Below are 57,671 nucleotides of genomic sequence, written 5' to 3' on the forward strand. Positions count from 1 at the left end.
CCTTCAAGCCCTCCGCACGCACCCTCATGGACTACGCACTGCCTGTCAGCTATGCACTTCCGCCACCTCGCGGTATGCTGGAGACTTTCACTCCTTAGTCGATGCGCTGCCAAGCGCACAAAAAGCCAACCCGCTTTCGCTGGTTGGCCTTATCCGGTATTCCCTTAAGTATTCGCCGAACCCGACAAAGCGGCTTGCAAGCTTTGTTGCAGAACAAGGATGGCTTCTTTCGCCTGAATGATCTGCTCCTTCAATGAAATAATCTGCTCCAGGTTCGCGACGCCGGCAGCCGTATTCCCTTCTTTTCTCGCTACCTTAACTAAGGCCCAATGCGCTTGTTTCTGAGCGCGGATCGAATTGATCGACGAATGCTGGGATTTGATTTGACCTGCCAAGTCGCTAAGCGTTTCTTTCAGCGCAGCTTTCTGTTCCTGCGTTAACGCCTTGTGCGCGACCTTGTTGGAGATGCGCAACGCTTTGATCTGCGCGGTTAGAGCCTGCTGCTCCGCCCTTAAGACCACCAATTGGATCTTCAAGGCTTGCGTCGCTTCTTTCCACTCCGTCTTCTGAGCCTGCTTAGTGGAATCCACGCTGCTCGTCCCCGCTTCGTTCGCGGCAAACGCCGACTGTGCCGTTCCTACCGATAGTGCCAATCCAAGCATCGCTACAATTAGCTTCTTCTTCATCATTTCATTTTCCCTCCAGCGATCGAATGTTTGTTACATCCTTAACTTTAAAGGGAAAATGTATCAAAAGTTTGTCATCTCCGGACAAGAGGAAGCTCTACGTGAATTTGCGTTCCTTTCCCCAGCTCCGATTCGGCTGTGATCATACCTCCATGGGCAAGCACGATGTGCCGGGAGATGGTAAGCCCGAGCCCCGAGCCCTTGAAAGTTCGGCTGGATTCGGCTTTGTACAACCGCTCGAACAGATGCGGGAGATGCTCTCCCGCAATGCCTTGCCCGTTATCTTGAACGGTCAATCGAACCTTATGCGATTGACCCTGAAGACGAACGACGACCGTTGTCCCCTTCTTGTTGTGTTCAAGCGCGTTCCCTATCAGATTGACCAAGACTTGCTTGATGCGCGAAGGGTCCGCATGAACGAACAAGCTTTTCTCCATATCGCCGTCCGTCCGGATCATCATCCCCATGGCTTCCGCCTTCGGCCGGAATTGCTGCACCGTCTGATCTACAAGCTCGGTCAGGTCCGCTTTCTTGAATTCGAAATCTATTCGGTGCTCCTCGAAGGCGGACAGTTCATGAATGTTATCGATCAATTTGCCCAGCCTCAAGGTTTCTTCCAAGGAGAGGGCGACGAATTCCGATTGCTCTTGCTTGGTCAAAATCCCGTCAGACATCGCCTGCAAAGTCCCCCGTATGCTCGTTAACGGCGTGCGCAGCTCATGCGAGATTTCCATGATCAGGCGCCTTCTTTGCTCCTCGACCAGCTCCATTCGCTCCGCCATCTCATTAAAGGAGGAGCCCAGGCGCGCAACTTCGTCGTCGCCCCGAATCTCTACGCGGCTGGTGAAGTCTCCGCCAGCGATTGCTGCGGCCGCTTCGCCCATTCTCCTAATCGGTCTGACCATGCGGCGAGTAGCGAACCATAACAGGAGAATCAGGGGTCCCGCGCACGCCAGCGCCATTAACCAGATGCTTCTGCGGATCGGCGCCGCGATTTCCTTCACGTCCGCCGCGGGCGAGTAGATGAATGCCGAGGCAATGATCTGATTATTTTTCATGAGAGGAACACCGACGATAAGCATCTTCGCTTTGTCTTGCTTCCGGAACTTCGCGATCCTCTCGATCCGGTTTCCTTCGTTAACGGAGACTACCCAACTCTTGATGTCAGGCCGCACTCCAACTTCGTACAAATCTCCTTTGAGATATTTTACTTTTTTCCCGAGGATGCTGATCATGACTCCGTGTTCCTGCTCGAGCCTCTTCACCTCTTTACGGAATTCGGTCATCTTGATGTTACCTTCGCGAAGCTGCACATAAGTCTGTTCCACGGCCTTTGCGTGTTCTTCCAATTGCTTCAGGCCTTGACGGTAATAATCTCGCTGCACAAGCCAACTGACCGTAACGGTTAGAACAAGTAGAATGGCAAAACTAATGGCGACAGAAGCGGCGAGCCACTTGCGGAAAATAGAGTTCAACATCACGGAGCCACCTCGAACTTGTACCCCACTCCCCATACGGTCGTGAGGTTCCATCCGTCTCCCGTTCCTAATTTGCGCCGAATTCGTTGTATGTATAAATCCACGACCCGGTCTTCTCCGTTGAAATCCCATCCCCAGATCTGAGAGATAAGGTCCTCCCGAGAGAACACCTTGCCCGGACGTTCTATTAAGAATGCCAGAAGCTCGAATTCGCGCCGCGCAAGGCTGATCTGTTCCGAGTTCACCAACACCGTATAGGACTCCATCCGCAAAGCGAGGTTGCCGATGATCCTTTCATCAAGGTGATTTTCTTTGGCAATGGCGGGCACCCGAGCCGATCTTCTGATGACGGAATCTATCCGCGCCAGGAGCTCGTTGGGGTCGAAGGGCTTCACCAAGTAATCATCGGCCCCCATGCGGAGACCCTCGATTCGCTCATGAACTTCTCCGCGCGCGGTTAACATGATAATGGGGGTTTGATCGTTGCTTTCCCTAAGCTGCCTGCAGACTGCCCATCCATCTATCTTAGGCAACATGAGATCGAGCACCGCTAGCTCGTAGCTTTCGGACCTGAGCTTATCCAAAGCGGTTCGTCCATCGTAAGCCTCTTCGACGTCATAGCCGTTCTTGGTTAAATATAATTTCGTGATCTTTACGATGGAAGGGTCATCATCGACGATAAGAATTCGTTTCTTGATTATTGCCGCCCCCAATTCAATCTACCTCGTCTTTTCGTCAATTATAACCTAGACCCATTCGGACGCGATATCCTTTAATATCACGCTTAATCCATCCGGATCGCTGAGCATCGGCATATGCCCCGTATTTAGAGTAACGACTCTCTCCGGAGAAAGATTCCGAATCATTCTGTCCTGCAATGGCTGTCCGAATTCCTTGTCATTGGTTAGCTTCACGTACAGCCTCGGCACTTCAGGCAGCACCGCTTTTACCGAATCGGTATATACCCTCACCGACTCCGGAACGAATCTTTGAATGATTTCATCAACCTGTTCCAAAGAGAGATCATTGCATAATCCCGCTCGGATAGCGGACTCGGGCGGTTTGGTTCCCGCTAGGCGCAAAATAATCGACATCAGCAGCCTCTTAGGCAGAGGTAATATGGAGAGGAACGAACCGCCTTTGTTCGGAATGGCTGCGCCAACCGCCACGAATCCCGCCAACCTTTCGGAAAATAGTTCCGCAGCCTGAAGCGCGACGACTCCCCCCAACGAATGCGCCACGATTATGAATCTCTTTACCTCCCACTCCTTGATCTGCCTTTGGACGTCCTTGGCGTAATCGTGTAATGTTAGCTCGCGCCTCGACTCCATGGCCGATTGCCGTAACGGAAAATCCACTAGCAAGCGGGGACGATCAAGACTTTCCGCGACCCTCTTCCAGATCCGGCCTTCCAGACCGGCCCCATGAATGAATACGAACCCGATCTTCTCTTTTATCGACTCTGCATTTCCCACCTGAATCACCCTCCATAAGTTACTTCCTTATAAAGCCATTATGACAGTTAAATAAGACAGTTTATGTCTTGTTTACATGATACAATAAAAAAAACTCGAGGGGAGCCGAGGCTTATGTTGAAATCGCAAAGGCTGATCCGGATGATCATGATGATCAACGCCAAGAAGTCCTTCACCGTTCAAGAGCTGGCGGATGACTTCGGGTTGTCCACCCGGACGATCACCAGGGATTTGCAAGAGCTAAGCGAGCTTGGCGTCCCCATCTACTCCGTTCAAGGCCGCGGAGGCGGCTATCGGCTGCTGCAGGAAAGGTTGCTTCCTCCCATCACGTTTACGGAAAGCGAAGCCGTTGCCATATTCATCTCCTGTCAATCTTTGAAGCAGCTGAGCGCGCTGCCCTTCGATGATGGAGCCGAATCCGCGCTGCATAAGTTCTATCACTACCTTCCTGCGGACAGCAAGGAGCAAATCGACCGGCTTAAAGATAGGGTAGCGATTATTAGCCCCCAGCGTTCGATGAACCCGGAATGCCTTCGAACGCTCATGCAGGCGATTATGGTCCGCAGCGCGGCAACCATTGAATACCGATCCGTCCACCTTGTAGAGAAACGAGATATTCAACCAATAGGTCTATATGAGAGCGACGGTTATTGGTATTGTCCGGCTTATTGCTTCCTTCGCGAGGACTATAGGCTGTTCCGCGCGGATCGCGTACTCTCCGCGTCCCTGAACGAAACGATCCCCTGCCGGGACGATGTCGAACAGAGAACCTTGTGGAATGCCCCGCCTCGGAAGGAATCGGAACAAGTTTCCTTTATCATAGAGCTTGCGCCAGGCGGTGTGCATACGCTGCAATCCGACGTTTGGTTCAGCAAGTTTATCCACCTGCATGAGGATGGCAGCGGGACGGCTTCTCTTGAAATCGCCGCGGAGAAAATACCCTTTTACGCCGATATGGCATGGAATTTAGGCGAGGATGCGCAGGTTGTTGCGCCGCTTGAGGCCGTGGAATACATCAAGAGGAAAATCGAAGCCTTGCGGCTGAAGTATGCGTAATCCCGGTGTCGGAAAAGGGATTAACCGCGGCAAGTTGATTCCAGTCACGTGTGGGATAATGAACAGATGCGCGAAACACCTCTTCCAAGTTGAGTGCCATTAGCGTTGACGATCGGCTGTTCGGAGTCTGTCTAGACATGCAACCGAATATGGAAGATTTCAATTACATGATCGCAAGCAAGGCAGACCCGGCTGCCAGTACGAGGTTTGGATTCCGATTGTGAAGAAATAAAGAAAAGCAAGAAGCCTTCAATCCCACTGGGTAACCGGTGGGGTTGAAGGCTTCTTCGCTTAAGGCACCAGAACGATTAATAATTTACTCGCCTTGTGCCGGCGTTGGAGCAGGATGCGCCTCGATATATTGGAGCGCATTATAGATAAGCTCGGCTGACTCCGCACGGGTGATTTCATCCTTTGGATTGAAATTACCTTCGGCATCTAAATTTGCAATTTTGAGGACTAAAGCACGTTGGACCGAACCGTCATAATCGATCGTCAGATCGGCTTGATCTCCGATTTCAACCGGCATAAGCTTGATCATCGGGAGGTTGCTATGCTTCTCGATAGCCAAGATAAGCTGATGCGTGAACTCTTCCCGCGTCCATAGCTTGTCCGGGTCTAGGTCGGCAGACAAGCCTATGTCGTTAACGGCTGCAATAATCAATGCATTTTCATACCAAGCGTCGTTATTGGCGTTAGCGAAATAATCCGTTGCTTGAGGCTCTTTAATGAATCTAACCGTATCAATGTTCAGTCCGAGGGCATTTACGATAAGCTGAACGCCTTGGGCTGCCGTTATCGTTGCATTAGGCAAGAAACGAGTGGAACTAACCCCATGCACGTAGCCCTTCTGCTGCAAGGTGATAATCTTATCCTTCGTTGCAATATTACCTAGATCGTTGAAGGAAGGGGCCGCAGCAAAGCTTTGCGATGCAAAGGTTAGCGTCAGAACGGTAGCCGCGGAAACTGTGAACATCTTTAATGACTTCTTCATCTCTTCACCTCGTGATAGTATTTTGTGGCATGATTGCCAATCAAATACCCAAACGAGATCATATGAAGAAAGGTTGCAGGATTTGTTATGCAAGCTTAAATTTTGTTAGTTACATTCTAAACTTATCTTGCCCCTCCGCAGTCGCACCGAGCCGAATTATCGAAGGAACTTAGCTAACTCTTCCCTCTGATATCGAACCCAGCCGAGATGGTAACGAAACTTTACTAACTCGCCCCTGCGCAGTCGAACCTAGCCGAGATAGTAATGAAAGTTTGCTAACTCGCCCCTGCGCAGTCGAACCCAGCCGAGATGGTAACGAAACTTTACTAACTCGCCCTTGCGCAGTCGAACCTAGCCGAGATAGTAACGAAATCTTACTAACTCTTCCCTCCGCAGTCGAATCGTGCCGAGATGGTAACGAAATCTTACTAACTCACCCCTCCGCAGTCGCACCGAGCCGAATAGTAACGAAACCGTACTAACTCCGCGGACTCGATGCAAAATAAAACGAGACAGCCCCACGAGAAGTTCTTATCTCGTGGGGCTGTCTCTGTATCCGCTTGACTATCCGAGGACGATTCGATCGTCCGCTAATTGTTGTCCGCTGATCTGCTGGAATTCGCCGAGCAGCTGCGAGACGGTCAAGTTCTTCTTCCGATCATGAGGAATGTCCAAGATGATCTTTCCTTTATCCATCATGATCAACCGGTTCCCAAGACGGATGGCCTGCTCCATGTTGTGGGTGACCATGAGCGTGGTTAATTTCATCTCTCGGACGATTTCTTCCGTCAAGCGGGTGATCAATTCAGCTCTTGCAGGATCCAATGCAGCCGTATGTTCATCAAGGAGCAGGATTTGCGGCTTCGTGAACGTAGCCATCAGCAAGCTGAGCGCCTGCCGCTCCCCTCCCGACAATAATCCGACTTTGGCGCTTAGGCGGTTTTCCAACCCGATGCCTAGTCGTTGAAGCTGTTCGTGGAACAACATGCGTTTGGCCGAAGTGACGCCCAAACTAAAGCCCCGCTTCTGTCCGCGTTTGTAAGCCATAGCCAGATTCTCCTCGATGGACATACGCGGAGCGGTTCCGGCCATCGGGTCCTGGAATACGCGCCCGATCCAACGGCTTCTCTCATATTCCGGAAGCTGCTGGATCGCGTTGCCTTCGATTCGCACCTCGCCGATATCCGGCTTCATTACGCCGGAGATGATATTCATCAAAGTAGATTTTCCTGCGCCGTTGCTGCCGATTACCGTAATAAATTCTCCTGAATTACAGGTTAAATTGGCGTTCATCAGTGCCACTTTCTCATCAGGAGTTCCGGGATTAAACAATTTAGATACATTCTTAAGCTCCAGCACCTAGGATTTACCCCCTTTATCCATCGCCGGTATCGCCAACAATTCAGCTGAACGCTTACGTGCAAGGCTTCTTTGCTTGTAAGTCCGCCGAACGGTAGGAACAACGAGAGCAATGATAACGATGAGAGCTGTAATCATCTTCAAATCGGAGGCTTCCAGCAATTCTACGCGCAAAGCAAGCGCGATCACGATTCGGTACACGATGGAACCCATAACAACCGCAAGGGTCGCTATGATAACCGTTCTTGCTCCGAATATCGCTTCCCCGATGATGACCGATGCCAACCCGATGACGATCATTCCGACCCCCATGGTACTATCGGCAAATCCCCCCTGTTGTGCGATCAACGCGCCGGAAACCGCAACCAGCCCGTTGGACAAGCTTATGCCAATAACGGTAGTCGTATCCGTGTTAGACCCAAGGCTGCGTATCATTTTGGAATTATCGCCAGTCGCTCTTAACGCAAGCCCCAAGTCGGTGTGTAGAAATGCGTCTAACAGCAGCTTAACGATTAATACGGCAACGAGTAATACTAGGATGAAAAGACCTATAGGTTTTGCGATCGGAGAAAGCAATGTATCCATGTTCACTATAGAAACATTGGGCTTGCCCATTATCCTAATATTGATGGAATAGAGGGCGATCATCATTAATATTCCGGCAAGAAGCCCGTTTATTTTCCCTTTCGTGTGAAGCAGACCCGTGCAGGCACCCGCGGCGAGCCCTCCAACAAATGCGCCCAAAGTAGCAAGCCAAGGGCTGTATCCTTGGGTAATCATAACCGCCGCTATCGCGCCGCCCGTCGCGAAGCTGCCGTCTACGGTCAAGTCCGGAAAATCCAAGATGCGAAAAGTAATGTAAACTCCAAGCGCCATTAAGGCATAAATAAGCCCCAGTGCGATGGCTCCGTATATGGAATCAAGCATGTTCTATCCTCCTAAAGAGAAAAACGGAGCGAACGACAGGAGTCGTCCACCCCGATTTCCATTACTGAATAATATTATTGTCTTTGTCCTTGACTTTATCCTTCATGGCATCCGTCACCGTTATGCCTTGAGCGGCAGCTGCTTTAAGGTTAAGAATGAGATCCAGCTTATCCGGCACCGTAACTTTCATGTCCGCCGGTTTCTTTCCATCCTTCAGAATCTCGACCGCCATTTGGCCTACTTGGTAGCCGTGATCGTAGTATTTGAAACCGACCGTGGCAAAGGCGCCTTTCTCAACGGTATCCCTATCGCTGGAGAAGAACGGAAGGTGATTCTCGTTAGCCACTTGAATGATCGTATCCACCGCGCTCACTACCGTGTTATCCAGAGTGATGTAAATCGCGTCCACACGACCCACTAAGGAGTCCGCAGCTTGTTTCACGTCTGCAGTTGAAGCAGCCGCAGCTCTGACTAGCTTGATGTTATGGGCAGCCAATGCCTCTTCCGCTTTCTTAGCCATAATCACGGCATTCTCTTCGCCTTCGTTGATGACCACGCCGACCGTTTTCACATTTGAAAAATCGCTAGCGATGAAGTCCATCAATTGAACGATTGCTTCCGGATTCGTGTCCGATGCTCCGGAGACGTTGCCGCCCGGTTTATCCAGACTGCTTACGATTTTGGCGGCAAGCGGATCGGTTACGGCCGCGAAGAGAACCGGCATTTCTTTTACATTCTGAGCAACCGCGAGCGCGGAAGGAGTAGCGATACCAAGGACCAAATCGTATTTCTCGGAGGCGATCTTCTGCGCGATCGACAAGTTATTGCTCGGATCTCCTTGAGCGTTATTGAAATCCACCTTCAGGTTATCGTCTTCCACGATGCCTGCATCTTTAAGCGCGGCTAGAAAGCCCTCGCGCGTCGCATCCAGCGACGGATGCTCTACGATCTGTGAAATGGCAACGGAATAGTTCTTCGAACCGCCGGATTCTTCCTTCGCCCCGCATGCCGCTAGAGAAGTTAGTGCAACTGCGGACAGTACAAGGGTCGCCAACATTTTTTTCTTCATTTTTCATTACCCCTTTTCATGTTTTTCAATAAGTGGTTGGGCTTTAAAGATTCAACGCTGTCCTCTATCAGAGCGAACATATAATAGCTATAGTTTAATAGGCACTTTCGTTATTCGTCAATTCTAATATTTACAAGCTTACTTCCCTATAAAAAAAAGACCAACTCGGAAGTCATCCAACGATGACCGGGAGATAGCCCTTTTATAGGATTCAATGCGTTGCATATACCGCCTTTAAAGCGATGACGATGATTCCGCAGCAGCGCTCGCGGATCGGGCGACTCCGTCTCCGATCTGACTCCCTCCTTCGCCCGGATCAGAAAGTCCGAGCAAGGATGAGAAAGATATTAGCCGCGATATGAAAAGGAATCCAAAAGCTCGTTAGGGAAAGGCCGTTTGGTTCTTGAATGCAAATGTATTTTTCATATCGAAATCCTTTCGTTCCATTTTATTTGGTAATCGTACATCCATCTTTGCGCGTCTTTACTCGCGGATTTCAGGAACAGCGGCATCATCAAGTCGCGGAAAAATACCTGAACGGGGCTCGTCGCATGCTTGCGTCGTCCGATGCTTCTGGAATATTGCACAATCCGTTCTACCCTCTCTCGGCGCAGCTCCTGAAACTCTCTAAATGCCCGTTCAATATCGGGAATATCTCTCAGGCATTTTGCCAATACGGCCGCATCCTCCAACGCTAACGAGGCACCTTGCCCGGCGTTGGGCGATGTGGCATGAACGGCATCGCCAACCAGTACGACGGACTTTACATGCCACTCGGGCAACGATGGCATATCGTAGATCGGGTACACGCCGATCTCCTCCTTCATCGAACGCACGATTTCCGGAAGCGGCGCAATATCATTGGCGTATAGAGTATTTATGGTTTTATACCACTCCGCTTGCGGGATGCCCTGCAGCTCTTTTCGGGTAGGCTCTCCGGGATAATCCATATTGCCGAACCAGTATACCTCTTTGGATTCTCTGGCCAGATAACCGAAGAATGCTCGCTTACCGAACACCATCGTCTGAATTCCCGGTTCATACGGAATCGTATGGCTTCGCAGAAACCCGCCGAAGGTGATTAATCCTGTATAGGCCGGACCCGGCGCGGTTGGCATAACCATCCTCCTCACGCGAGATTGAATGCCGTCGCAGCCTATCAATAAGTCCCCTGTAGCGCTTGTTCCATCCTCGAAAGAAACCTTCACGAGATGCGGCTCGTTCGTTTCGATGTCTTTCAGTTTCTTGCCGTATTCAATCGCGATCCCTTGACGCAAAGCTTCATCGCGCAAAATCTTGTGCAGTAATCCCCTCTTAATCGTGTACCCCTGAGGCTCTCCCGAAGATTGGCCGACATTGCCGAGCAGCTTGCCCTTCCCGCTGACCATCTTCATCGTATGCAGGGCATAGCCCTCCCGCCGGACTTGATCGCCTATTCCCAATTCGTCCAGAACTTGAAGTCCGTTTCGCGCCAGGTTGAGAAACAGTCCGGCATAATCATCGGTTTGTTTATCCGCTTCATAGATGACGGAATCGATCCCCCCTCTCTTCAGAAAAAGGGCAGTTGCGGGACCCGCGATCCCGCAGCCGATAATCAGTGCTTTTTTAGGCCGTTGGCTGGTTTTATCCATTTGTTAATCTCCTCTCACTCGATTAATTTCGTATAGTTTATTTAAACTATATTATTTAAACTAAATTAAATCAACTATTATTTTAATAAGTAATTGAAATGGGCTATAATAAGTGTATTCAGAGGTGAAATTATCCCTGTCTATTACCGGAAGGAGCCCTAAGCTGCATGCCTAAACCTAAACGAAGCAATCTACTCGCACTCGCCATCTTATCCCTGCTGCATGAACGACCGATGCATCCTTACGAAATCGGGGTTACGATGCGCCAGAGAGGCATTTCCGACAGCATCAAATTGAACACGGGTTCGCTTTACGCCGTGATCGACACTTTATTGAAGAACAAACTGATTCAACCGATAGAAACGAAGAAAGAGGGAAAACACCCGGAGAGGACGATTTATGAACCTACGGCGGCTGGAAAGGAGGAATTTTTCGAATGGTTGCGTTCCTTATTGCGATCTCCCATGAAAGAATATCCTCAGTTCGCGGCCGGTCTTTCTTTTCTAGGCCATTTGCCGCCTCGGGATGCGCTTGATCTTCTGAAAGAACGATCCGGGGCCCTTGCCACGCAAATTCAAGAAACCCGTTCTTCATTGGAGGCAACTCTAGCTATGGGAATCGATCGGGTTTTCGTCATTGAAACGGAGTATTCCCTGGCTTTGCTTGATACCGAACGGAGCTGGCTAGAGCGATTAATCAAAGACATTGAGGACGAGGTCGTAACGGAATGGAGGGGAGATCAATTGGTCTGGACAGTCAATTACAGTCAACCAACACAGGATCACCCCGAAGAGGAAAATAGCAAAGATAATCCGTAATCGGGTACACACTGCAAAAAAGGCCAAGAGGCATTCCGAAATAGCGGAATGCCTCTTGGCCCTTTTTTTACTCCTAACCATTAACTTAATGCGCGGCTGCCGCCATGGCCTCCATCTCCGCCTTCGGGTCATGCTTCTCGCGGCGCATCATGCACGCGGCCACGACGGCAAACACGGCGGGGATCAGCCCCCATGCGAACACTTCGGATATGGAAGCTGATAGTCCGTTCAACAGGGCATCCAATGACGGCTCCGGAATCGAGGCTCGAGTAGCTGGCGACAGCAAGAAGTACGGATCTTCAATCCGGTTCCAGCGAATATGCCCGTCAATCTTAACACTACAAAAGTAAGTAACTTTTATTGACACAGTTAATTCCCGAGGTGTATACTGTGATTAATTACACACAGTAAGACAATCAAATCATTTTAATTACCGGGAGGAATTATCAGAATGGCAAATGTTTTATTCGTTAAAGCTAACAATCGTCCGTCGGATCAATCCATCAGCGTGAAGCTGTATGATACTTTCGTAAGTGCGTACCGTGAGAAAAATCCTAACGACAACATTACGGAATTGGACCTTTTCGAATCGAATCTGCCTTATTACAACAACGAAATGATAACGGGCCTTTACAAGCTTTCCAATGGTTATGAGCCCACTGCCGCAGAACAAAAAGCAGCAGATATCGCCAACGCCTACACGGATCAATTCCTAGCCGCCGACAAAGTCGTATTCGCGTTCCCTCTCTGGAACTTTACGATTCCGGCCCAATTGCTGACGTACCTATCCTATTTGAGCCAAGCGGGCAAAACGTTCTCTTATACATCAGAAGGTCCTGTCGGATTGGCAGGCGGCAAGAAAGTCGTGCTTCTTAACGCTCGCGGCGGCGTCTATTCCGAGGGACCTATGGCTCAATGGGAGATGTCCCTTAACTACGTGAAAAACATGCTTACTTTCTGGGGCGTAACGGATATCGAAACGATCGTCGTGGAAGGCCACAACCAATTCCAGGACCGTGCGCAACAAATCGTTGAAACCGGCTTAGCTACAGCAGTAAAAGTTGCATCCGGCTTCTAATTAACGAACGCAAGTAAAGCCCGGGAGGCTGCCATACGGCAGCTTTCCGGGCTTTTTCCTGACCATTAATTGGTTTATCTAATGATTCGATATCAGGTACCGCAAAAGGTTCGGTAAGGATTGGTTGTTCCCGAAGGCGGCGCGGAGTAATCATCCTGCTCGGGAGAGTTCGCGAAAGGGTTTGAAAGAACAACAAGAAGCCGCTCCATCACGTTGTAGTCTCCATGTTCCACCGCCGCTTCCAGAGCTTCTTCTACCCGGTGGTTACGGGGAATCACCGCGGGATTACTGCTAAGCATCAGCTGATGCGAGGAAGCAATCGGTTCTTGCTGCCTGCTTAGTCTCGCCCGCCACTGCTCATGCCACTGGGCAAAATCCGAGGTGCCGAACAGGGCCGTATCCTCCGGCTTATCCAGAGCGAAAGCGCGGAAGGTATTGGTATAGTCCGCACGATTCTTCTGCATCAAACTAAGCAGGCTTTCGATCAGGGATTCATCCTCTGGCTCTTCATTAAAGATTCCCAGTTTCGCCCTCATACCCGCTAGCCAATGACCATGATACAACTCGGCATAATTCGAAAGCGCGCCCTCTGCCAGTTGGATAGCTTGCTCCTCGTCGTTATGCAGGAGCGGCAACAGGGTTTCGGCAAACCTCGTGAGATTCCACGCTCCAATTCCCGGCTGATTGCCATAGGCATAGCGGCCTTGAGTGTCAATGGAACTGAATACCGTTGCCGGGTCGTAGGCATCCATGAAGGCGCAAGGGCCATAATCGATAGTTTCTCCGCTTATGGCCATGTTGTCGGTGTTCATCACCCCGTGAATAAAACCGACGAGCTGCCATTTGGCAATCAGCGCGGCCTGACGCTTGATCACTTCCCCAAGGAAGACAAGATAGCGGTTCTCTTCCGCCTCAACCTCAGGAAAATGCCTTTGCAAGGTGTAATCGGCCAAGGCACGTAGATCATCGATATTACTCCGTGCGGACGCGTATTGAAAAGTACCTACGCGCAGATGACTGGCTGCCACGCGAGTCAGAATGGCACCGGGCAGTTCGGTTTCCCGGTAGACCGGCTCGCCGGTGGACACCACCGCTAGGCTGCGAGTGGTTGCAATACCGAGCGCATGCATGGCTTCGCTGATAATGTATTCGCGCAGCATCGGTCCAAGCGCCGCCCGGCCGTCGCCTCGGCGGGAGTACGGCGTCGCACCGGGGCCTTTAAGCTGAATATCGACCCGCTCTCCTAGAGGAGCGATCTGTTCTCCAAGCATTATCGCACGGCCGTCTCCCAGCATGTTGAAATGCCCGAATTGATGTCCCGCATAAGCTTGAGCAAGAGGCGAAGCGCCTTCCGGAATCCGGTTGCCGGCTAGCTCCGCTACGCCATCGTTGCTTTGCAGCGCTTGGATATTCAACCCCAGGGATGTTGCCAACGGACCATTAAGAATGATCAACTTCGGCGCGCTCACAGGGGTAGGGTCGATCCTGGTAAAAAATGATTTCGGCAGACGGGCATAACTGTTGTCGAAGTTCCATCCTGCATCTATTATTGCTTTTTCTTCTGTCATCGTATCTCCTTTCCGCACAAGGCAGCCGCTTTTAGGGTTTACTTCTGCCCAATTATTATACCCTTTCCACATATGAATGGACCGTTATTGTAGATACGGTATGTACTTTTCACGAACGACATTCAAGTGATAGTGGGTGTGCCCGATTATGAAGTATGCGATCGCGACTGCTGTGGTTAAGGCATTGTTAACCACCCCTGCACGGCGCAATTCGTCCTCATTCAATCCCTGTATCAGTGATAGGGTAGCTGCCCGGACGGCGCGAAAATCGGCGATGAGCTCGGCTAGCGGACGGCGATCGAAGTTCGTTCCGTTCACGTATATGTCTTGATGTCGCGGAAGCGGTGTCTTGTCTCCCCTAGAGACACAGAGAAGCCGATAGCTCATGATCCGCTCAGTGTCGTTGATGTGGCCAAGCACTTCTTTCAGGCTCCATTTTCCCTCGTCGTAACGGTATAAACTTTGCTCTTCGCGGATGGAGCTATATAACGAGAGAAGGTCCTGCTCTTGGTCCTTAAGCAACTGTGCCAGGTCGCCTTCTTGCACTGCGTCGATGTAATTGCTCCAGTTGGGGCTGAAGTTTCCTTCAATCGGTTTGGGCATATGCATGTTTCTGTACCTCCTAAGCCAACGTTAAATATCGAACAATCCCCTGCGAATCAAGTTCGCGGTAATCGGCTGCTTTCCAATTTCTCTCGACCATACAGACATTTGGCCGATGTGGTGAATCTCATGGGCGATTACATGCCGCATGATTTCCCCGTATTTGAAGTCGAACCTTTCGCCTTTTGCGTTCTGGTCGGATAAAAAACGAGTTTCCATGCTGCTATTCCATCCGTAGATGAATGGAGCGATTTCCTCATGGCAACGCGCTGAATAATCTCTTAATTTTTGCACGTCGGCATAGTCCTCGAACGGAGGCTCTTGAGGCTCCGGCTTTCCTTGCAATCCGCTTATCCAGCTGTACTCGACTTCCACAATGTGAAACAGCGTATAGAGAATGCCGCCCGGGCCGCCGGTGCGTCTCTCCAGCAACTCTTTTTCGGATACCGATTCGCACCAGTCAAACCAATCTTTGCGCACTTGCCAGTTATATTCGAATAGTTTCAACATGGCGTTAGCCTCCTGTATTTTTACTTGAATTTGATGTCTGCGATTTTCCCGCTTTCCACGAAGCCTATGTTTCTATAAACCTTGTTTGAATCCGGATTCTGTAGATCCGCATACAACATCGGCACTAACCGCTCCGATTCTAGAATCGAACATAGCTCCGCCACTATTGCGCTGGCATACCCCTTCTTGCGGGAGGCTGGCGGAGTGTATACCGCGTTGATTCTAGCATGCCTTGGAGCACGATGAGCGATATTCGCCATGGATACAACGAGACCGTCTACCAGCCATAGATATAGATTGCCTGTTGCTATCATCCCCTCTGCAGCAGGAATCTGACTCGCCGGATCAACCGAAATTCCGTATGCCCACTCGGAGAATCCGGCCATAAACTCTGCTACCGTTTCCACGTCATAAAGGGTTGATCGTTGCAATGCTCCTTCCATGTTTATAGGCTTCTTTGCCTTTGGACAATAATAAGCTTCCATGGCCATGTGATGATGATAATGAATTCCTCTAGCCTCGCCATATAACTTTGCGAAAGTTTCCACGGTCTTAGGTTCCCCGGATATTCCAGGTAATGCCGCACCATTGAGCTGAGCGATAAGCTCTTGCAGGAGCATGTTCTTCCGGTCATTCTCAACTTCCCTTGAAATCCATAACCAAGCGTTGTGTCCTTCCGACTGGGCATAGATCATCGTGTCGTCTGTCGTTTTGAGTTTCGTTGAACTCTCCAAATCGCAAACGCGATGGATCAGATTGTATGGAACTTCATCCGCCGTAAACATACTCCGACTTAATACTCGATCGTTTGCATCGAACTTATGTAACATACACCTTTAGCCCCCCTTCCTATTTATATTCTACAATAGAAACATAAAAGCCGCCTCACTCTCCAAAAGGGGAGTTGAGGGCGGCTTGTTTCGTATCAACCTTTGGTTTTCATCCACTCGTTGCTTAAACTGCAGCGACTAAGCTAAATTAACCGGAACACTGGAGATTAAAATAAATAAACGTCGGAGCTGCACTTAAATTCCGATCAAAGCAAACGAAACGACATTTAACTTTAGATCTTAATGGATATCATTCGCCGCCAAACAATGTCAACCCCGCGGATATTCGAGTTGAACCCGAGCCGGCTCTATCCAGGCTCCACGCTCGAAATCCCTTCCTCTAACCACTACGCGATCGCCGTAAACCTCGACGTAATAGCCTTGGCTGCCTTCCTTGCCCTCGTCTTCGTCCGTCCAAAGATAAGCCACGGATGCAGCGTTGAACATGGGAGGCAGTAACGCCCCTCCATCGAAGTAATTATGCGGCGCTTCCATCTCCCAATGCGTATGGCCCGTGAATAGAATCGCTTGATGGCGATGCTTGGACAGTACGGATTTAAGCTCCGCGTCCTGCGTCACGCCGCTCCACTTCTGCGCTTCCAGCGAACCGGCCACCGTATCCAACAGCGGCTGATGGAGGAACACGAATACCGGCTTAGTCGACGAATCCCCTTCGCCCAGCTTGGCGTCCAGCCATTCCAGCTGCTCGTTCGATAACGAGCAATATAGCTCCAGCCCCTCTTCCGTACCGAGGAAAATGAAATGGTAACCGTCGATCCAATGATCGTGGTAGGCTCCGCCCATTCCCGTCGCGTGCAGAAAGTGAGACAGGCGGGACTCCCACTCGCCCAGGCCGACATCATGATTGCCCATCGTGAGAAGCAGCTTAGGCAGCCCCTCCTTGTTCTCGTTCCAGATTCGGCGGAATTCCTCGTATTCGCCCGGAAACCCGTAATCGGTAACGTCCCCGGCATGCATGATCCCGCGGCTGTTCGGGGCATTCTCGGCAATGTCCCTAAGAGCCCGCTCCATGCGGCGATTGTAGGGATGCTCCGGATCGGAACGAATATGAGTATCCGTAATGACCTGAAAAGAAAGTAGGGGGCGTTCCAACAGTTCATTTTCCCCGAGACTCCGCATGTCTTTCATAACCTCCCTTTGCTAATGCCCATTGTTGCTTATATTCAAGCCGATGACTCCGACAACGATGACTCCAATCCACAGCAGCGAAGACACAGACAACCGTTCTTGGAAAAATAAATACCCCGCTAACGTAATAAGTACGATCCCTACTCCCGACCATATCGCGTAGACCGTGCTGACTTCCATATACTTGAGCGCGTAATTCAGCAGCGTGAAGCTGGCGCCGTAGAAAATAAACATGAGGACGGAAGGGATAACCCGCGTAAAACTTTCCGAAAGCTTCATGGATACGGTACCGGACAACTCCAGCACGATAGCGCAGCAGAGCAGCAACCAACCCATGCTTTTCTCACCTTTCATTGTTCGTCTTCCCATAGAGCAAGCTCGCTATAAGAGGAAATGACCACGTCGGCATCGGGCAAATCATTGATTCCGGTGGTATCCGAACCGGCGATTCCCACGGCCAGAGCCGCTCCCGCCGATTTGGCCATTCTCATATCTCCGTTCGTATCGCCAATGACGGCAACTTGCGAGCACGCTAGAGATAACTTGTCGCAGGCCAGTTCAATCATATCCGGGTAAGGCTTGCCTCGATTCACTTGATCGGTACCGATACATACCGAGAAGTAAGACCCAATACCCAACCAATCCAGATGCTTGAGAGCCATAGCCGTCTCATCCGCCGTGACCACCGCTAATGCGATCCCGCTTTGACGGCATTGCTCCAGGAACGGAATAACGCCGGGCAGCGGCTTAACCGCCCTTGTTTGATGCAATTGCTCATCGGCATACTTTCGGCAATCCTCCGCCAGCACTTTAGCTTCCGCCCACGACAAGCCCGATCGATAGCCCTGCCAGGACAAGACCGTCAGCAGATCGTCGATCGTTCCCATCGCCAAAGGCCCGTTGCGGTCATACCCGACGATTTCCCCGTCAGGCGCATGACGAGTACCCCAAAGCGTATCCGAGTCTATGCTAAGCGGCGCCAGCTTTCTCCGAACAAGCTGTTGGGAGAACCGGGCGAGCAGCCGCTCGCTCCAGTTCCCCCATGTGTAGATAAAATCGAGCAATGTGCCGTCTTTATCGAACAAGATCGCTTGAATCGGATGGGCCGCGCCCGCTATGCGTAATGTTGGCATGCGGGAGACCTCCCTTATTTATTCAACTTATCGAGCTCACGCTGAGCCGCTTCTTTCGCTTCCTTAAGGGCTTTCTCCGCCGATACGTTGCTGATCTGCACTTTGTCCGCTGCGATCTTGAGGGCGTCGTTTATTTTGCCGCCGGTCGGATCTTGGAACGGCTTGGAAGCATGCGCGGCTTGCTTTAACGGGATCGTGCTTTGCGGGTTTTCCTTGCTGAACGCAATGAAAGCAGGATCGTCAAGCGCCGATTGACGCACGGCGATATAGCCGCTGTTCATCGACCAGAAGGCCGTATTCTCCGCGTTCATGAAGAAGCTAAACCATTTGAAAGCGGCTTGCTGTTGTTCAGGGCTAGCTTTGGCCGGAATACCTGCCAGAATCGCTTGAGCGACGGGCTTGCCCGCTCCGACGCCTTCCCAGCCCGGTTGTTCCATGGCTGCCAGCTGCGTGAAATCGAGATCTCCTTGGTCGCCGCTCGAACCGGTATAACCGGCGGCTTGACCCTTCATGACATCGTCGATCGTTTTGTACCAATACTCCCAGCCTTGGCCGCCGGAATGAATTCTCATCGTTTTGTCGTCATGGATGGCTTTACGGAAGAATTCCCAAGTCGAGATCCATTCCGGAGAATCGATCAGAACGGTTTTGCCGTCTTCGCTCAGAATGCTTCCGCCTTTGCCATATACGGCGTCGATCATGTTTTCCGCGCCCCACATCGGCTCCCAGCCGTAGAATGTGGTTTTATCGCCGCTTTTTACCGTCATGGTCGCCGCAGCCTTGCCTAGAGCTTCCCATGTCGTGAGCTCTTCGGGCTTGATGCCGCTTTTCTCGAAAGCGTCTTTACGGTAATACATGACCTGCGTCGTTCCGTACATCGGCAGGAAATATTGCTTTCCGTCAACCTTACCCTGCTCCAAGAACGTTTGGATGACATCGTCTTTATTGAAATCCGGCTGGGCAGCTATTAGTTCGTCCAGCGAAGCGTAATATCCTTTTTTCGCCCAATCGACGTTGGAGGATAATACGGCCGCCGGCACGTTACCCGATGCGATAGCGGCCTGAAGCTTCTTCCCCGTCTCGGAGTAATCCGCCTGAACGACGGGCTTGACGATGACTTCCTGTTGGGAGGAATTGAATTTCTCGATCAGACTTTGCATATTCTCACCCAGTTTGCCGCCCAATCCGTACCAGAATTCGATCGTTACGGGTTCTGTCGGAGTTGCCGGAGCTTCAGAGCTTTCGGCTGGCTGGGAGCTAGCCGGATCCGACGTTTCGGCCGGAGCGGAAGAAGCGATGTTCGCGTTGTTTCCGGTCGAGCCGCAAGCCGTAAGCAGCAGAAAAGATAAGATTAGAAGACCTAGAGTTGATTTTTTCTTCATAGACACGTTGGTTTCCCTCCACTTTGTTTGTCTGTTTAATTATCCTTTGCTGGCACCTGCCGAAAGGTTGACGCTGCGTATGATGGTTTTCTGCGTCAGCACGAATAATACGAGTAATGGAGCAATGGTGAACGCGCTGGCTGCCATGATGAGCGGCCATTTCAGTCCGTAAGCACCCCCTTCCACGAAGAAGCTCCGCAGTCCGGCCGATACGAGTTGAAGATTCGGGTCCTTGGTGATGAGCATAGGCCAGAAATAATTGTTGTACTGCTCGATAAAAGTAATTAAAGCGAGTACGGCAAAAGAAGATCGCGTAAGCGGAATAAGAATCGTCCACAAGATGCGCGTGTGGGAGGCTCCATCCATGTGCCCGGCCTCGATCATTTCATGGGATATTTGAAGAAAGGCCTGCCTGATGAGGAAAATCGAGAACACGCTCACGCAGTTGGACAGGATCAATCCCGCATAGGAATCAAGCAGCTGCAGCTTGCCCAGAACAATGTAGCCGGGCAAATAGACGGCAGTTGCGGGAATCATGTATCCGATCAGAATGGCCGACACGAAGATGCCCTTCAGTCGAAATTTCATATGGGTAAGGGCGTAGGCCATCATCCCGGAATTAAAGATTTGAATGACGACGATCGATCCCGCGACGAAAATACTATTCAGCATATATTGGGCGAAAGGCGCGGCCACCCAAGCATCCCGGAAGTTGTGCCACAAAGGCTCGTGCGGCCAGAACGTCGGGGGGAACTGCCAAATCTCGTCGTTGGTCTTGAGTGCACTCGTTGCCATCCAATAGAACGGGAATGCCATCAGGATCGCGACGGCCGCGACGACCAGGTATTGAACCGTCGTTCCGAGATTTTTCCAAATTTGCATGTAACGATCCCCTCTCTCTTCCCTTGTTCGTCAGGAGTAATGAACCGTGTTGCGTCCGACAATAGCGGAGAATACCGAGAGAAGCACGCAGCCGACGATCAACGTAATGGCAACGGCCGAAGCTTGTCCGATTTGAAAGGAATCGAACGCGGATTGATAATAGAGGTACAATAACGTCCTTGTCGAGCCCGCAGGTCCGCCTTGGGTAAGCACGTTGATCTGGTCGTAGGCCTGCAGCGCTTGGACCATCTGGACGATAAACAGAAAGAACGTCGTCGGAGAGATGAGCGGAAGAGTAACGTGAATGAATTTACGCCAGCTTCCCGCGCCATCCAGCCCAGCCGCTTCCAACAAGTCGGCAGGTACATTGCGTATGGCTACCAGATAGAAAATCATGCTCCAGCCCGCGGATTTCCATATCGTTACGAGCAGAATGCCGACGAGCGCCCAGTTCGGATCCTCAAGCCAGCGAATTCCATCCAAGCCGAATACTCTCAGAACGCTATTGGCTAATCCAACCTCGGGTTCGTAAATCCAGGACCACACGATGGATACCGCGACCGTCGGCGTAACCCAAGGCGAGAAGATTAACGTCCGGTAAATCGCGCCGCCCTTCATCTTCCGGGTTAACAGCATAGCCAAAGCCAACCCGATCGCTATGATCGGCAATACGCTTCCTAAGCAGAAGAGGACCGACACCCGAAGCGACTGATAGAAGGCCGGATCGCCGAACAAGTCCCGATAGTTCTGAAGCCCAACGAACAATTTCGTTGGACTCATGAAGTCCCATTCCATGAAGCTAAGATAAACGACATAGCCCAGCGGGAAAAACCAGAACAAAGCGAGGGGCACCATTGCTGGCAAAGTGAACAACAACGCTTTACCTTCGTCGGCGAACTTTTTTCTCCCCATTTTCCCACCCCCTCCTATCGTTCAATAATTATTCAACGAAGTGTTTTTGTCTGCCTAATTTAGTCATTATGATATCAACGTTCTAAAATTATTGTACGTTAAGGACTTTTAAGAATGGTTATTTCTGCGTGAAATTTTATTGGGTTTTGTGTTAAATTGTTGGTAGAGAGGCGGAGGCGAAGACATGAAGAAAGCAACGTCGGGGAAAATGAAGAAACCGTTAACGCAGCGCGAGGAGCTCCGGGGCAAGGTAATCGACGCCTTAGCTCAGACGATGGACCTATATGGCGTCAATTACTCCTTCGGCCAGCTATATGGCATCATGTTTTTCGAGGATAAGCCGATGACGCTGGAAGAGATGCAAACTCACATGAACATGAGCAAGAGCAACATGAGCTACGCCGTTCGTTCGTTGATCGATTCCAAGATGGCATCCAAGCTGAAGGAGAAAGACGAGAGAAAGGATCTCTACGCCGCGGAGACGGATTTCTTCAAGGCCTTTCAATCGTTCTTCGCCACCAAGCTTCAGCGGGAAATCGACGTTATGAGGGGAGCTCTAGACGCCGTCATCCCCCCGTTATCAGAGACAATTCTGGAGCTGAACACATCGGAGGAAGAACGTAAGCTATGTCTTGAAGATCTTCACAAGCTGAAGCATGCGGTAAGCTACTACGAGTGGCTTCAACAATTCGTTAACGATTTGCAGTCGGGAGCTTACTTCGACGGGCGGCATGATAATCGATGAAACCATAAAGAGCAAGGGCACCCATTTGGGTGCCCTTGCTCTTTACAAGCTTAACGACGATATTTAACAGTCTTTTTATCCGAGAATAATTATGAATAGGAACTTATCACCGCGAATTCGGTTGCCGGAAGAAGGTCAGCCGTTCTGGTACCTCAATGGATTGGTTAATATTAGGCTAAACAACGCCGACACCGGCGGCCAATTCAGCTGGATCGACGAGCTGTTGCCGGTCGGAACGGAACAACGATGAAATTCATCGTTGTTCTCGTTACATAACCCTGTTAGATTTCAAATTACGGTTAAAAACAACGTTATCAATGAAATGATGTGTTCCTTTTAAAAAATAATAGGCCAATAGCAATGATAAACATCCTTGTTTTCCTACTCATTAGGTTGCAACGCTTCAAGTACAATACAAAACATCGCTATTAGAAGCTTCAATGTAAGGCTGCCCACTAATTGTGTGACAGCCTCTTCGCTGCTTCTATTCGTACTACAAAGATTCTACTCTAGTATCTTATCGTAAACCATGCGTAGGAGTGGTTCAACCATTCGGCGTGGAAGAACAATCTCGGCGACGGTCTGCGGGATGCGTTCGATCCGAAACTAAAAAAATAGGAGGGGCCTGATGAATAAACCGATTGCTCGCGAACCGGTTCTGGAAGTAAAAAATTTAAAGGTCTCCTTCCATGTTAGGGAGGGAGAATTGCAGGCGGTAAGAGGCGTTGATTTCCACGTCGACCCCGGAGAAGTGGTGGGAATCGTAGGCGAATCCGGCTGCGGCAAAAGCGTAACCGCCCAAACCTTAATGCGGCTGATTCCATCCCCTCCGAGCCGCATCAAAAGCGGGTCCATTCGTTTCCTCGGAGAAGAAATCCTGCTCAAGTCGGAGAAGGAAATGCGCAAGCTGCGCGGAAGCAAGATGGGGATGATTTTCCAGGATCCGATGACATCGCTGAACCCGACGCTCACTGTCGGGAGTCAAATCATTGAAAATTTGACTAGGCATTTGAACATGAATGCCGCTCAAGCCAAAAAACGGGCAATCGAGATGCTGAAGCTTGTCGGCATACCCAGTGCGGAAACCCGGATCAACCAATATCCGCACGAATTCTCAGGGGGAATGCGGCAGCGGGTCATGATTGCTATAGCTTTAGCCTGCGACCCCGCTCTTCTAATCGCCGATGAACCAACCACCGCTCTGGATGTAACGATCCAGGCGCAAATATTGGAAGTAATGAAAGAACTGCGCAGCCGGCTGAAAACCTCCATCATCCTGATCACCCACAATCTCGGTATTGTGGCGGGTATCTGCGACAGGGTTATCGTGATGTATGGGGGCCAGGTCGTCGAAACGGGGACTGTTAAGGAATTATTCACCAACCCCAAACATCCGTATACGGAAGGGCTGTTGAAATCCGTCCCGCGTCTGGACTCAAGAAAGGAAGAGCCATTGATTCCGATTATCGGTACGCCTCCTGACCTGGTTCATCCTCCCGCCGGATGCGCGTTTGCGCCGAGATGCCCTTATACGATGCGAATTTGTCAGCGATTAGATCCCGGCCTATTGGATTGCGGTGGCACGCAGGCTGCCCGATGCTGGTTGAATCACGAAATGGCACAGGAGGCGAATGCATGAGCGAGCCGCTTATTGAAGTGAATCAATTGCGCAAAGAGTTTTACTTGGGCAAAGGAAGAACGTTAAAAGCCGTTAACGATATAAGCTTTTCCATCCGCAAAGGGGAAACACTAGGCTTGGTCGGAGAATCCGGCTGCGGCAAATCGACGGTCGGCCGCACGATGCTACGCCTATACGAGCCTACCTCCGGACAATTTCTGTTCGAGGGCAAGGATGTCTATCGATCATCGGGCGCCAGAATGAAAGCCATGCGCAGGGACATTCAGATGATTTTCCAAGATCCTTACGCTTCGCTGAACCCGCGGTTAACGATAATGGACAGCATCGGCGAAGCATTGGACGTTCATAAGCTGACGAAAAGCCGGGCCGAGAGGAGAGCACGGATTGAGGAATTGCTGGAGCTAGTAGGATTGCGCGCAGATCACGCCAACCGATACCCGCACGAATTTTCCGGCGGACAACGACAGCGAATCGGAATCGCCCGCGCGCTTGCAGTGAAACCGAAATTTATCGTCTGCGACGAACCGATCTCCGCGCTTGACGTTTCGATTCAGGCTCAGGTCGTCAATTTGCTGAAGGAACTGCAGCGGGGGATGGGATTAACTTACTTGTTCATCGCGCACGACCTCTCCGTGGTCAAATACATCAGCGACCGCGTAGCGGTCATGTATCTCGGCAAACTCGTGGAGCTGGCGGATAGCGAGAATTTATACGCCAGTCCATTGCATCCCTATACGTGTGCGCTTCTGTCCGCAGTTCCGATTCCGGATCCGGAAATCGAGGCGATAAAAGAAAGAGTGATTATCAAAGGCGATTTGCCGAGCGCCATTAATCCGCCAAGCGGCTGTCCGTTCCGAACCCGTTGTCCGTTGGCCCAAGAAGTTTGTTCCGCAGAAATGCCGCCTTTGGTAGAGCACCGACCAGGTCACTTCGCAGCCTGCCATTTTGCCGGGGCAATGTAGTCGCTGTTATTGAAGGGGCTGTCTCAAAAGTCAATTTTAGGTTTTTTGAGCCCCCACTTTCGATGAATAATCAAGCCAAAGTAAAACCTCCATCCCCACTTTGATAGTGGATTTGGAGGTTTTCTTGTTCATATTTCGGGATTTACTTAATCGGTTCTACCCTTTTGGGATAGCCCCTTCTTCACTCATAAATCCTCTCCACTCACGCAATTAGTAAACCTACGCAAACTACAACTCCTTAAACAAAGCCTCCAGTACGCAATTAGTTAGACTAGAGCTAACTAAGACCCTCCGCGCCGACTCCGTGCACCCAATTAGTTTGACTAAAGCTAACTACGACCCTTCGCGCTGACTTCGAGCACCAATTTAGTTTGACCTACGTAAATAAGAACGAATTCTTAATAGTAGCAGCAACTATTCCTGCACCAAGTTCGACCTGGTCCAAGATAAAAAAAGAAGCTGCTCAAAAGTTTATACTTTTGGGACAGCCCCTATATTACTTAGCCTTTAATTGCCGATACGGCAGCATCCAATGCACCGATAACCTTATCGCACCAGACATCGAATTCCTTATCCTCTTTTTGATGTTCGGGATGGGCCAAAATATATTCAATCGTTTGCCTAATCCCTTGGTCGAGCCGCGTCGTTGCAACGAATTCGGGAACGAGTCTCTTCAGCTTCGAATTATCGAAAACGACGGAATTCGCCTTGTCCCCTAGTAGTCCGCCCCTATAATCCTCTTTGCTGCATGCAGCTAGGAATTCCGACGAAACATGGACGGCATTTAGTTTTACTCCAAGAGAATCGGCAATAACCTCGTAGATTTGATTCCAAGTAACCGTCTCATCCGAAGTGATATGAACGGACTCTCCAATCGCATGAATATTTCCCATTAAACCTATGAAGCCTTTTGCAAAATCGCTATTGTACGTCATGGTCCAGAGAGAAGTTCCGTCCCCATGAATGATCACGGGTTTGTTCTCCAGCATGCGCTTAGCCACCTGCCAAGTCCCCTTGCTTCCATGCACGCCAAGCGGAATGGTACGCTCATCATAGGTGTGGCTTGGTCTTACGATCGTAATCGGAAAGCCGTTCTCGCGATACTGCTTGATTAGATAGTCTTCGCAGGCAATTTTGTTTCTGGAATACTCCCAATACGGATTGGATAACGGAGTTCCCTCCGTAATTCTATAATCGGATAATGGCGTTTGATAGGCCGAGGCGGAGCTAATGAACATAAACTGCTTCGTTTTACCATTGAATAGACGATAATCTCTTTCCAATTGGGCTGGCACGAATGCGATAAAATCGGCGACGACGTCGAACTCCAAGTTCGCGATCAGCTTAGCTACTTGATCTTCATCGTTTATATCCGCTTGAATGAGGTTTACGCCGGTAGGCAGGTTATCGTTTCTGGTACCCCTATTCAGCAGGTAAAGCTCGCATCCTTGTTCCAGTAACTGCTTGGTAATCGCAGAGCTGATCGTTCCCGTTCCTCCGATAAATAGCGCTTTCATCATTCAACCTCCATGAGTTCGTTTTTTCTTAAAGATAGCACTCGCTCATAGAGAAAACAAATCCAGTATCCGCTCCAAGGTTTCTACTCCCTGCTTCTCAGCCTCTCTTGCACGCTGCAGGGCATTTTTGGAATTTAAGAAAAGAAGCTGGGGGCATATGATGCCTCCAGCTTCTTTATAGATCTTTATTATTGCAATATCGCATCATTTCATCCCATGTCGTAGCTATACGAATGATATCCTCATCAACCAGTTCGGTCCCAATTTGGATTTCAATAAATTCAAGAGGCGTAATCGCCTTAATGGCGTGCTTGGCGCCGGCAGGAATTTGTAGAACGTCTCCGGTTTGAATCCGATAATTCACCGCATCCAGCATGAATTCTCCGGTACCGGATAGGATGGTCCAGGTTTCGCTCCTCTTCCGATGCAGATGATAGCTTGTATTTTTCCCGGGCAACATTTCTACTTTCTTCGTTAAGGTTTCCGTTTCCATTTCCGTCTTCGAACGGTCTAATATTCGATAGGTTCCCCATCTTTTTTCCGTATACATGGGCTTTTGAGGGGAGTTGAGCATCTTTTTAATTTGATTGGATTTGGCTTTATTCGCAACAAGAATGCCATCGGCGCTTGCGGCTACGATAATATTCGAAACGCCGATAACGTGAACCGGATGCGCAAGCTCATTGACCAGATGCGTTTCAATGGAATCGCTTGATACCTCGCCTAGACCGATGACGCTGTTTCCGAAATAATCCGGAAGCACGCCCCAGTCGCCTAGATCCTGCCAAGCTTTGTCGTAAGGAATGACGACCGACTGACGTGTTTTCTCCACGACCTCTACATCGAAACTAGCTTCGGGAAGATGCTCATAGCGGTCAAGCAGCTCGTCATATCCTATGGGCAGACCTTTGCTATTTAAACTAGAAAGCATGAACGACAAGGAGAAAGCAAACACGCCGCAGTTCCACAACGCGTTTTGGTTGATCAGGCGAATTGCGTTCTCTTCATTAGGCTTCTCGACGAATTGAGAAATAGAGTAATAATCATTCGGTACGGAATCCGTCCCACCGGCTTGTTGCGGCACAATATAGCCATATTGGCAGGAGGGACGCTTGGGAGTCGTGCCGAGAAGGGCCAGATCCGATTTCGATCGAGAAAGGACCCCGGGAAATTGGCGAAGCAAATCGAAAAATTCCGACTCGACGAATATATCGGCCGGAATAACGCATACCGTTTCATCCAGAGTCGCCGGCAGCTTGGAATGCAAATAACTTGCTGCTAATGCAACTGCCGTAAAGGTTCCCCTTTTATGAGGTTCGGCAATAATAGGAATTTTGTCGCCTACATGATTTTGTATAATTTCCACTTGGCTCTCATGCGCAACGATAGAGGCGGATGAAAGCAATCCCGCTTCATCCAATTGTCTGCATACCCTCTGAATCATGGATTCCTTGCCGCCATCTTCCGACGGTAGGAGCTTTAGAAATATTTTGGATCGAATCTCGTTAGATAACGGCCAAAGTCTTTTTCCGGAACCGCCGCTCAATAGAACAATCCGCAAGTACATTCCTCCCCCTCGAAAAATTGGAGCGGCGATCTTTACCTTTTATTCCGGATTACCTTTTCTACCGCTTTTTTCAATGAAATACCCGCACGGTTCCAAGACAGGTTCAACGCATCAAGCCTGCCTCGCCGTCCTTTCTTTTTGCATAGAAGAGGATTTTTGTACGCTTTTCTCATCAGTCTTTTTAAGCTGCCGATATCGGGTTCCGCCCACCGTTGTCCTTTTCCCGCAAACAAATAGCGAAATTGAGTAGATATCGACGATTTACGATTCATGCCGATAACGGGAGATTGTAATCTATAGTTAATTAAGAAAGAATTTTTACTTGTTAAGAAGTCCATGTGTCCGCCCCAACCCGTCGCTATTACGGGAATACCGCTGGCTAACGCTTCTAAAAACGGCAAGCCGACTCCTTCGCCTCTTGTAGGAAGAACGAACGCATGACCGCGCGTATAAATCCCTCTCAGCTTCTCGGAATTTAGACGTCGGGCGATAACCATAACCGGTGCCGTTTTCTTGCGAATTCCAAGCCTTTTTTTGTAGGTTAGCATTCGGTTGCGGATCCATCTTTCGTTCTGGTAAGGAGCGTATCCGTTCGTCTTGATGATCAAAAGCACTTTGTCTTTGGAAGAAAACTCTTCCCAATATGCCTTTAATAAAGCTTCGGGATTTTTGCGGTGCTGAAAGCCGAAGACCGAAACGAAGATAAATCGTCCATTTGCGTTTTTTAGCGGCAGCTTCCGATTCCTTGGATTAAAAGTTCGGCTATTCACTCCATGCGGAACAATGAATATCGGAACCTTCACTCCGCTGTTCCGCATGGCCTGCTTGTTCTGGCGCGAGGGGACGCACACGCCATCGACCCGATTAATTGGAGTCCGCCATCGATTAGGGATCCGGGTCGTCTCCCAGACGGTATTTATGATAATCGCGTTAAAATGCTTTCTTTCCTTCTTTACGTTAAGGGTATCGGGCGGGTAATGATAAATTAAGACCCTGGGTCTTTTGGAATTTCGTAGTGACCGCTTTCTCGCAGTTCCGACTGCGGTGCTTACCCCTTGCCGTCTTAACGCTCGAACATATTCTCTGCTCACGGACCCCAGACCGGAGGCTCGCTTGACAGGTCCTTTCCATACGACTTGATAACGAGTCACCGTTTCATCACATCGGTTTTTCTTGCATAGCCTTTACGCTTGTGAAACGAGATCGATCGATACTTTTGCGACAGCGTCTTGATTCGTTTTGGCGTGATTTGCGCAAAGTTCATATTTAAGCTCTTATTCAACGCTTTCTTGAGGACTAGCCCGTCGGGGTTTCTAGAGTAGAGGAAGTTGCCGTAGGTTTCAAATTCGGAGAAAGCAAACTGCTTCGATTTGTCTATCTTTCTTAATATCGCCGAATACCAGTTCGAATGGTTTTTCGATGCAATAGCCTTTTTCAGCTGCCTCAGCTTCGATTTTTCAAACAGCATATAGTGGGTAACAAAGGACGAGGGCGCGGCAGCCCTTTTTCCCATCAGCTTGCGATAAGTTTTAAAATATTCGGGTTGGCTCCACTTTCTGCAATAAAACATCGTCTTATGACCTGATCTGAAAATATGCGGGCGAATTAATACGGTGTCTGCGTCAATTACCAAAAAATAATCCGATTTACATAAAGAGTCGCCGCTCATTTTCAATAATTGCTGGAAAAGCCACCCTGATCGTTCCCATTTCTTAGAGCGGTAGTGAATGTTTTTCTTAGTGATGGGAAGAACCGTGTTTTCATCGACGAATTTGCATCCTTTTCGTCTGCACAGTTCTATCATTTTATTCCGTTTCGGCGCAACGATCAGAATTCTGCCAATGGGATGTTTTACGTGTTTTTTGACGGCGTCAATCACATGGGGTAGCGTCTTTAAATCCTTCTCGATTGCAGGGATCAAGACATCTATTTTAGTGTTGCTGCTTAATCGAGCCTTGATGGGGACTGACATATCTTCATCTCCATTTAGCAAGTAATGAGATCATGATATGCCAGTATGGAGGAAAAGGAACAGGCAGTACTCTATATGTCCGACTCAGTAATTTACGATTCGTTTTCTAATCGGCTTGCGGCCTTTGCCGTAAGGAATGCAGAGCGGAGTTCCGAATATAGGATCCGCCGTCACTTGGCATTCCATATCGAATACCTCACGGATGAAATGATCGTTTACGATCATTTCGGGCTCGCCTTGCGCGTAGATATCGCCGTCTTTGACGGCTACGATATGATGCGCATAACGACAGGCGAGATTGATGTCATGAAGCACCATTACGATGGTTCTGTTTTCTTGCTCGTTAAGGTCGAATAACAGATCGAGAATTTCGATCTGATGCGTCATATCCAAGTAGGTCGTCGGTTCGTCCAATAGAATCGTTGCCGTGTTCTGAGCGAGCGTCATCGCAATCCAAGCCCGCTGTCGTTGTCCGCCGGAGAGCGAGTCTACCGAACGGTTTGACAGTTCGTCCATACGGGTAACTTCAAGCGCCTTCTTGACCATTTTCTCATCCTCAAGAGACCATTGCTGAAGGAAGCTTTGGTAGGGATATCGGCCTTGCTTCACTAGCTGCTGTACGGACAGTCCTTCCGGAGCGATCGGACCTTGCGGCAATATGGCGAGACGTCTGGCCACTTCTTTGCTCGATAGCTTGGCAATATCGCTGCCATCAAGCACGATGGAGCCCTCTTGAGGCTTTAATAAGCGGGCGAGCGAACGCAGCAACGTTGATTTGCCGCAGCCGTTGCTGCCGATAAATACCGTTATTTTACCTTCGGGAATAAGCAAATCGAGATTCGAAAAAACCGGCTTTTTTCCGTAGGATAAAGTAAGGTTGTTCGCTTGAATAACGGACACGAGATTCACTCCCTTTATGAGCTGCGATGGCGGTATAGCAAGTAGATAAAGAACGGCGCGCCGATTGCGGCGGTAAATACGCCGGCTGGAATATCGAGCGGGATAAACGCAACTCTAGCGACAAGATCGGATAACAACAATACGAGCGAGCCAATCAGCGCCGATACCGGAATGACTCCGCCGTATGCGGGTCCGACAAGCTTGCGGGCCATATGAGGAGCCATCAGGCCGATAAAATTGATCGCACCGCCAATAGCGACTGCCGCGCCCGCAAGCGCAACGCTGACGAGGAGCAGAATCGTTCTTTTGACGTGAACGGAGCTGCCGACGCTGGTAGCGACCTCGTCCCCTAACTCTTGAACATTCAAATGCCTGGCGTATAGAAGAGAAACGGGCAATAACACGGCAATCCATGGCAGCAGAGTGAGAACGTCCCGTTCCCAGGATACGCCATATATGCTTCCCGTCATGAAAGTAAATGCTTTAACGGCTACGGCTGTCGGCGTGAAAGATGCCGTCAGGATGAGCATGTAGGAAACCGCCGTTAACGCGGTAGCCATTCCGATCCCGATTAGCACGAGCCTGAGCGGAGTAATGCCGCGGCGATAGGCGAATAGATAGATCAGGAAGGCGGCAGCGAAAGCCCCGCCGATTGAACTTATAGGCATAAAGCGAATACTTAAATGGGAGAAATACAGGATGAAAATAATCGTGCCCAGAGAAGCTCCTCCCGAGATCCCTATCACATCCGGCGAGGTAAGCGGGTTGCGCACGATGCCTTGCAGCAGAGCTCCTGAGACGGCAAGCGCCGAGCCCACCATAACCGCGATGATCACACGTGGCATTCTTAGGGAGAAAATAATCATGGAATGCGAGGACTCGCCGATACTCGCACCACCCAACCCCATCGCTTCGAGAAGAGAACGGATGACAGCGATAGGACTTATTATTGTACTTCCTAGACCAACACATACGATTATGGCGACCAAATTAGCAGCTATCAATAGCAAGATCATGGTAAGGGTTCTGCGATCGATTTGGAAGGAATGATTACGGCCTCTAAGCGTCAACCAGTTACTCATCCTGCGTGCCCCCTCTTCTAGCGATATAAACGAAGAAAGGTACGCCTATAATAGCGGTCATGACGCCGACAGGCACTTCCTTGGGAAAAGAAATATACCGCGATCCGATGTCGGCGGCGAGTAGTAAAATACCGCCAAGCACAGCGCAGTATGGAATGACCCAACGATAGTCGATACCTACCAAGTAACGCGTAAGATGCGGAATAATGATCCCAACGAAAGCGATCGGACCCGCAATGGATACGGAACCGCCTGCAAGCAAGACGATGATGATTGCGGCTGCTAGTTTAACGTATATCGTTTTCTGTCCTAGCCCCGTTGCGACATCTTCTCCAAGCGAGAGCAAATTCATATGTCTGGCGAGCACCCATGCGCCTATTAGCGCAATTCCCATATAGGGAGCGGCCGTCGTGAAAATACCCATGTCGCGCCCGGCCACCGAACCGACAAACCAATACAAGACTTGATCGAACGTTTGCCCGCCCGTCAGCAGGACTCCAAGCGAGAGCGACGAGAAAAAAGCCGTCATTGCGGCACCGGCGAGCGTAACTTTAAGCGGAGTCAGTCCATCGCTTCCCATTGAGCCAAGTACGTATACAAGCAAGGCCGTGAAGGCCGCGCCGATGAAACCAAGCGCAGCGAAAGTTGCTAGACTGCCTGCTCCGAAGAAAGCGGAGCCGACGACGATGAAGAAAGCGGCCCCCGCATTAATACCGAAAAGGCTCGGCGAAGCGAGCGGGTTGCGCGTAATGCCTTGCATCAAGGAACCTGCAACGGCTAGACTAGCCCCGGCGATTCCGGCAATAAGAGCGCGCGGCACCCTCGCGGTTCTAATGATGAGATGCTCTTGCGAGCCATTAAAAGCAGTGTATGATTTCACGATCGTATACCAGCTTATATCGGTCACGCCGAAAGCGATGCTGCATAGGATTCCGGCAACGAAGACGATCAGACCGAGCAGCAATCCTGCGATCTTCTGCGAGCGCGTCGTAAGTAAAGTGTTCATCCTATCCTCTTTCCGATTTTCCTATGGCGATTATAAAATAGGAGCGATTATTAGGCACAAAGTAATTCTAGGCGATGTTGCGGAGAGTGTCAATGAATATGAGAATCATTATCACATCCATTGACTTCGATCGTTTTCCCTGTTATAGTTTCACTTGTCGACAATGAGAATCATTATCATAAAAAAGGGAGTTAATGTAATGTTATCCGTTATAAAAAAGAAATATGCTTGGACAGCTTCAGCACTTCTACTTACGTTGGCAGTCATTTTGTCAGGATGCGGACAATCCGGTTCCAATAACAATAACGCCGCTAGCCCCGCTGAATCGAGCGCATCGAACTCTGAAGAGGCACGCACTATAACTCATGCTATGGGAGAAACTCCTATTACAGGAACGCCGATACGCGTAGTCGTGCTAACGAATGAAGGAACGGAAGCGTTGCTGGCGCTCGGCGTGAAGCCGGTCGGAGCCGTTAAATCGTGGACAGGCAATCCGTGGTATGAGCACATCTCTGCGGATATGGAAGGTGTTACGGTAGTTGGCGACGAAAGCCAGCCGAACTTAGAACTTATTGCCAGCCTTAAACCCGATCTTATTCTTGGGAATAAATTGCGTCAGGAGAAAGTATACGATCAGTTGAAAGCCATTGCGCCGACAGTCTTCTCCGAAACGCTTCGCGGAGAATGGCAATCGAACTTCCTTCTCTATGCAGATGCTTTAGGCAAGAAAACGGAAGGCGAGAAAGTGATTGCCGACTACGATGGCCGCACTGCGGATTTCAAAGGAAAAGCTGGCGACAAGCTCAACCAGAAAGTATCCGTCGTTCGTTTCATGGCAGGAAAAATTCGTATTTACTTAGAGGATACTTTTACGGGAATCGCATTCTCCAAGCTCGGCATTACTCGTCCGGATAATCAGAAGAAATATACGGATACATTCGTTGAAGAGATTACGAAGGAACGCATTCCGGAAGTAGATGCGGATTTGCTATTCTACTTCACATACGACACCGGTGACGGCAAAGGAAACGAGATGGAACAAGAAATGCTGAAGGATCCGCTCTGGCAAAGCCTTGCCGTCGTAAAAAATAACAAGGCGATCCGAGTGAATGACGCGATCTGGAATACGGCTGGCGGCGTAATTGCGGCAAACCTCATGCTTGATGAGCTTTATAAGATCTATGATATCCAACAATAAATAGTTACTTGAAACAGCCGGAGGCTACTCCGGCTTTTTTTGTCTCAAATGTGTAAATTTTTGAGCAGCTTCTTTACTTTATCTTGGAATCAAACTAAATAGGTGCACGGAGTCACATCTGCGGGCCGTAGTTAGCTTTAGTCTAACTAATTGGTTGCCCGGAGTAGGCGCGGAGGGCCGTAGTTAGCTTTAGTCTAACTAAATAGGTGTACGGAGTCACATCGGCGGGCCGTAGTTAGCTTTAGTCTAACTAATTGGTTGCCCGGAGTAGGCGCGGAGGGCCGTAGTTAGCTTTAGTCTAACTAATTGGTTGCCCGGAGCGGCGCGGAGGGTCGTAGTTAGCTTTAGTCTAACTAATTGGTTGCACGGAGTAGGCGCGGAGGGCCGTAGTTAGCTTTTGTCTAACTAATTGGTTGCCCGGAGCGGCGCGGAGGGTCGTAGTTAGCTTTAGTCTAACTAATAGCGTACAGGGAGCGGGTTTGAGGCGGCGGGTTTGAGGCGTAGTAGTTTGCTTAGGTCGAACTAATTGCGTTCTGGGAGTGGGTTTATGCAACAAAGGAGACTGTCTCAACCTCTTACTTCTTGCGCTCGGTAAAGAACTGAATAGCCTTACCGCTAATCGTATTTCGAAAGACATCGCAGAAGATTATTCTTAAGTTATCTTCACATTCAATAGCCTTGTCCTCGTCACCATGCCCGCGCTTTCCAAAGTCCTCTTGGAGGCGTGATTATAATACCAACATCCGCTTACAGGACTGATCCCGTGTTGCTTGCACCATTTTCTTAATTGTAAAATGATGATTCTTCCAATCCCTTGTTTTCTGTAGGCCTCATTCGTAAACATGCCAATGCTCGCCAGTCCATCGACCATTTTGGATTTTTCAACAATTCCGATTCCAAGCAATATATCCCCTCTGAAGTAGGTGAAAATCTCCCCGTTCGAAATCCGACGTTCATATTGATCTAGGAAATCACCGCAAGTTTCTTCTATCTGTTGAAGATCTTCTAATATAGCAGGACGAAACACTTCATCTTCTAAAATAGAGCAATCATAGCCTCCCTGGCTCTCTTGGAAAAAGTACGCTTGTTTTTCGATCGTAAAGTCCTTGTCTAACGCCAAACTAACAAACAGTTCATCGCAGGTAGGAACGAAAAGAGACTTCACATCATGTCGTTCAAGGACTTGACTAAATAGGGACTGCGAATACATCAGATACGGGCGACGAATATAGAATTGAGTGAGAAGCTGCCCGTCGTGAATGGCATAATAGCCGATGATTTCTCCCGTTTCAGCAAGAATTTTGAAAAAAGCAGATGCTAGAATGTGCTCCTCCAAAAAAGAATCAATAGGCGAAGACAGCTCTTGAATATATTCCTTAATCAAATCACGAATATCATCGATAGCGCACTCTTTCATTATCATCACTAATCTCCGTCTCCCTTTCATGATTAAACTACACATCTTTCTTGACTAAGCGGCAGTCACCCCTTACCGATTCTTCATGCGGACATATACTTAAGAAAACCCGATGGGGAGGTTACGCGTGGTATGAAATCAGACAGGCTCACGATTATTATACAAAAAGGGAAAAAGCGCATGATCGCAAGAACGCCTATCGCTGGAATTGACAAGCTGGTATTCGTCGTAAACCATCAATTTACCAACGCCCCCAATACGACGCAAATCGCCAGCGGTGCAGGCCGCAGCAGCGCCGCTGGCAACAACGCCGCTATTGAATCCCCGAATACGCAACAGCAGCAAAGCGTCGGAGCAGGAGGAACAGCCAAGAACAAATGGTTTAAAGGCCCCAACGGCGGACTTTATCGCGGGAAAACTCAGCCTGGAAAACATCGTCATGGCAAAGAAATTATCATTGTTCTCAATGATCAGATCGTTAAGTTTCCCAGAAAGGCCGCTAACGCCTCGGCTACCCAGGTGGCAAGCGGCGGCGGTAGATACAGTACGAGCGGGACTAACTCCGCAATCGAAAGCGCAGGAACCAAACAGCAGCACGCTGTCGGCGGAGGCGGAACTGCCGTGAATAAATGGATTAACAAGCGCAGGAAGAAAAAGAGGTAGCGATTTGAGAAAGGCCATCCTATGCGGGATGGCCTTTTAGCTTAGCCGCTGAGAACATATGGATCATTCCTTCGAGAAATATATGCATAGCCCCCTCTAATCGACTAAGATGTGCTGCTGCTGAAACTTCGTTATCGCCTCATATTCGGCTTCAAGCTTACGCGGAATTTGGATAAAAATCGGCAGCAATTGATGATAGATTTCCGCATTTTCCTTAATGGGTTTGTGTACGTGAGTAGCGCCAACCATGTTGGAGACGATTCCTAGCGAATCCGTTTTTCCGATTGCATATAATCCAAGCACCACGGCACCGAGGCAAGAGCTTTCAACGCTTTCGGGAACGACCACTTCCTGGTCGAAAATATCCGACATCATTTGGCGCCATGCCGGAGAGCGGGCAAATCCTCCGGTTGCTTTGATTTTCTGGGGACGGCCGATCCGCTCTTCCATGGCTAACAGAACCGTATACAGGTTAAATATTACCCCTTCCAGAACGGAGCGTATCATGTGTTCCTTCCGATGGTGCATGTTTAATCCGAAAAAGGAACCTCGCGCGCTTGAATTCCAAAGCGGCGCGCGTTCTCCGGTCAAATAGGGATGAAATAGTAACCCCTCCGAACCCGGTCTGACTTTATCGATCATCTGCGTTAATAAATCATAGGGATCCATTCCTAGACGCTTAGCCGTCTCCACTTCCGACGCGGCGAATTCGTCACGTGCCCAGCGAAACAACATGCCTCCATTATTGACCGCTCCCCCGATAACCCAGTGTTTGTCCGTCAAGGCATAACAAAAAATTCTCCCCTTCGGGTCTGTCACCGGTTTATCGATAACCGTCCTTATGGCGCCGCTTGTACCGATCGTCGCCGCGACTACTCCCGGTTCGATTGCATCAACGCCAAGATTCGAGAGAACGCCGTCGCTTGCTCCTACGATAAACGGCGTCGATACGGCAAGTCCGATTTCTTCGGCGAAGACGGAATTCATCCCGCTCAATGCGTACGTGGTGGGCACAAGAGCAGATAGTTGGTTTCTTGATACCCCGGCAATCTCCAGAGCCTCTTCATCCCAATCCAACTTTGCCAAATCCATCATTCCGGTCGCCGACGCAATGGAATAATCCACAACATATTCGTTGAATAGTTTCGCCATAACATACTCTTTTATCGAAATAAACTTGCTTGCCTTTTGAAACAAATCCGCGTTATCGTGGCGAAGCCACATTAACTTCGTTAGCGGAGACATAGGATGAATCGGCGTTCCCGTACGCAAATAGATCTCATGCCCGTTCATTTCACGCTTTAACCGTTCCGCCCACGCAGCGCTCCGGTTGTCCCCCCAAGTTATGCATCTCGAAAGAGGTTTGCCATCGGCATCTATGACAATGACGCTGTGCATGGCCGAACTGAACGAGACGAACATCACTTGTTCAGACTTAACTCCGCTTTGAGTCATTACTTGTTTCAGCGTTTGAACAACTGCTCGAAAGATTTCGTCAGAGTCCTGTTCCGCTACTGACGAAGTAGGTGTGTATAACGGGTATCCCTGATCTGCTTTCGCCACGATCTTGCCATTTTCTTCGAACATAACTGCCTTAGTGCTTGTTGTTCCGATATCAACGCCAATCATATACATAGGTTGATTTTCCATGTAAGTTGATTCCCCTTAACTATATTGCTGATGAATCCTCTTATACTTAAGATATGCTGTTACGAAGGGTTATATTGGAATCCGCAAAATACTCCTGAACCACTTGTTGTATGAGCTTGACGTTCTTAGACTCCAAGCCATTAACAATTCTACGATGCTTTTCAATAACCGCGTTTAGCTTAGTCTCGCCTTCGAGGAATATTTCATCTGTCGTTATGAGCATCACTGTCAACACGATGTGTCTGATGCTATTCCATAAATGCAATATTCGTTTATGTTTAGCAGCGATAATTATCGCTTCATGAAAGCAAGAGTCTAGATAGGAAAACTCTACGCTGTCTTTGTACTTTACGGTTAACTCCATTTTGTCGATCATTTGTTTTAGATTCGCAATTACATGCTCATGATTACCGCTGGCCATGCGCTGCTGGGCAAAGCTTTCAATCAAATACCGGACATCGTACAACTCCTGGATGTCTTGCAAGGATAACCCTAACACTACCGCTCCCATCCGCTCCAAACGAATGAGCCCTTCGTTCGATAACGTTTTCATCGCTTCCCTCACCGGAGATCTGCTTGTGCCAAAATCGGTAGCAATCCGATTTTCAGAGAGGACTTCCCCGGGCTTGATCGTTCCGTTTATAATCCGCAGCCTTAATTCGCATGCAATCGATTCCCCTAAGGAGATACCCTGCAGCCACGCCGTAGGAAAACGCATCATGAGTCAACTCTCCTTATAAGCCTACAAGTATACTTGTATACAAGTTACATTTCTCATCATACTTCTTCCTAAGGAATCTGTAAATATGAAAAGGCTTTCCAGCTTTTGAACGGCTTCTAATTCCCTTGGGATTAGGCGGAACTTGATGCAGGAATAGTTATTGCTACTATTAAGAATTCGTCCGTATTTGCGTAGTTCAATTTAAATTGGCGGTAGGGAGTAGTTGGGTTTAGTCTAACTAATTGGTGCTCGGAGTCGGCGCGGAGGGTCGTAGTTAGCTTTAGTCTAACTAAATAGGTGCACGGAGTCGCATCGGAGGGCCGTAGTTAGCTTTAGTCTAACTAAACGTGTGCCTAGACCCGTGTGGCGGTGTCTCGAAGTTAGCTTTAGTCAAACTAATTGCGTACTGGATGCTTTGTTTAAGGCGATGTAGTTTGCGTAGGTTAACGAATTGCGTGCGTGGAGAGGATTTATGAGTGAAGAAGGCTGTCTCAAAAGTTATCCACTTTTGAGACAGCTCCTCTTTTTTTTGTATTCTATATCTTTTTAACAAATTCCGATTTTAATTTCATGGCTCCAAAACCGTCAATTTTGCAATCAATATCATGATCTCCATCAACCAACCGTATATTTTTAACCTTCGTACCTATTTTTACAACCGATGATGTTCCTTTTACCTTTAGATCTTTGATTACGGTTACGGAATCGCCATCGTTCAAGACATTGCCATTTGCATCTCTGATAATCCTGTTCTCTTCGCCACTATCGGTTCCTAATTCTAAAGTCCACTCATAACCGCACTCCGGGCAAACCAAAAGACTCCCATCTTCGTATGTGTATTCGGAATTACATTGCGGGCAATTTGGTAAATCAGCCATACTTTCATTTTCCTCCATTCGTTATTGCTAATTCTAGTTGGGAGTTCCTTGTATTCTTATATACTGTCATAGTCTTCACATATTGACAAATCGGTTTTCCGATGCACGCAATTCATCCGGGATCCGGCTTTCGATATCCGCCTCTCGAAAACGAATAGGGCACCCTGCTGGGTGCCCTTGCTGTTTCTTCACTACTGCTGCCCTGGTCTATACCGGCTGGAAGCTGTATTATTCGATTTCTCTTTCCGGGCACCCTTCGTGGGTGCCCTTTCATTTGAAAGCGTTGACAATTGACAGTTGATAGCTTCAAACTAGCAGAGAGGAATCAGATTAAACCAAAGAGGGGCTGAATGAATGGCGTTAAGAGTATTAAGCAGACTATCGCGGCTTATTCTTCAGCCGTTTCAGAAGAGCCTGAGATATAAGCTAATGCTGGTAATGGTGGTCATCGCGGTGCTGCCCCTCTCCCTTGTCACGCTGTTCGCCGCCAATAAATCGAAGGATTCGTTGAGTTCGGAAGTGATCCGCTCGAATGAAGCGAGAATGGAGTGGGCGGCCGAATATTTCGACGAGAAATTCGACCAGTTAAACGGCGTCACGTACTCTCTGCTGCTGGACAAAAGCCTTTTCCCCAACGCGAGCGGAGCCGTTAACGAGCGGGAGCTTGACTCTTCGGCGCTTTATGCGTACACGGTGGACAAGCTGAGGGTGCTGTACTACGCGAATAACCGCAACATTTCGCAAATTTCCCTGTATCTCAAGACTTTGAACCGCTTGTTCATCGTCGACAAGGACGCCAGCCGCTATACGGATCAATTGCGGACTCCCTCAGCGGATTGGGGCGAGCTTGCGAAATCGCGCCAAACCGTGAGTCTGTTGCGAAACAATCAAAACAACACGTTTACGATCGTACGAAGCATGAACCGATTTGAAAACCGGGAAATGCTAGGCGGAGTAGCGATCGACGTACGGTGGACGATGATGAAAAGCGTGCTCGACATGCTTCACTCGGAGCCGGACAGCGAATTGTTTATAGTGGATGCCGCCGGCAACAGAATGTACGATCCATATGCGAAGGAATCGTCGATCGACGCGGAGACGCTAAAGCAGGTCGTCGCCAATCCGTCGGAGCCCGGTAACTTGTCGTTAAAGAAGGGATTCCTGTTCTATCAGCCGACCGTATCCGGTCAGCTGTGGATCATTAAATTCATTCCAATCCAATATGTAACAAAAGGTGCTTCCTCGACGCTGAATTTCAGCTTGTTTACGGCAGTCGCATTTACGATCGTGGCGATCGCGCTTTCCATCGCGACCGCTTATTTCACGACGAAGCCCATCATCAGGCTGACCAAGTCGATGAAGGCGGTGGAGATTCAAAATTTCGACGTCGGGCTTCTGGAGCTAAGACGGGATGAAATCGGCACGCTTGAGAGACGGTTTAATTCGATGCTCGGTAAAATCCGGGAGCTGATCCAAATCGAATACAAAGCTAAGATCGAGAAGCGCACGGCGCAGGTCAAAGCCATGCAGGCGCAGATCAATCCCCATTTTCTCCATAACGCCCTGCAATCTATCGGGGGATTCGCCCTCTCGCGCAACGTGCCAGAAATCAACGAACATGTGCGGGCGATCAGCGACTTGTTCCGCTACGCCATCCGTATGAAGTCGGATCTGGTGACGCTCGCCGACGAGTTGGAGCATGTCGACAACTATTTGCGCATTCAGAAGCTGCGGTTCCAGAATATGATCAACGTACATCTGGATGTGGACGAAGACTGCCTGGCCTGCCGCCTTCCGAAGTTCTCCCTGCAGCCGCTCGTCGAAAATTGTTTCATTCACGGGCTGGAAGGGAAAATGGAGCAATGGGTTATTACGATCCGGGCCGAGAGGGTGCTTGACGAGGTAGAGATCAGCATCGCGGATAATGGCGTCGGCATCGATGAAGAGCGGCTGGAGGAGATCCGCAGGGGGCTTGCCCAGGAGACGGAAGACCCGGAGCGCGGAGACAGCATGGGCATGAGCAACGTGAATACCAGAATCAAGCTGCTGTTCGGGGAAGAATACGGGCTGTTCGTCTCCAGCATTGGAGGAGAAGGTACAATAGTCAAGATTCTGATTCCCGCAATGGAACGTTCGAAAGAGGAGGGGCTGGAATGAAGGCGGTTATCATCGACGATGAGTTTTGGACGCGAGACAGCATCCGGCGGCTGGTCGATTGGGAGAAATTCGGCATCGACCAGGTGGAAGAAGCGGAGGAAGGGCTCGGCGGGCTCAAACTGATTGACGAAATTCATCCGGATATCGTCATAACCGACATGAAGATGCGTGGAATGGACGGCGTTGAGCTCCTTCGGAAACTGACCGACGATTACCCGTTTATCCGGAAAATCGTTATCAGCGGCTTCGATGATTTCGTCTATACAAAGCAGGCGATTTTGTCCAAAGTTGACGAGTACTTGCTCAAGCCGATTCATCCGGACGAAATCAATGCGGCGGTCGAGAAGGCGGTTCGCGGACTGCGGGCTGCGCGCGGCCTTCATGCCTTGCAGCCGATGGACGCGGCGTTCATGAAGGTGATATCCGAATTTAAGGGCGAGCTGTCCAGACATTTTCTGGAGCTGCGGACAGAGGACGTGCGCAGCCACTTTCAGGCGCTGGAACGCGCGTTGGAGAATGAGGCTGCGCTTGTTCCGGGAATCAACAATCTATTATATAAACAATTCATGCTATTGCTCGGAGAGCAGGCCGCCAAAGCCGACATCGAGCTTTCTTCCGTGCTCCCTGAGCATGCGGCCGCATTCTTCGTTACGGACGATACGCCGTTCGGGCAAATTATCGGAGTGCTGGCGGATTCTTACGCCGCCGTATTGGAGGAAGCGGTTCACCGGATCCGAAGCAAGCAGCGGATCGATATCTCGGACATCAGACAATTCATAGATAACGCGTACGCTCAGCCGATTACTCTGGAATCGATCGCACACCGATTCTTCGTCAGCAAGGAGCATCTGTCTCGGATGTTCAAGCAGGAGACAGGCTTCACGGTTATGGACTACATTGCATCCAAGCGGATTGCCGAAGCCCGGCAGTTGCTGCAGAGCGGGCTGCCGATCAAGAATGCGGCCGAGGCGGTCGGCTATGCGGATCCCGCCTATTTCCACCGCATCTTCAAGAAGCTCACCGGAATGACTCCCTCACAGGTCAGGCTGGAGGCTGAGCAGGAATAGTAAACATATCAATATCGTCCATACAACCGGCAAATCCCGTCCAATGCGCGTAAGCGCATTCAAGAGTATACTTCACATGAAAGCGTTACCACCAACTAGGGAGGTTTTATGGTCATGAAAAAATCTTTACTTGCCCTGGCAGCGCTCGTGTTGCTAGGTACAACCGCGGCCTGCGGAAGCAACAATGGCGGCAACTCAGCCAGCCCAACCGGCGGCGCCACAGAGACAAATGAGTCCAGCGCCGCTCCGCAGAAAGTGGAACTAAAAATTTTCCTAGGCGGGTTAGATCGTTTCCGCGAGCAGTTCGACAGTTATTTCGAGAGATTCGCGGAGAAAGAAAAAGCGGAGAAAAACATCACGGTTACGTTCAACTCGGAATATCCCGGAGCAGACACCTCGTCGCAAATTTTGAAAACCCGCCTGGCTACCGGAGACGTTCCGGATGTGTTCAGCCTTCATGCCGGCAATGACATCCCTCCGTTCTCCAAAGCCGGCTATTTGACGGATCTATCCGATCAGCCGTTCGCCGGCAAGCTTATCGAAGGCATCAAGCCGCTCGTATCCGTAGACGGCAAAATCGTCGCCGTACCGATGGAAAGCTTGGGATGGGGTTATCTGTACAACAAGAAAATATTCAACGATCTGGGCATTACGCCTCCGGCTACGCTGTCGGAAATGAAAACCGTCGTACAGAAGCTGAAGGACAACAAAATTACGCCGTTCCTGCTCAGCTACAAAGAATCGTGGATTCCGCAGTTGTTCCTGCCGCTGACGGTCGGCGGACTGGTGAACAGCACGCATAAAGATTTTGTTGATAAAATGAACAGCGATCAAGGCAGCTTTGCTGATATTAAGGAAATGTTCGACATTATCGACCTGGTCAATGCCAACGGAACGGACCGCCCATTCGAAAGCAGTAACGACGACGGCTCTGCAGCTTTCGCAACAGGAGCCGCAGCCATGTGGGTGCAAGGACCGTGGAACGCGGACAGCATTCTGAAAGTGGACCCCAATTTCGAATTCGGAGTTGCTCCGCTGCCGATTTCGGACGATCCGTCATCGACGCTGATCAACACTGCGGTTTCCACCGCACTGACGATGTCCCCAGAGAGCAAAAACAAAGAAGTGGCACTGGATTTGCTCAACTTTATTCTGGATGATCAGGCCTCAAACGAGCTTTACCAAAGCCTGAAGTTCAACCCGGTTTCGACCAGCCACACCTTTAAGCCTTATCCTTGGGTAGAAGAAGCCTACGTATACGTGGGCAAAAACCAGTCTTACCGGGATCCGGCCATTCCTTCCGCGGTGAAGGACGAATCCGGCAAGGCGCTTCAATCTTACTATGACAAAAAAATGACCATGGAAGAAGTCATTAAGGATTTGGACAAAACCTGGAAAGATGCCAATGCCGCAGCCAAAAAATAAATACGAATCATAGAACTGCGCCGTGCCCAGATACTGTTGCCGCTTACCTCGGGGCAATGAGAGCTGGGTACGGCTTTCCTAAGGAGGAATACCATGCGGAGCCGACGCGCGAGAACCTCACTTTCGCTGATTTTATTCGTTTTGCCTGCTTTTGCTCTCTATTTGGCGTTTCTGGCCATTCCGATGATTCAAGGCTCGTACTTCAGCTTTACGGACTGGAACGGCTTAAATAAAACGTATGGCTTTGTCGGGATCAGCAACTTTATCGAAGCGATTCGCGATGATACCCATTTCCGGACTTCCATTTTGTTCACAGCCAAGTACGTTGTTGTTGCCGTTGTGCTCCAGAATGCGGTGGCTCTGTTGCTGGCGCTGCTGATCGAATCCAGGACACGGGCGAAAGGCTTTTTCCGGACGATCTTTTTTATGCCGAACATGCTCAGCGTTATTATCAGCACCTTTATGTGGGTATTCGTATTCTCTAAAGTCATTCCGGCTTTGTCCAGTTACGGAGCACTGAAGTTTCTGAATCTATCCTGGCTCGGAGATCCGACCGTATCGTTCTGGACGATCGTTATCGTGTCCTTATGGGGCGGCGTGGGAACGCTTATGCTCATCTATATGGCGGCGATTCAAGGCATACCCCAGCATCTGAAGGAAGCGGCGATTATAGACGGCGCTCAGCCTTTCCATATGCTGCGATACATTACGCTGCCGTTGATCGTGCACGCTCTGACCATTTGCATCTTTCTGACCTTGAACGGCTCATTCAAAATATACGATCTCGTATACGCTCTGACTGGGGGAGGTCCCGGCAGAGGGACGCAAGTCATCACTATGAATATTTTAGAGGAAGCTTACCAAGGCAACCTGCGTTTCGGTTATGCCAGCGCGAAAGCGATTATCCTCTTTCTGATCATATTCGTGATTACCATGATTCAAATCTCAGTTATGAAAAATCGCGAGGTGGAAGCATGAGCAGACGCCTGTATTCGGTATTGGCATGGTTAGTGCTTGGGGTGCTGGCGGTTTACTTCTTGTTCCCGATCTATATGGCCTTGATCAACTCCTTCAAGTCGCAAGGGGAAATTTACAAATCGGTGCTGAAGCTGCCCTCTTCGCTGAACTTTGACAACTACACCGAAGCCTTCACAAAGGCCAACTTGCTGAAAAGCGGCTTGAATACGGTGATCGTCACGGTTACCGGGATTGTCCTTATCGTCTTTTGCAGCTCTCTGGCCGGGTACAAGCTGTCCCGCACGCGAGGGCGGCTGAGCGGCGCGATCTTTATGCTGTTCGTCTCGTCGATGCTCGTTCCATTCCAGACCATAATGGTTACCTTGACCAAGATGGCTCGCGACTTAGGGCTTCAAGGCTCGCCGCTGGGGCTCGGTATCGTCTGCGCCGGCCTGGGCGTCAATATGGCGGTTTTCCTGTACCATGGCTTCGTGAAGGGGATTCCGCGGGAGCTCGACGAGTCCGCGAGCATCGACGGCGCCGGGGAATGGCGGGCGTACTTCACCGTCATCTTTCCGCTTCTGCTGCCAATTACATTCACCATTATCGTGCTGAACCTGCTGTGGCTCTGGAACGACTTCCTGCTTCCGGTGCTGCTGCTTAACGATTATCGCGCCTATACGCTCGTGCTGTCGATTAATATGTTTTTCGGCAAGTACAGCCGGGATTGGACTCTCATTCTAGCTTCGCTCGTAATGTCCTCGGTTCCGATCATCGTCATCTTCGCCATTTTCCAGCGGTGGATTATCCAGGGTATCACGGAGGGCGCGGTCAAAGGCTGATGTTAGTTACAGCTTCGCCTTCAAAAAATATGTAAGCCGGAATTGAAGAAGATCGCTAACCACCTAGCCATGATGGCTGAGTAAGTGAGCGATCTTTATTATAATTTGCTCGATCTAAGCTGTTTTTTGACCCTTTTTGAATAAAGAATCAATGGAAAGCAAGTTGCTTCCATTTAATAAAAGATAAATAGCAATTCCCATCATGGAAAGATCAAGCTCATATCCAGCCATTTGACCGTTTCCGAAGAATCCGACGGCTAATTTCACTTTGAAAGTGGCAACTAGAAGGATTATGGCCAATAGCGCGGACACTATACGTGTTCCGAATCCCAGAATCAGCGCGATTCCACCTATCAGTTCGATCGAAGCCACTACATAGGCCATAAAGCCCGGAATACCGATACTCTCGAACCAACCTGCAATATTGCCAATGCCTGCCTGATACTTATCAACTCCATGAGCAAAAAAGGTTATTCCTAACAATACTCTTAATATCAATGCGCCACTATGAAAATAATTTTTCACTTTTTTGCCCCCTTTCCTCACTAAGATGTTCGTATAATACTGCATATAACTTACTAATGTCAAGTTACTTAATTAAATTAATGTAATATGGAAATATTAGTTTTTGTTCGATTACTGCGTCCTTTTGAGCAGCATAAAGGAAAGATTTACGCGAAAACTGGAGGGATAACTTGAGTTCATCGTCGAAGGAGTTATAAAAGGGAGGCATGATCTATGTACTGCGTCATGTGGACGTACCAAGTACCCGCCGAGTTGACTAAACCTGCAATAGAACGGCTATTTTCACAGGTAGCCGATCGCTATCTGGGCACTGGACATCTAAGGAGGCCGCTGACGAGTTTTACTCGCCTGAATGGATAGCGGGTGTTACTCAACGCTGGGGTGCCGCGCCGTTCAAAAACGAATGGGAAGTTCCAATCGTTGCGGAGAGTGCGGAAGGAAAGCTGGTAAGCGACTGAAAGGGCGCCTCATAGTTACTATTTATTTACTAGCTATATAACATTTCAGCTCTTACGCAAGCCTATTTATTCGGCTATACTTTTTTCAGAACATCTTTACAATAAGCCTAAAGTTTATTCAATAAGGAGGACATAATCATGAAAACTATTAAACTTGGAAACAGCACTCTAGACGTGCCGGTCGTTGCGGTCGGCTGCATGCGAATCAACTCGCTGGGCAAAGCCGAAGCCGCTCGCTTTGTAAATACGGCTCTGGAAGAAGGCGCGAATTTCTTCGAACATGCGGATATTTACGGCGGCGGTGCCTGCGAGGAAATATTCGCGGATGCCATCCAAATGAACGACGATACTCGCGAGAAAATCATCCTTCAGTCTAAGTGCGGCATTCGGAAGGGAATGTTCGATTTTTCTAAAGAACATATTCTGGCGTCGGTGGACGGTATCTTGAAACGGCTCAGAACCGATTATCTGGACGCTTTGCTGCTGCACCGTCCAGATGCATTGGTAGAACCGGAAGAGGTGGCGGAGGCTTTCGATATTCTGGAACACTCGGGAAAGGTGCGGCATTTCGGCGTTTCCAATCAGAACCCGATGCAGATTCAACTGCTGAAGAAGTACGTGAAGCAGCCAATCGTTGCTAACCAGTTGCAATTAAGCATCACCAACGCCACCATGATTACCAATGGGTTCAACGTAAATATGGAAAATGACTCCGCCGTAAACCGCGACGGCAGCGTGCTTGATTATTGCAGGCTGAACGACATCACGATTCAACCTTGGTCTCCTTTCCAATACGGATTCTTCGAAGGCGTATTCCTCGGAAGCGACAAATTCCCGGAATTGAATAAGGCGATCGATACGATCGCGGACAAATATGGCGTTAGCAACACGACGATTGCCGTCGCTTGGCTGTTGCGCCATCCCGCTCGCATGCAGCCGGTTATCGGTACGATGAATATTGAACGGTTAAAGGATTGCTGCAAGGCAAGCGATATTCAACTGACGCGCGAAGAGTGGTACGGGATCTTGCGCGCCGCAGGCAATGTACTTCCTTAATCGCGTATAGGCAGAATGACAATAAAACAGCAACAAAGCACCCCTAGGTCTTCGACCGAAGGGTGCTTTGTTTTTGGTCCAATGACGGTTCAGTCCGTCATCCCTTCACGGACGAACTGACCGTCAAAGCTCGTTCCACTTGCTCGGTGAAGAATAAATACAGGATGACCATCGGTAAGCTCGCAATCGTCATTACTGCGCCCATTCCGCCCCAATCCGTCGCGTATTGTCCCTGGAAATAGATCAATCCGATCGGCAGCGTCCTTAACGCTTCGTCCGAAATAAGAATGTACGCCAACAGAAATTCGTTCCACGTGCCTAGAAATTGAAGAATCATAATGGTGGCAACGGCCGGCGTGAGGATCGGAAATATAATACGAAAAAACATCCGGTAAATCGAAGCGCCGTCCATACATGCCGACTCTTCCAATTCGTACGGAATGCCACGGAGAAAACCGTAAAAAACGATAGACGCAAAAGGCAGACCGAACGCCACGTAAGGAATGATCAAAGCACCGTACGTATTGGTAAGGTGAAGGTCCTTCACCAAGATTGCCAAAGGTATGATGATAACCTGCAAGGGAATAAACATCCCGACAATCATGTAAATGCGCACGGTTTCCCGAAACTTCCATCTTAGTCTCGCGATCGCGTACGCAAACATTAGCGCAAATATAACTACGCCGGCTGTTGTTATCGTAGAGATGAACAAACTATTACCCATGTAACGCGGCAGATTGAATTGGTTCCATGCGTTTACGTAATTCTCAAAGCGGAGATTGTTTGGGAAGCCGAAGGGATTGGTGACGAATATTTCGTCATTGTTCTTGAGCGAATAGAACACCATCCAGATCAAAGGATAGAGCGAAATCAAAAAATAGAACCAGAGGAAGGCCTGCATCAGAGCTCTCGGTATTTTCCGGATGGCGGTCATCGGGCTTCCTCTCTCCTTTCGTCGAACACTTTGTTGATGATTATAGTTACAATCAGGCTAATAAGAACCAATAACACTGAAATCGCGCAAGCATAACCATATTGATTAGCTCCAAAAGCGTTTCGGATAATCATGAAAGTAATCGTATAGTTGGTTGTTCCTGGACCGCCGTTGGTCATGATGAGCATCTGCACGAAAGCTCCGATTCCCGCGGTGATGCAGATCACGAAGCAGAACTTGAAAGTCTCTCGCATGAGAGGAAGCGTAATATACCAATGCGCTCTCCATTTCCCGGCTCCGTCTATCAGGGCGGCCTCTTGATAATGCTCCGGTATCGATTTTACGCCCGCGTACAGTAAGGCGAATTGAAACCCCATGTATTGCCAGGCATTAACGAATGCAATCGCAAAAATAGACGATTCCGGCAAGTTCAGCCAGTTCTGACTGTATGACAAACCGAAAGCATGGAAAATTTTATTGATCAAGCCATTGTCCGGATCGTACATGGCCAGCCACAGCTGACATACGACGGTAACGGAAAGCACGACCGGTATAAAATATGCCGTTCTCAGTAGTTTGCGTCCTTTAACGGTAACATCCGCGCAGATCAGAGCCAGAAACGTCCCCAATCCGATTTGAAACACGACTAAGACAAGAGCAAATAGAAAACCGTTTTTCAAGGAGGTGGACAGCAGCGGATCTCCCCAAAGCTTGACGAAGTTGTCCAACCCGACGAAAGAAGCCTCGCTTAGTCCATCCCACTCAAAAAAACTGCGGTAAAAGGTTTGAATAATCGGATAAAACACGATAACGCTATATAAAAGAAGGGCCGGCGCTAAAAACAGCACGATCGCGTTCTTATTGCCCAAGTATTGTTTCATCTCTTTCTCCTTCCGATAAAAAGGCTCACATCGGCCTAGAAGCCGAAGCGAGCCTTTTGGTCGATTTATTTATCTTTAAGTGCCTGGTTCATATTCTTCACGAACTGATCCAGCGTAAATCCGGACACGAGCAGGTTCTGGGAGTTATCGTCAATCGCAAGTCCGACCTTCGGACTGCTCAAGACCTCCGCGAAGCTTGTAATATTCGGTATGACTTCCGTCGACAGCCGCTCAAGCATCTTAGGCATCTGTACCTGTGCGGGTTTATCGATTTTGATGGAAACGATCGGATTTCCTACCATTGTAAATTTGTACTCCGCATATTTTCGAGCCATAAAAGCAGCCACTTTGATCGCGATTTCCTTGTTTTTCGTATGACCGGAAACCGCGAATCCGGATGGATCTCCCTGGCCGTTCATCGCGAACTTCGTGCTCTCGTAAGTCGCTTCGTCTTTTGCCGGCCAGTACATCCAGTCTACCCCGTCGCCCATGTTTTTGTGGGCATTCGGGATTTCCCATTGGCCGTTGATGAACATGGCAGCCTTGCCTTGATAGAATAACGCTGAAGCCTGATCGTAGTTCGTGTTCGTGGCGTTCTTCGCGAAGAGTCCGGCGGCCTGTAATTCTCCGATTTGCCCAGCGGCCAGCTTCAAAGATTCCGGAATTTCGGTCGCATCGTTGAGCACGCCGTAGCCTTTAGGTTCCTCGCGGGTCATGAAGCCCTTGAGCAATGCATTTCCTATCCATTTTTCTTTGGAGAAGATGGCAAGGGGTATAATCCCTTTGTCGACGAATTTCTTGGAAACTTCCTTCAGTTGGTCGATCGTCTTGATGGGTAGAGCGATGCCTGCATCCTCGAACATTTTTTTGTTGTAGTACAGAATCTGGAACTCTATTCCCGCGTAAGGATACGCATAAACATGACCGTCTGGCGCGATCAATTTAGATTCGTTACCCTTGTTCAATTGTTCTTTGAATGTCGCGGTTTCCGCTTCGTTGTCGAGTACGAGAAGATTGTTCGATTTTTTGGCTACCTGCATTAGGCTCCAATCGGTATCCACGATATCGGGCAGATCGCCCGTCGCCATTTGGGTTTTCAGCTTCTGATTATCGTCTTGCTGGCTTGGAACCAGTTCCAACTCCACATTTGGCATCTCTTTCTTAAGCTCGGCGATCGCGTAATCATAAGGCAACTTCGTATCGTCATCGAAGTAGCGTGCGCCAATCTTCAGCTTTACCGTTTCTGCAGGAGTCGGCTCCGCCGATGCAGACGGTTCGGAAGCGGATGCCGAAGGCGAAGCTGACGCCGCAGGTGATTCTGAAGCCGATCCTCCCTCGTTCTTCTTGTCCGAACCGCAAGCGGTAAGTGAAAATGCCACTATTGCAGCTAGCGCTAAACCGGTAAACCGTAACTTATTTTTCATTTTTTAGACCCACTCTCCTATTTGGTCAAAGACGGGTTTTTGAAGGAACCCCAACAACCCTGCATTCATTATAGGGGGGATCCCGTACGATTCGAAATGTACGCTTCGCTTCAAACGTTGGTAAAATTCGCGCTATTTCCGGCCTTGCTCTGCGCCTCGTATTCGCTCGGCGTCACTCCGACATGTTTCTTGAAGCATTTGCTGAAATATCCGGGATCGCTATAGCCTGTCATCTCCGCAATTGCGGTAACGCTGACCTGCTTGCGCAGAATAAGTTCCTTAGCACGCTGCATTCGGGTATGGGTGATATATTCCGATACGGACATGGAAGCCTCCTTATGGAATATTTTTCGCAAATAACTACCATTAATGAAGATCTGTTTGGTGATCTCCTCCACGTTAAAACCCGGATCCCGGAAATTCTGTTCGATTAGAAGCTTGGCTTCTTCAAAGACTTTTCTCGACCGGGAAGGCTTATTGTCATCGTTGTTTATTTGGAGCGTCTTCAAACTGATTTGCTCGACCCAATGGTAAGTCTTATCGAGGGTTTCCTGCTGTTGTAGTTCCTGGTAAGGAGAGAATCCATCTCCCAGCACGGCCCCGATATCCTTTCCGCTCGCGACGATATGGGAGAGACAAATCGATACGAGGCCGAACACCGTCACGTAAGTCATCTCGGCAGACAAACGCTGCTCCCTAACGTAACGAAACACCTCTTCGAGGAGCTGTTTCATCTCGTTCTCATCCTTTAAGCGCAAGGCCAGCATCATTTTCTCGTTGATTTCGCTGGAATAGAAACCGTGGGGCGTTCGATCCGAATCCTGATAGCGAATGACGCCTCCGGTGCCGAGAATGATCTTGCTTTGCAAGGCCGCCATGGATTCCATATAGGAAGCGCGTATGCCGGTATATCCGAACTGAAGACTTCCCACGCCAACGGTCACTGAAAATTTAAAATGTTTTTTGACCATGTCGCACAATCGCTGCAGGCTTTCCGTCTCTCCCGTAGGGTCGGGACAATCAGGAGTCGGCTGGAATAAGGAAACAATCCGGTCTTCCGGTCCGAAGAAGACGATATTTTGCCCCGGCCAAGCAATGATTTCATGCAGCAGGTTAGAAACGGTATTCTTCCAAAGAAGAATCTCCTTATGGTCGCTCCATCTTTTGTAGAGATGGTCGATTTCCACAGTAATGACGGCATAACGGCCGGATTCGGCAGGAATGCCGAATCGTTGCATCTGTCCTCGAGTTTCCGCTTCGGTAATAGAAAGATTCGTGCTGATCAGCATATTGAGAAACTGCTCTCTAAGCCAGAGAACGTGATCACGGTCTCTCTGCCGGTATTCTCTCGTTCTTTGAAGATAGCTTTTGATTTTGACCATCGTCAAAAATAATTCGTCGGAATCGAATGGCTTTAGGATATAATCCTCCACCCCGATCCTCAAGGCGTCTCTGGCATATTGGAATTCCGCGTTGCCCGTCACCATGACGATCGCCATATCCGGATCGTTTTGTTTCAGCCGCTGCGAGAGTTCCATTCCATCCATATTGGGCATATTGATGTCTACAAGCACAACATCGGGAAAGGTTTTCCTAGTCAATTCCAGCGCTTTTTGTCCATCCCTGGCTTCGCCGCAGATCGCAAATCCAAGAGATTCCCAATTCAATACCGTACGGAGAAAATCCAGGAACAACGGCTCGTCATCCACGATCAACACCTTATACATCCGAATCCGCCTCCTTCTGCCTTAAAGGAAGTCTCACCACGACCGTCGTTCCTTCGTCGGGAGCGCTGTGAACCTTAACCCCGTATTCATGTCCATAAAATAATACGATCCTCTCCTGCACGCTGGTTAAGCCGAACGATTTGGAATCCGGATTTCCTTTTTGCTGTTTCAGCAGCCCGCCGCATTTCTCAGTAGTCATCCCTACTCCGTTGTCAGTGACCGAGATTTGAATCTCTCGGCCCGTTTCGGCAACCCGAATATGAAGCTTTCCGTTCGACCCTTTCGGTTTCAAACCGTGGTAAATGGCATTCTCGACCAGCGGCTGGATCGTCAATTTGAGAATCTGTCCGTTTAGCGTGCTCTCGTCCACGTCAATGGTGAACTCGAATACATCCATGTAGCGCATCTTCTGTATGGCCAAATAATTGCCGACATTGTCGATTTCCTCGCTGACGGTAATGACTTCCCTGCCGCCGCTTAAGACGATCCGGTAAAAGTCGGCCAGCGCCTTCGTCGCTTCCTTTGCCTGCGCAACCCGATTCATCGAACAAAGCACATAAACCAAATCCAATGTGTTGTAAAGAAAATGGGGTTTGATTTGAGATTGGATCAACGCAAGCTCATAATGAAGCTTTTGCTTCTGTTCCCTGCCGACTTGTTCGATCAATTCCCGGATCTGTCGGAGCATCTTGTTGAAGCCCGAAGAAAGAAATCCAATCTCGTCTGCCGTACGGGCATCGAAATAAATGTTCAAATCCCCATCTTTAACCCGCAGCATTGTCTTGGTCAAGCGGACCAGAGGACCGGCGATCACCCGGGAAAGCATCCTCGCGCCGATAAACGAGAAAACGATCCCTAGCAGTCCCAGCATAATGATATACAAGGTAATCTTGCGGCTGTCTTCGGTGAGGACATGAAGCGGGATCTGACTGACCAGTTTCCAGTTCATATCATCGAACGGCATGCTGGACACAAGAAATTTACTTCCTCCCCATTTCACGATTTCCGAGACTGGCTGATCGTTGCTCCAAACATCCCGTAATAAGCCGATTTGGGAGGGGCTCATCCAATCGTCCTTGTTCAAGGAAGAGATCGCTTGGCCATTCGAATCTACGATCAGATAGTTCCGTTCCTGCTCTCGCTCCACGCTTTGGAAAATCGCCGAAAATGAGCTTTCTTTAATGATCAGGATCAAGGTTCCCAGTTGGTCCCCGTTGTCGATGCTGAGAATTTTCTTGCCCAATGTAAGCACCGGCTTTCCCTTCGTCGTTGTGAGAAAGTCGCGCGTCTCCATCGTAAACCAGATATTTTCTCCGCTCGTTGCGTTGGTTTGTTGAATGATCCTGCTTTGAAATGCCTCCTGCAGTCCATCGGCCATCAGGTGATTGGACGTGTGCAACTGGCCGTTCATGTCGAGAAAAGCCGCTGCTTCGACATCCGGAAAGAACAGCAGGTCGAGAGCCAACTGGTTGGATATATGAGTAGCAAGCTTCTTGATGGTGAATTCGTCGGTTATGGATGCGCGGTCCGCCGGAATGACTTTGTTCAAGCTGACAGTCATAATGTTGGCGCAATTTTTAGCATTGAGAAGGGTCCCTTGTATTCGGGTGACGATCAGCTCTGATTCCCCAGATACGTTGACGACGGTTTTTCGGATAACCGATTCGGTGAAAATAGAATTGGAAGCGTATGCAAGAGTAAACAAAGGAATAGATATCAATGGAATAAAAATGATCATGATTTTCTTTTTAATTTTTTGATTACCGAACCATAACCCTGGCTTCCATAGCTTATTCATCAGGCAACCTCAGTTCGTCCATGAATGTGCATTGCGTATAAGCATGGCTCCCTTCAAATAATCTTAGAGGATACACTCCTTCATTCATAGGTACATCTGAGTTGTTATGCGTACAAATGCGGTGTCAAAGGGAAAAGGCGAACCGGGATGCTCCCGATTCGCCTTTGCGACTAGGTATTACCAAGCCCAACGGGCTATAGTCATATCATAATCTGAGCAACTATTTGTATTACCCTCCTTGTTGCTATTTCAGTTTCAATGTGCCCACGATCTCATTTAATTCCTCTTGTGCATCCTCTAAAATGTCTTCATTTGCGGAAGCCGTAATCTGGTAGAAACGTCCGTTCGCTTCAAAGAAAACCGCCGTGCATACAAAGGTTTTCCAACCCTCTTCCGTCTTGTTGAAAACCAATCTTTTCGCGGGATACCCTTGGAACGTCTTCTCTGTTTCTTCCAAAACGTAGGTTTCGTGGTCCGTTAGTAACTGCGTCTTCCGTTAACATCCGCACTTTGCTGGCCAACTTGCATTCTTATCGTAGTGCCTTCTTTTTCCCCTATGATGGTTTGGGTATCTTCGATCCATGTGACCTTTAAGCCAAGTTTTTCGAATAGGACTCGAAATGGAACCATCGTGCTTCCGTCCATAATAAAAGGAGGAACATCGAAAGCAATTGACTCCGCGTCGAGAGAAACTTGAATCTCCTCTGGCTGAGTCTCGTCTTTGTTGCCCAAGTTTACAATGACGCCATTATTCTCTAGTTTTTTTATAACCTGACTAGCTTGCTCATTCAGCGGGTTGTTTGCCAAAGATACCTCTTTTAAATTCGGTATCGTTTCGAGCACTTCAATATCCCGGATGAAGTTATCGTCCAAATAAAGATATTCCAATGTGGGGTGATTTTTTAACGGCGTCAGGTCTTGAATAATTCATTCAGGATGCGGAGGTCGATATCCCCTTGACGACGAACGGAACCATGTTTGATGTCGAACAGTTATACCGCGAATACAAGCCATTGCTTACTTCCATCGCTTATCGGATGCTCGGCTCGCTGAGCAAGGCCGAGGATGCTGTTCAGGACGTCTTCGCCGCCGTCAGTAAATGGGATGGGAGCGACATTTCGCATCCGAAAGCCTATCTTGTCAAAATGCTTGCGAACCGGGTTATCAATATGATGAAAGCCGCTCCGCGCAACCGGGAAAGCTATCCCGGACAGTGGCTTCCGGAACCTGTCATCGAGCTTGGTTCGGAAGACGCGCCTCTTGAACGGGTTTTCTCCGGAATCGCCGACAAAGGATCACTCACAGGGAAATCGCTTCGAGTCTGGATCAGCGGGCAACGAGGTCTGCTCCTGGTGCGGGAGAATAGGCCTCCCATTGCGTTCGCGTTCGAGCCTGACGACGATCTCGGCGCTATTCGAGCCGTCTATCTGGTCTCCAATCCGGAGAAGCTTACCCGGATCACGTACTAACCAATAAACCATATTTCTCAACCTTTTACCGCTGCGATCAAGAGAAAAATGGGGCGTCGAGTCTCGTCTCGCATCTCGGGATGCTTCGCCAATATTTCTTGGGTAGGTTGAGGTTCGGAGAGCTTCGTAATCATAAAGCCGGATTCGATTAGCGCATTTACCAAAGTGGCGATGGTACGATGATATTTGACCACGCCATGGTCTAGGAATCTTGTCATCCGTTGACCTTCAATCTGATAATCGTCGACAGGCCAATGCAATCGCTCGCCTTGCGAACCGTAATACCAGTCCTGCGCGGCGAGCGCGGTGAAGATCGGATGCTCGACCGAGAGTACGAAGCTGCCCCCAGGCGATAGGCAGTGATATATCTTTCGGCAGACGATGTCGAAGCGCTCGACGTAGTGAAGCGCTAGCGAGCTTATCGCCACATCGAATTCCCCTGCGCCAAAGTCAATATCTTCTATCGCGAGTTGGCGATAATCGATTGCGGAATCGTCGTTATATTCCTTAGCGCGCGATATCATTTTTTCCGAAAGATCTATGCCTACGACCGAACGGGCCTGCTGTTCGCGCGCATATCGGCAGTGCCATCCATAGCCGCAGCCAAGATCAAGCACGTTTTTATCGCGTAACTCGGGAATTAAAGAACGAAGAACATGCCATTCCCCTGCAGCCTCCAATCCGCCGATCGAACGATCCATTTGACTGTATCTCGCGAAAAACCCCGGATCATCATATTTGTTTTGTTTTGACAAACCACGTTACCCTCCTTGAAACTGTGATTTGCTAGCAATATTCGATAAAACCCAAAAATAATCCTCTTACCGTAAGTTAGAAACCTCTTGTCATGTACCGATCGCCACTTTCGTAAAATAGAAAGATGACGCTCGTACGATGATCGTTTGCCTTGGGGGGATCGAACTTGAAAATAACGTCCGGAGGGTTCGAAGTCGTTTATCACGGCAGAGTATTCGCCTACGGGATGAGCCCGATCGAAATTACGTTGTCCGAAGAGAACGACCCTTTAACGTTCGTATTTTGCATCGAACACGAACCGGAACGGGATGATTTCATGACGGACATCCGCCTTGTCCGATATAACGAGGTGCGAATCGCGTGCGTCAACTTTCCTAGAGGCAAGCCAACCGGCAACCATGACATGATCCATCTTGGGGTTCTGAACAATCGCAAGCTGTCGCTTCGTTACGAGGTAACCATCAATTTCGATTCGACGGCTTGGGTGCTGACGTTTACCTTTTACGCGGGGGAAGGGGTCTCGGATTATGAATAAAATCGAAATCCAAGACCCTAGAGTCGCCAGCAAGATCATCGCGGCGAATGCGGAGAACGACAGACGCAAAGCGGAACTCGGATTCCTCGGCAAATTCTTCGGCTCGGGGGACAACGTCCGCTTGTACATCGTAGGCACGATTGCGCTCGGAGTCCTCTTGATCGCGCTGATCTACACCTTAACGCCAGACAAATATCGTTCGG

Annotated in this window: 58 protein-coding genes and 1 pseudogene (1 of these 59 running past the window's edge); 18 read left to right on the forward strand and 41 right to left on the reverse strand. The window is 49.3% G+C overall.

Features of this window, described 5'->3' with window-relative positions; translation table 11 throughout:
- Positions 1 to 164: 164 nt before the first annotated feature.
- From E2980_RS18110 to E2980_RS18125, 4 genes are all read right to left on the reverse strand, one after another.
- On the reverse strand, positions 165 to 689 hold the full coding sequence (locus E2980_RS18110) for a hypothetical protein (protein ID WP_135153633.1): 525 nt from the start codon (positions 687 to 689) through the stop codon (positions 165 to 167).
- A 71-nt stretch (positions 690 to 760) separates the two neighbouring features.
- Entirely contained in the window at positions 761 to 2,164 is a 1,404-nt protein-coding gene (locus tag E2980_RS18115) for a sensor histidine kinase (RefSeq protein ID WP_167747174.1), read from the reverse strand.
- The gene (locus E2980_RS18120) at positions 2,164 to 2,877 is read right to left on the reverse strand and encodes a response regulator transcription factor (RefSeq protein ID WP_135153635.1); all 714 of its coding nucleotides are present in this window, start codon (positions 2,875 to 2,877) and stop codon (positions 2,164 to 2,166) included. The genes E2980_RS18115 and E2980_RS18120 overlap by 1 nt, the downstream gene beginning before the upstream one ends.
- A gap of 33 nt (positions 2,878 to 2,910) precedes the next feature.
- A complete protein-coding gene (locus E2980_RS18125; protein ID WP_135153636.1) occupies positions 2,911 to 3,639 on the reverse strand; it encodes an alpha/beta fold hydrolase in 729 nt (242 codons plus the stop codon).
- 114 nt (positions 3,640 to 3,753) lie between these two features.
- Between E2980_RS18125 and E2980_RS18130 the strand changes: the two genes are divergently transcribed.
- Positions 3,754 to 4,695, forward strand: a complete 942-nt coding sequence (locus E2980_RS18130) for a helix-turn-helix transcriptional regulator (protein ID WP_135153637.1) — start codon at positions 3,754 to 3,756, stop codon at positions 4,693 to 4,695.
- Between the two features lie 316 nt (positions 4,696 to 5,011).
- On the opposite strand, the gene E2980_RS18135 is transcribed toward E2980_RS18130, so the two are convergent.
- The 6 genes and pseudogenes from E2980_RS18135 to E2980_RS18160 form a co-directional block, all read right to left on the reverse strand.
- A complete protein-coding gene (locus E2980_RS18135) occupies positions 5,012 to 5,689 on the reverse strand; it encodes an S-layer homology domain-containing protein (protein ID WP_135153638.1) in 678 nt (225 codons plus the stop codon).
- A gap of 564 nt (positions 5,690 to 6,253) precedes the next feature.
- Positions 6,254 to 7,048: an ABC transporter ATP-binding protein gene (locus tag E2980_RS18140; protein WP_135153639.1), complete on the reverse strand. Its 795-nt coding sequence runs from the start codon at positions 7,046 to 7,048 to the stop codon at positions 6,254 to 6,256.
- Positions 7,049 to 7,975, reverse strand: a complete 927-nt coding sequence (locus E2980_RS18145; protein WP_135153640.1) for an ABC transporter permease — start codon at positions 7,973 to 7,975, stop codon at positions 7,049 to 7,051.
- 61 nt (positions 7,976 to 8,036) lie between these two features.
- A complete protein-coding gene (locus E2980_RS18150) occupies positions 8,037 to 9,044 on the reverse strand; it encodes an ABC transporter substrate-binding protein (protein WP_135153641.1) in 1,008 nt (335 codons plus the stop codon).
- Positions 9,045 to 9,298: 254 nt separating this feature from the next.
- A pseudogene (locus tag E2980_RS25170) lies at positions 9,299 to 9,364 on the reverse strand (hypothetical protein); the annotation flags it as partial.
- A gap of 102 nt (positions 9,365 to 9,466) precedes the next feature.
- Positions 9,467 to 10,675: an FAD-dependent oxidoreductase gene (locus E2980_RS18160; protein ID WP_135153642.1), complete on the reverse strand. Its 1,209-nt coding sequence runs from the start codon at positions 10,673 to 10,675 to the stop codon at positions 9,467 to 9,469.
- 167 nt (positions 10,676 to 10,842) lie between these two features.
- On the opposite strand from E2980_RS18160, the gene E2980_RS18165 reads away from it, so the two are divergent.
- Complete coding sequence (locus E2980_RS18165; RefSeq protein ID WP_135153643.1) at positions 10,843 to 11,493, forward strand: PadR family transcriptional regulator; 651 nt, start codon at positions 10,843 to 10,845, stop codon at positions 11,491 to 11,493.
- A gap of 85 nt (positions 11,494 to 11,578) precedes the next feature.
- Here the strand turns inward: E2980_RS18165 and E2980_RS18170 are convergent, their stop codons facing one another.
- On the reverse strand, positions 11,579 to 11,860 hold the full coding sequence (locus E2980_RS18170) for a hypothetical protein (RefSeq protein WP_135153644.1): 282 nt from the start codon (positions 11,858 to 11,860) through the stop codon (positions 11,579 to 11,581).
- Positions 11,861 to 11,944: 84 nt separating this feature from the next.
- Here E2980_RS18170 and E2980_RS18175 point away from each other — a divergent pair, with 84 nt between their 5' ends.
- The gene (locus tag E2980_RS18175; RefSeq protein ID WP_135153645.1) at positions 11,945 to 12,571 is read left to right on the forward strand and encodes an FMN-dependent NADH-azoreductase; all 627 of its coding nucleotides are present in this window, start codon (positions 11,945 to 11,947) and stop codon (positions 12,569 to 12,571) included.
- A 92-nt stretch (positions 12,572 to 12,663) separates the two neighbouring features.
- Here E2980_RS18175 and E2980_RS18180 read toward each other — a convergent pair whose 3' ends face one another.
- From E2980_RS18180 to E2980_RS18225, 10 genes are all read right to left on the reverse strand, one after another.
- Positions 12,664 to 14,139 (reverse strand): protein adenylyltransferase SelO, encoded by a 1,476-nt coding sequence (locus E2980_RS18180; RefSeq protein ID WP_135153646.1) that lies wholly within the window; start codon positions 14,137 to 14,139, stop codon positions 12,664 to 12,666.
- Positions 14,140 to 14,223: 84 nt separating this feature from the next.
- A complete protein-coding gene (locus E2980_RS18185) occupies positions 14,224 to 14,748 on the reverse strand; it encodes a DinB family protein (protein ID WP_135153647.1) in 525 nt (174 codons plus the stop codon).
- Between the two features lie 24 nt (positions 14,749 to 14,772).
- Positions 14,773 to 15,252 (reverse strand): DinB family protein, encoded by a 480-nt coding sequence (locus E2980_RS18190; RefSeq protein ID WP_135153648.1) that lies wholly within the window; start codon positions 15,250 to 15,252, stop codon positions 14,773 to 14,775.
- A gap of 20 nt (positions 15,253 to 15,272) precedes the next feature.
- Complete coding sequence (locus E2980_RS18195; protein WP_135153649.1) at positions 15,273 to 16,082, reverse strand: GNAT family N-acetyltransferase; 810 nt, start codon at positions 16,080 to 16,082, stop codon at positions 15,273 to 15,275.
- 270 nt (positions 16,083 to 16,352) lie between these two features.
- The gene (locus E2980_RS18200; RefSeq protein ID WP_135153650.1) at positions 16,353 to 17,222 is read right to left on the reverse strand and encodes a metallophosphoesterase family protein; all 870 of its coding nucleotides are present in this window, start codon (positions 17,220 to 17,222) and stop codon (positions 16,353 to 16,355) included.
- A gap of 21 nt (positions 17,223 to 17,243) precedes the next feature.
- On the reverse strand, positions 17,244 to 17,567 hold the full coding sequence (locus tag E2980_RS18205) for a DMT family transporter (RefSeq protein WP_135153689.1): 324 nt from the start codon (positions 17,565 to 17,567) through the stop codon (positions 17,244 to 17,246).
- A 14-nt stretch (positions 17,568 to 17,581) separates the two neighbouring features.
- Positions 17,582 to 18,364, reverse strand: a complete 783-nt coding sequence (locus tag E2980_RS18210; RefSeq protein WP_135153651.1) for an HAD family hydrolase — start codon at positions 18,362 to 18,364, stop codon at positions 17,582 to 17,584.
- Positions 18,365 to 18,378: 14 nt separating this feature from the next.
- Positions 18,379 to 19,746: an ABC transporter substrate-binding protein gene (locus tag E2980_RS18215; RefSeq protein WP_135153690.1), complete on the reverse strand. Its 1,368-nt coding sequence runs from the start codon at positions 19,744 to 19,746 to the stop codon at positions 18,379 to 18,381.
- A 39-nt stretch (positions 19,747 to 19,785) separates the two neighbouring features.
- Positions 19,786 to 20,628, reverse strand: a complete 843-nt coding sequence (locus E2980_RS18220) for a carbohydrate ABC transporter permease (RefSeq protein ID WP_135153652.1) — start codon at positions 20,626 to 20,628, stop codon at positions 19,786 to 19,788.
- A gap of 30 nt (positions 20,629 to 20,658) precedes the next feature.
- On the reverse strand, positions 20,659 to 21,540 hold the full coding sequence (locus E2980_RS18225; protein ID WP_135153653.1) for a carbohydrate ABC transporter permease: 882 nt from the start codon (positions 21,538 to 21,540) through the stop codon (positions 20,659 to 20,661).
- Between the two features lie 184 nt (positions 21,541 to 21,724).
- On the opposite strand from E2980_RS18225, the gene E2980_RS18230 reads away from it, so the two are divergent.
- The 4 genes from E2980_RS18230 (at position 21,725) to E2980_RS18240 (ending at position 24,886) form a co-directional block, all read left to right on the forward strand.
- Entirely contained in the window at positions 21,725 to 22,285 is a 561-nt protein-coding gene (locus E2980_RS18230; RefSeq protein WP_135153654.1) for a GbsR/MarR family transcriptional regulator, read from the forward strand.
- A 91-nt stretch (positions 22,286 to 22,376) separates the two neighbouring features.
- Entirely contained in the window at positions 22,377 to 22,535 is a 159-nt protein-coding gene (locus E2980_RS24315; protein ID WP_167747175.1) for a hypothetical protein, read from the forward strand.
- A gap of 378 nt (positions 22,536 to 22,913) precedes the next feature.
- Positions 22,914 to 23,924, forward strand: a complete 1,011-nt coding sequence (locus E2980_RS18235) for an ABC transporter ATP-binding protein (RefSeq protein ID WP_135153655.1) — start codon at positions 22,914 to 22,916, stop codon at positions 23,922 to 23,924.
- Positions 23,921 to 24,886, forward strand: coding sequence for an ABC transporter ATP-binding protein (locus tag E2980_RS18240; protein ID WP_135153656.1), 966 nt, complete (start codon positions 23,921 to 23,923; stop codon positions 24,884 to 24,886). Before E2980_RS18235 ends, E2980_RS18240 begins: the two co-directional genes overlap by 4 nt.
- A 500-nt stretch (positions 24,887 to 25,386) precedes the next feature.
- Here the strand turns inward: E2980_RS18240 and E2980_RS18245 are convergent, their stop codons facing one another.
- The 7 genes from E2980_RS18245 to E2980_RS18275 all read right to left on the reverse strand — a co-directional run bounded on the left by E2980_RS18245 (position 25,387) and on the right by E2980_RS18275 (position 32,930).
- The gene (locus E2980_RS18245; protein WP_135153657.1) at positions 25,387 to 26,403 is read right to left on the reverse strand and encodes an SDR family oxidoreductase; all 1,017 of its coding nucleotides are present in this window, start codon (positions 26,401 to 26,403) and stop codon (positions 25,387 to 25,389) included.
- 175 nt (positions 26,404 to 26,578) lie between these two features.
- Positions 26,579 to 27,964 (reverse strand): sugar phosphate nucleotidyltransferase, encoded by a 1,386-nt coding sequence (locus E2980_RS18250; RefSeq protein ID WP_135153658.1) that lies wholly within the window; start codon positions 27,962 to 27,964, stop codon positions 26,579 to 26,581.
- Positions 27,965 to 28,002: 38 nt separating this feature from the next.
- Positions 28,003 to 28,788 carry a glycosyltransferase gene (locus E2980_RS18255; RefSeq protein ID WP_240703083.1) on the reverse strand — a complete coding sequence of 262 codons (786 nt, stop codon included), beginning with the start codon at positions 28,786 to 28,788 and terminating at the stop codon, positions 28,003 to 28,005.
- Between the two features lie 329 nt (positions 28,789 to 29,117).
- Positions 29,118 to 29,942, reverse strand: a complete 825-nt coding sequence (locus E2980_RS18260) for a DUF6492 family protein (RefSeq protein WP_135153660.1) — start codon at positions 29,940 to 29,942, stop codon at positions 29,118 to 29,120.
- A gap of 84 nt (positions 29,943 to 30,026) precedes the next feature.
- Positions 30,027 to 30,842 (reverse strand): ABC transporter ATP-binding protein, encoded by an 816-nt coding sequence (locus E2980_RS18265; RefSeq protein WP_135153661.1) that lies wholly within the window; start codon positions 30,840 to 30,842, stop codon positions 30,027 to 30,029.
- 14 nt (positions 30,843 to 30,856) lie between these two features.
- On the reverse strand, positions 30,857 to 31,924 hold the full coding sequence (locus E2980_RS18270) for a FecCD family ABC transporter permease (protein ID WP_135153662.1): 1,068 nt from the start codon (positions 31,922 to 31,924) through the stop codon (positions 30,857 to 30,859).
- On the reverse strand, positions 31,917 to 32,930 hold the full coding sequence (locus E2980_RS18275; RefSeq protein ID WP_135153663.1) for a FecCD family ABC transporter permease: 1,014 nt from the start codon (positions 32,928 to 32,930) through the stop codon (positions 31,917 to 31,919). Before E2980_RS18275 ends, E2980_RS18270 begins: the two co-directional genes overlap by 8 nt.
- Before the next feature lie 199 nt (positions 32,931 to 33,129).
- Here E2980_RS18275 and E2980_RS18280 point away from each other — a divergent pair, with 199 nt between their 5' ends.
- On the forward strand, positions 33,130 to 34,128 hold the full coding sequence (locus tag E2980_RS18280; protein ID WP_135153664.1) for an ABC transporter substrate-binding protein: 999 nt from the start codon (positions 33,130 to 33,132) through the stop codon (positions 34,126 to 34,128).
- 652 nt (positions 34,129 to 34,780) lie between these two features.
- On the opposite strand, the gene E2980_RS18285 is transcribed toward E2980_RS18280, so the two are convergent.
- The gene (locus E2980_RS18285) at positions 34,781 to 35,551 is read right to left on the reverse strand and encodes a GNAT family N-acetyltransferase (RefSeq protein ID WP_135153691.1); all 771 of its coding nucleotides are present in this window, start codon (positions 35,549 to 35,551) and stop codon (positions 34,781 to 34,783) included.
- Between the two features lie 174 nt (positions 35,552 to 35,725).
- Here E2980_RS18285 and E2980_RS18290 point away from each other — a divergent pair, with 174 nt between their 5' ends.
- Positions 35,726 to 36,208 (forward strand): hypothetical protein, encoded by a 483-nt coding sequence (locus E2980_RS18290; protein ID WP_420808661.1) that lies wholly within the window; start codon positions 35,726 to 35,728, stop codon positions 36,206 to 36,208.
- A 96-nt stretch (positions 36,209 to 36,304) separates the two neighbouring features.
- Here E2980_RS18290 and gntK read toward each other — a convergent pair whose 3' ends face one another.
- The 3 genes from gntK to E2980_RS18305 form a co-directional block, all read right to left on the reverse strand.
- On the reverse strand, positions 36,305 to 37,858 hold the full coding sequence (gene gntK, locus E2980_RS18295; RefSeq protein WP_135153666.1) for a gluconokinase: 1,554 nt from the start codon (positions 37,856 to 37,858) through the stop codon (positions 36,305 to 36,307).
- Between the two features lie 46 nt (positions 37,859 to 37,904).
- Positions 37,905 to 38,576 (reverse strand): GntR family transcriptional regulator, encoded by a 672-nt coding sequence (locus E2980_RS18300; protein ID WP_135153692.1) that lies wholly within the window; start codon positions 38,574 to 38,576, stop codon positions 37,905 to 37,907.
- 539 nt (positions 38,577 to 39,115) lie between these two features.
- Entirely contained in the window at positions 39,116 to 39,457 is a 342-nt protein-coding gene (locus tag E2980_RS18305) for a zinc ribbon domain-containing protein YjdM (protein ID WP_135153667.1), read from the reverse strand.
- 354 nt (positions 39,458 to 39,811) lie between these two features.
- On the opposite strand from E2980_RS18305, the gene E2980_RS18310 reads away from it, so the two are divergent.
- From E2980_RS18310 to E2980_RS18330, 5 genes are all read left to right on the forward strand, one after another.
- The gene (locus E2980_RS18310; RefSeq protein ID WP_135153668.1) at positions 39,812 to 41,614 is read left to right on the forward strand and encodes a sensor histidine kinase; all 1,803 of its coding nucleotides are present in this window, start codon (positions 39,812 to 39,814) and stop codon (positions 41,612 to 41,614) included.
- Positions 41,611 to 42,681, forward strand: a complete 1,071-nt coding sequence (locus E2980_RS18315) for a response regulator transcription factor (RefSeq protein ID WP_135153669.1) — start codon at positions 41,611 to 41,613, stop codon at positions 42,679 to 42,681. Before E2980_RS18310 ends, E2980_RS18315 begins: the two co-directional genes overlap by 4 nt.
- A gap of 108 nt (positions 42,682 to 42,789) precedes the next feature.
- Positions 42,790 to 44,106, forward strand: coding sequence for an ABC transporter substrate-binding protein (locus E2980_RS18320; RefSeq protein WP_135153670.1), 1,317 nt, complete (start codon positions 42,790 to 42,792; stop codon positions 44,104 to 44,106).
- Positions 44,107 to 44,199: 93 nt separating this feature from the next.
- Positions 44,200 to 45,084: a carbohydrate ABC transporter permease gene (locus tag E2980_RS18325; protein WP_135153671.1), complete on the forward strand. Its 885-nt coding sequence runs from the start codon at positions 44,200 to 44,202 to the stop codon at positions 45,082 to 45,084.
- Positions 45,081 to 45,905, forward strand: coding sequence for a carbohydrate ABC transporter permease (locus E2980_RS18330; protein ID WP_135153672.1), 825 nt, complete (start codon positions 45,081 to 45,083; stop codon positions 45,903 to 45,905). Before E2980_RS18325 ends, E2980_RS18330 begins: the two co-directional genes overlap by 4 nt.
- A gap of 114 nt (positions 45,906 to 46,019) precedes the next feature.
- Here the strand turns inward: E2980_RS18330 and E2980_RS18335 are convergent, their stop codons facing one another.
- Positions 46,020 to 46,430 carry a DoxX family protein gene (locus tag E2980_RS18335; RefSeq protein ID WP_240703084.1) on the reverse strand — a complete coding sequence of 137 codons (411 nt, stop codon included), beginning with the start codon at positions 46,428 to 46,430 and terminating at the stop codon, positions 46,020 to 46,022.
- Between the two features lie 596 nt (positions 46,431 to 47,026).
- On the opposite strand from E2980_RS18335, the gene E2980_RS18340 reads away from it, so the two are divergent.
- Positions 47,027 to 47,944 carry an aldo/keto reductase gene (locus E2980_RS18340; protein WP_135153674.1) on the forward strand — a complete coding sequence of 306 codons (918 nt, stop codon included), beginning with the start codon at positions 47,027 to 47,029 and terminating at the stop codon, positions 47,942 to 47,944.
- A gap of 97 nt (positions 47,945 to 48,041) precedes the next feature.
- Here E2980_RS18340 and E2980_RS18345 read toward each other — a convergent pair whose 3' ends face one another.
- The 7 genes from E2980_RS18345 to E2980_RS18375 form a co-directional block, all read right to left on the reverse strand.
- A complete protein-coding gene (locus E2980_RS18345) occupies positions 48,042 to 48,878 on the reverse strand; it encodes a carbohydrate ABC transporter permease (protein WP_135153675.1) in 837 nt (278 codons plus the stop codon).
- Positions 48,875 to 49,759, reverse strand: coding sequence for a carbohydrate ABC transporter permease (locus tag E2980_RS18350; RefSeq protein WP_135153676.1), 885 nt, complete (start codon positions 49,757 to 49,759; stop codon positions 48,875 to 48,877). Before E2980_RS18350 ends, E2980_RS18345 begins: the two co-directional genes overlap by 4 nt.
- 65 nt (positions 49,760 to 49,824) lie before the next feature.
- Entirely contained in the window at positions 49,825 to 51,183 is a 1,359-nt protein-coding gene (locus E2980_RS18355; protein WP_135153677.1) for an ABC transporter substrate-binding protein, read from the reverse strand.
- A 110-nt stretch (positions 51,184 to 51,293) separates the two neighbouring features.
- Complete coding sequence (locus E2980_RS18360) at positions 51,294 to 52,910, reverse strand: response regulator transcription factor (protein ID WP_135153678.1); 1,617 nt, start codon at positions 52,908 to 52,910, stop codon at positions 51,294 to 51,296.
- Entirely contained in the window at positions 52,903 to 54,708 is a 1,806-nt protein-coding gene (locus tag E2980_RS18365; RefSeq protein WP_135153679.1) for a sensor histidine kinase, read from the reverse strand. Before E2980_RS18365 ends, E2980_RS18360 begins: the two co-directional genes overlap by 8 nt.
- A gap of 244 nt (positions 54,709 to 54,952) precedes the next feature.
- Positions 54,953 to 55,165 (reverse strand): hypothetical protein, encoded by a 213-nt coding sequence (locus E2980_RS18370; protein WP_135153680.1) that lies wholly within the window; start codon positions 55,163 to 55,165, stop codon positions 54,953 to 54,955.
- A gap of 20 nt (positions 55,166 to 55,185) precedes the next feature.
- Entirely contained in the window at positions 55,186 to 55,596 is a 411-nt protein-coding gene (locus tag E2980_RS18375; protein ID WP_135153681.1) for a stalk domain-containing protein, read from the reverse strand.
- A gap of 68 nt (positions 55,597 to 55,664) precedes the next feature.
- On the opposite strand from E2980_RS18375, the gene E2980_RS18380 reads away from it, so the two are divergent.
- Entirely contained in the window at positions 55,665 to 56,177 is a 513-nt protein-coding gene (locus tag E2980_RS18380; protein ID WP_240703085.1) for a sigma factor, read from the forward strand.
- A 17-nt stretch (positions 56,178 to 56,194) separates the two neighbouring features.
- On the opposite strand, the gene E2980_RS18385 is transcribed toward E2980_RS18380, so the two are convergent.
- A complete protein-coding gene (locus E2980_RS18385) occupies positions 56,195 to 56,878 on the reverse strand; it encodes a class I SAM-dependent methyltransferase (RefSeq protein ID WP_135153694.1) in 684 nt (227 codons plus the stop codon).
- 221 nt (positions 56,879 to 57,099) lie between these two features.
- Here E2980_RS18385 and E2980_RS18390 point away from each other — a divergent pair, with 221 nt between their 5' ends.
- Together E2980_RS18390 and E2980_RS18395 are read left to right on the forward strand one after the other, a co-directional pair.
- Positions 57,100 to 57,468, forward strand: a complete 369-nt coding sequence (locus E2980_RS18390; RefSeq protein ID WP_135153682.1) for a DUF6864 domain-containing function — start codon at positions 57,100 to 57,102, stop codon at positions 57,466 to 57,468.
- Positions 57,461 to 57,671: the 5' portion of a hypothetical protein gene (locus E2980_RS18395; protein WP_135153683.1), read on the forward strand. 104 nt of this gene lie beyond the right edge of the window; only the first 211 of its 315 coding nucleotides appear in the window; the start codon lies at positions 57,461 to 57,463; its stop codon lies beyond the right edge, outside the window. The genes E2980_RS18390 and E2980_RS18395 overlap by 8 nt, the downstream gene beginning before the upstream one ends.

The sequence above is a fragment of the Cohnella luojiensis genome (genome assembly GCF_004564235.1).
In the GTDB taxonomy this organism is placed as follows: domain Bacteria; phylum Bacillota; class Bacilli; order Paenibacillales; family Paenibacillaceae; genus Cohnella; species Cohnella luojiensis.

Bases quoted from the DNA above. Each gene is read 5' to 3' on its own strand.
- E2980_RS18110 (WP_135153633.1), bottom strand. From the start codon at position 689: ATGATGAAGAAGAAGCTAATTGTAGCGATGCTTGGATTGGCACTATCG.
- E2980_RS18115 (WP_167747174.1), bottom strand. From the start codon at position 2,164: ATGTTGAACTCTATTTTCCGCAAGTGGCTCGCCGCTTCTGTCGCCATT.
- E2980_RS18130 (WP_135153637.1), top strand. From the start codon at position 3,754: ATGTTGAAATCGCAAAGGCTGATCCGGATGATCATGATGATCAACGCC.
- E2980_RS18135 (WP_135153638.1), bottom strand. From the start codon at position 5,689: ATGAAGAAGTCATTAAAGATGTTCACAGTTTCCGCGGCTACCGTTCTG.
- E2980_RS18145 (WP_135153640.1), bottom strand. From the start codon at position 7,975: ATGCTTGATTCCATATACGGAGCCATCGCACTGGGGCTTATTTATGCC.
- E2980_RS18150 (WP_135153641.1), bottom strand. From the start codon at position 9,044: ATGAAGAAAAAAATGTTGGCGACCCTTGTACTGTCCGCAGTTGCACTA.
- E2980_RS18160 (WP_135153642.1), bottom strand. From the start codon at position 10,675: ATGGATAAAACCAGCCAACGGCCTAAAAAAGCACTGATTATCGGCTGC.
- E2980_RS18165 (WP_135153643.1), top strand. From the start codon at position 10,843: ATGCCTAAACCTAAACGAAGCAATCTACTCGCACTCGCCATCTTATCC.
- E2980_RS18175 (WP_135153645.1), top strand. From the start codon at position 11,945: ATGGCAAATGTTTTATTCGTTAAAGCTAACAATCGTCCGTCGGATCAA.
- E2980_RS18180 (WP_135153646.1), bottom strand. From the start codon at position 14,139: ATGACAGAAGAAAAAGCAATAATAGATGCAGGATGGAACTTCGACAAC.
- E2980_RS18185 (WP_135153647.1), bottom strand. From the start codon at position 14,748: ATGCATATGCCCAAACCGATTGAAGGAAACTTCAGCCCCAACTGGAGC.
- E2980_RS18190 (WP_135153648.1), bottom strand. From the start codon at position 15,252: ATGTTGAAACTATTCGAATATAACTGGCAAGTGCGCAAAGATTGGTTT.
- E2980_RS18195 (WP_135153649.1), bottom strand. From the start codon at position 16,082: ATGTTACATAAGTTCGATGCAAACGATCGAGTATTAAGTCGGAGTATG.
- E2980_RS18200 (WP_135153650.1), bottom strand. From the start codon at position 17,222: ATGCGGAGTCTCGGGGAAAATGAACTGTTGGAACGCCCCCTACTTTCT.
- E2980_RS18205 (WP_135153689.1), bottom strand. From the start codon at position 17,567: ATGGGTTGGTTGCTGCTCTGCTGCGCTATCGTGCTGGAGTTGTCCGGT.
- E2980_RS18210 (WP_135153651.1), bottom strand. From the start codon at position 18,364: ATGCCAACATTACGCATAGCGGGCGCGGCCCATCCGATTCAAGCGATC.
- E2980_RS18215 (WP_135153690.1), bottom strand. From the start codon at position 19,746: ATGAAGAAAAAATCAACTCTAGGTCTTCTAATCTTATCTTTTCTGCTG.
- E2980_RS18220 (WP_135153652.1), bottom strand. From the start codon at position 20,628: ATGCAAATTTGGAAAAATCTCGGAACGACGGTTCAATACCTGGTCGTC.
- E2980_RS18225 (WP_135153653.1), bottom strand. From the start codon at position 21,540: ATGGGGAGAAAAAAGTTCGCCGACGAAGGTAAAGCGTTGTTGTTCACT.
- E2980_RS18230 (WP_135153654.1), top strand. From the start codon at position 21,725: ATGAAGAAAGCAACGTCGGGGAAAATGAAGAAACCGTTAACGCAGCGC.
- E2980_RS24315 (WP_167747175.1), top strand. From the start codon at position 22,377: ATGAATAGGAACTTATCACCGCGAATTCGGTTGCCGGAAGAAGGTCAG.
- E2980_RS18235 (WP_135153655.1), top strand. From the start codon at position 22,914: ATGAATAAACCGATTGCTCGCGAACCGGTTCTGGAAGTAAAAAATTTA.
- E2980_RS18240 (WP_135153656.1), top strand. From the start codon at position 23,921: ATGAGCGAGCCGCTTATTGAAGTGAATCAATTGCGCAAAGAGTTTTAC.
- E2980_RS18245 (WP_135153657.1), bottom strand. From the start codon at position 26,403: ATGAAAGCGCTATTTATCGGAGGAACGGGAACGATCAGCTCTGCGATT.
- E2980_RS18255 (WP_240703083.1), bottom strand. From the start codon at position 28,788: ATGCGGAACAGCGGAGTGAAGGTTCCGATATTCATTGTTCCGCATGGA.
- E2980_RS18260 (WP_135153660.1), bottom strand. From the start codon at position 29,942: ATGTCAGTCCCCATCAAGGCTCGATTAAGCAGCAACACTAAAATAGAT.
- E2980_RS18270 (WP_135153662.1), bottom strand. From the start codon at position 31,924: ATGAGTAACTGGTTGACGCTTAGAGGCCGTAATCATTCCTTCCAAATC.
- E2980_RS18275 (WP_135153663.1), bottom strand. From the start codon at position 32,930: ATGAACACTTTACTTACGACGCGCTCGCAGAAGATCGCAGGATTGCTG.
- E2980_RS18280 (WP_135153664.1), top strand. From the start codon at position 33,130: ATGTTATCCGTTATAAAAAAGAAATATGCTTGGACAGCTTCAGCACTT.
- E2980_RS18285 (WP_135153691.1), bottom strand. From the start codon at position 35,551: ATGATAATGAAAGAGTGCGCTATCGATGATATTCGTGATTTGATTAAG.
- E2980_RS18290 (WP_420808661.1), top strand. From the start codon at position 35,726: ATGATCGCAAGAACGCCTATCGCTGGAATTGACAAGCTGGTATTCGTC.
- gntK (WP_135153666.1), bottom strand. From the start codon at position 37,858: ATGGAAAATCAACCTATGTATATGATTGGCGTTGATATCGGAACAACA.
- E2980_RS18300 (WP_135153692.1), bottom strand. From the start codon at position 38,576: ATGCGTTTTCCTACGGCGTGGCTGCAGGGTATCTCCTTAGGGGAATCG.
- E2980_RS18305 (WP_135153667.1), bottom strand. From the start codon at position 39,457: ATGGCTGATTTACCAAATTGCCCGCAATGTAATTCCGAATACACATAC.
- E2980_RS18310 (WP_135153668.1), top strand. From the start codon at position 39,812: ATGGCGTTAAGAGTATTAAGCAGACTATCGCGGCTTATTCTTCAGCCG.
- E2980_RS18315 (WP_135153669.1), top strand. From the start codon at position 41,611: ATGAAGGCGGTTATCATCGACGATGAGTTTTGGACGCGAGACAGCATC.
- E2980_RS18320 (WP_135153670.1), top strand. From the start codon at position 42,790: ATGGTCATGAAAAAATCTTTACTTGCCCTGGCAGCGCTCGTGTTGCTA.
- E2980_RS18325 (WP_135153671.1), top strand. From the start codon at position 44,200: ATGCGGAGCCGACGCGCGAGAACCTCACTTTCGCTGATTTTATTCGTT.
- E2980_RS18330 (WP_135153672.1), top strand. From the start codon at position 45,081: ATGAGCAGACGCCTGTATTCGGTATTGGCATGGTTAGTGCTTGGGGTG.
- E2980_RS18340 (WP_135153674.1), top strand. From the start codon at position 47,027: ATGAAAACTATTAAACTTGGAAACAGCACTCTAGACGTGCCGGTCGTT.
- E2980_RS18345 (WP_135153675.1), bottom strand. From the start codon at position 48,878: ATGACCGCCATCCGGAAAATACCGAGAGCTCTGATGCAGGCCTTCCTC.
- E2980_RS18350 (WP_135153676.1), bottom strand. From the start codon at position 49,759: ATGAAACAATACTTGGGCAATAAGAACGCGATCGTGCTGTTTTTAGCG.
- E2980_RS18355 (WP_135153677.1), bottom strand. From the start codon at position 51,183: ATGAAAAATAAGTTACGGTTTACCGGTTTAGCGCTAGCTGCAATAGTG.
- E2980_RS18360 (WP_135153678.1), bottom strand. From the start codon at position 52,910: ATGTATAAGGTGTTGATCGTGGATGACGAGCCGTTGTTCCTGGATTTT.
- E2980_RS18365 (WP_135153679.1), bottom strand. From the start codon at position 54,708: ATGAATAAGCTATGGAAGCCAGGGTTATGGTTCGGTAATCAAAAAATT.
- E2980_RS18385 (WP_135153694.1), bottom strand. From the start codon at position 56,878: ATGGATCGTTCGATCGGCGGATTGGAGGCTGCAGGGGAATGGCATGTT.